At 45.5% G+C, this 49,082-nt stretch carries 45 protein-coding genes; 27 read left to right on the top strand and 18 right to left on the bottom strand.

Annotated elements, in window-relative coordinates; genetic code table 11:
* The first annotated feature begins 478 nt into the window (after window positions 1-478).
* The gene (locus DFP76_RS17520) at window positions 479-697 is read left to right on the top strand and encodes a hypothetical protein (RefSeq protein ID WP_113875854.1); all 219 of its coding nucleotides are present in this window, start codon (window positions 479-481) and stop codon (window positions 695-697) included.
* Window positions 698-743: 46 nt separating this feature from the next.
* Entirely contained in the window at window positions 744-1,754 is a 1,011-nt protein-coding gene (locus DFP76_RS17515) for a phosphotransferase (RefSeq protein WP_113875853.1), read from the top strand.
* Here the strand turns inward: DFP76_RS17515 and hrpB are convergent.
* Window positions 1,737-4,274, bottom strand: a complete 2,538-nt coding sequence (hrpB, locus tag DFP76_RS17510; protein ID WP_113875852.1) for an ATP-dependent helicase HrpB — start codon at window positions 4,272-4,274, stop codon at window positions 1,737-1,739. The two genes, DFP76_RS17515 and hrpB, sit on opposite strands and share 18 nt — an antisense overlap.
* A gap of 248 nt (window positions 4,275-4,522) precedes the next feature.
* Between hrpB and DFP76_RS17505 the strand changes: the two genes are divergently transcribed.
* Window positions 4,523-5,500, top strand: coding sequence for a DUF1852 domain-containing protein (locus tag DFP76_RS17505; RefSeq protein WP_113875851.1), 978 nt, complete (start codon window positions 4,523-4,525; stop codon window positions 5,498-5,500).
* 41 nt (window positions 5,501-5,541) lie between these two features.
* Window positions 5,542-6,600, top strand: a complete 1,059-nt coding sequence (locus tag DFP76_RS17500) for a methionine synthase (protein WP_113875850.1) — start codon at window positions 5,542-5,544, stop codon at window positions 6,598-6,600.
* Window positions 6,601-6,650: 50 nt separating this feature from the next.
* On the opposite strand, the gene DFP76_RS17495 is transcribed toward DFP76_RS17500, so the two are convergent.
* Together DFP76_RS17495 and DFP76_RS17490 are read right to left on the bottom strand one after the other, a co-directional pair.
* Window positions 6,651-7,097, bottom strand: a complete 447-nt coding sequence (locus tag DFP76_RS17495) for a hypothetical protein (protein ID WP_220151007.1) — start codon at window positions 7,095-7,097, stop codon at window positions 6,651-6,653.
* An 86-nt stretch (window positions 7,098-7,183) separates the two neighbouring features.
* Window positions 7,184-7,924, bottom strand: coding sequence for an SDR family oxidoreductase (locus DFP76_RS17490; RefSeq protein ID WP_113875849.1), 741 nt, complete (start codon window positions 7,922-7,924; stop codon window positions 7,184-7,186).
* 169 nt (window positions 7,925-8,093) lie between these two features.
* On the opposite strand from DFP76_RS17490, the gene DFP76_RS17485 reads away from it, so the two are divergent.
* The gene (locus DFP76_RS17485) at window positions 8,094-8,996 is read left to right on the top strand and encodes a LysR family transcriptional regulator (protein ID WP_113875848.1); all 903 of its coding nucleotides are present in this window, start codon (window positions 8,094-8,096) and stop codon (window positions 8,994-8,996) included.
* Between the two features lie 5 nt (window positions 8,997-9,001).
* Here DFP76_RS17485 and DFP76_RS17480 read toward each other — a convergent pair whose 3' ends face one another.
* The 7 genes from DFP76_RS17480 to DFP76_RS17450 all read right to left on the bottom strand — a co-directional run bounded on the left by DFP76_RS17480 (window position 9,002) and on the right by DFP76_RS17450 (window position 16,186).
* On the bottom strand, window positions 9,002-10,033 hold the full coding sequence (locus DFP76_RS17480) for a LacI family DNA-binding transcriptional regulator (protein WP_113875847.1): 1,032 nt from the start codon (window positions 10,031-10,033) through the stop codon (window positions 9,002-9,004).
* Window positions 10,034-10,678 (bottom strand): dual specificity protein phosphatase family protein, encoded by a 645-nt coding sequence (locus DFP76_RS17475; RefSeq protein ID WP_113875846.1) that lies wholly within the window; start codon window positions 10,676-10,678, stop codon window positions 10,034-10,036.
* Window positions 10,675-11,484 (bottom strand): inositol monophosphatase family protein, encoded by an 810-nt coding sequence (locus DFP76_RS17470; protein ID WP_113875845.1) that lies wholly within the window; start codon window positions 11,482-11,484, stop codon window positions 10,675-10,677. Before DFP76_RS17470 ends, DFP76_RS17475 begins: the two co-directional genes overlap by 4 nt.
* Before the next feature lie 93 nt (window positions 11,485-11,577).
* Window positions 11,578-12,684: an ABC transporter substrate-binding protein gene (locus DFP76_RS17465; RefSeq protein WP_113875844.1), complete on the bottom strand. Its 1,107-nt coding sequence runs from the start codon at window positions 12,682-12,684 to the stop codon at window positions 11,578-11,580.
* Window positions 12,681-13,853 (bottom strand): ABC transporter ATP-binding protein, encoded by a 1,173-nt coding sequence (locus DFP76_RS17460; protein ID WP_113875843.1) that lies wholly within the window; start codon window positions 13,851-13,853, stop codon window positions 12,681-12,683. Before DFP76_RS17460 ends, DFP76_RS17465 begins: the two co-directional genes overlap by 4 nt.
* 4 nt (window positions 13,854-13,857) lie before the next feature.
* Complete coding sequence (locus DFP76_RS17455; RefSeq protein ID WP_113875842.1) at window positions 13,858-15,678, bottom strand: ABC transporter permease; 1,821 nt, start codon at window positions 15,676-15,678, stop codon at window positions 13,858-13,860.
* 217 nt (window positions 15,679-15,895) lie between these two features.
* The gene (locus tag DFP76_RS17450; protein WP_245931971.1) at window positions 15,896-16,186 is read right to left on the bottom strand and encodes a 2Fe-2S iron-sulfur cluster-binding protein; all 291 of its coding nucleotides are present in this window, start codon (window positions 16,184-16,186) and stop codon (window positions 15,896-15,898) included.
* A gap of 120 nt (window positions 16,187-16,306) precedes the next feature.
* Here DFP76_RS17450 and DFP76_RS17445 point away from each other — a divergent pair, with 120 nt between their 5' ends.
* The 10 genes from DFP76_RS17445 to DFP76_RS17400 all read left to right on the top strand — a co-directional run bounded on the left by DFP76_RS17445 (window position 16,307) and on the right by DFP76_RS17400 (window position 26,700).
* Window positions 16,307-17,041 (top strand): response regulator, encoded by a 735-nt coding sequence (locus DFP76_RS17445; protein WP_113875840.1) that lies wholly within the window; start codon window positions 16,307-16,309, stop codon window positions 17,039-17,041.
* Window positions 17,041-19,551, top strand: coding sequence for a PAS-domain containing protein (locus tag DFP76_RS17440; RefSeq protein ID WP_113875839.1), 2,511 nt, complete (start codon window positions 17,041-17,043; stop codon window positions 19,549-19,551). The genes DFP76_RS17445 and DFP76_RS17440 overlap by 1 nt, the downstream gene beginning before the upstream one ends.
* 140 nt (window positions 19,552-19,691) lie before the next feature.
* The gene (locus DFP76_RS17435; RefSeq protein WP_113875838.1) at window positions 19,692-20,723 is read left to right on the top strand and encodes a sugar ABC transporter substrate-binding protein; all 1,032 of its coding nucleotides are present in this window, start codon (window positions 19,692-19,694) and stop codon (window positions 20,721-20,723) included.
* Window positions 20,724-20,816: 93 nt separating this feature from the next.
* Window positions 20,817-21,899 carry an ABC transporter permease gene (locus DFP76_RS17430; RefSeq protein ID WP_113875837.1) on the top strand — a complete coding sequence of 361 codons (1,083 nt, stop codon included), beginning with the start codon at window positions 20,817-20,819 and terminating at the stop codon, window positions 21,897-21,899.
* Window positions 21,899-22,693: an ATP-binding cassette domain-containing protein gene (locus tag DFP76_RS17425; RefSeq protein ID WP_113875836.1), complete on the top strand. Its 795-nt coding sequence runs from the start codon at window positions 21,899-21,901 to the stop codon at window positions 22,691-22,693. Before DFP76_RS17430 ends, DFP76_RS17425 begins: the two co-directional genes overlap by 1 nt.
* 148 nt (window positions 22,694-22,841) lie before the next feature.
* Window positions 22,842-23,822, top strand: coding sequence for a substrate-binding domain-containing protein (locus DFP76_RS17420; protein WP_113875835.1), 981 nt, complete (start codon window positions 22,842-22,844; stop codon window positions 23,820-23,822).
* 68 nt (window positions 23,823-23,890) lie between these two features.
* Window positions 23,891-24,778, top strand: a complete 888-nt coding sequence (locus DFP76_RS17415) for an AEC family transporter (RefSeq protein ID WP_113875834.1) — start codon at window positions 23,891-23,893, stop codon at window positions 24,776-24,778.
* Between the two features lie 43 nt (window positions 24,779-24,821).
* A complete protein-coding gene (locus DFP76_RS17410; protein ID WP_113875833.1) occupies window positions 24,822-25,382 on the top strand; it encodes a mechanosensitive ion channel domain-containing protein in 561 nt (186 codons plus the stop codon).
* Between the two features lie 100 nt (window positions 25,383-25,482).
* On the top strand, window positions 25,483-25,758 hold the full coding sequence (locus tag DFP76_RS17405; protein WP_113875832.1) for a hypothetical protein: 276 nt from the start codon (window positions 25,483-25,485) through the stop codon (window positions 25,756-25,758).
* Window positions 25,759-25,869: 111 nt separating this feature from the next.
* Window positions 25,870-26,700: an ion transporter gene (locus DFP76_RS17400; RefSeq protein WP_113875831.1), complete on the top strand. Its 831-nt coding sequence runs from the start codon at window positions 25,870-25,872 to the stop codon at window positions 26,698-26,700.
* A gap of 21 nt (window positions 26,701-26,721) precedes the next feature.
* Here the strand turns inward: DFP76_RS17400 and DFP76_RS17395 are convergent, their stop codons facing one another.
* Window positions 26,722-27,618, bottom strand: a complete 897-nt coding sequence (locus DFP76_RS17395; RefSeq protein WP_113875830.1) for an EamA family transporter — start codon at window positions 27,616-27,618, stop codon at window positions 26,722-26,724.
* Between the two features lie 289 nt (window positions 27,619-27,907).
* Here DFP76_RS17395 and DFP76_RS17390 point away from each other — a divergent pair, with 289 nt between their 5' ends.
* The 5 genes from DFP76_RS17390 (at window position 27,908) to DFP76_RS17370 (ending at window position 34,092) form a co-directional block, all read left to right on the top strand.
* Window positions 27,908-28,579 carry a response regulator transcription factor gene (locus tag DFP76_RS17390; RefSeq protein WP_113875829.1) on the top strand — a complete coding sequence of 224 codons (672 nt, stop codon included), beginning with the start codon at window positions 27,908-27,910 and terminating at the stop codon, window positions 28,577-28,579.
* Window positions 28,572-30,002: a sensor histidine kinase gene (locus DFP76_RS17385; RefSeq protein WP_113875828.1), complete on the top strand. Its 1,431-nt coding sequence runs from the start codon at window positions 28,572-28,574 to the stop codon at window positions 30,000-30,002. The genes DFP76_RS17390 and DFP76_RS17385 overlap by 8 nt, the downstream gene beginning before the upstream one ends.
* Complete coding sequence (locus tag DFP76_RS17380; protein WP_113875827.1) at window positions 29,992-31,092, top strand: ABC transporter substrate-binding protein; 1,101 nt, start codon at window positions 29,992-29,994, stop codon at window positions 31,090-31,092. The genes DFP76_RS17385 and DFP76_RS17380 overlap by 11 nt, the downstream gene beginning before the upstream one ends.
* A 98-nt stretch (window positions 31,093-31,190) precedes the next feature.
* Entirely contained in the window at window positions 31,191-32,129 is a 939-nt protein-coding gene (locus tag DFP76_RS17375) for a TAXI family TRAP transporter solute-binding subunit (RefSeq protein ID WP_113875826.1), read from the top strand.
* Between the two features lie 10 nt (window positions 32,130-32,139).
* Entirely contained in the window at window positions 32,140-34,092 is a 1,953-nt protein-coding gene (locus DFP76_RS17370) for a TRAP transporter permease (protein ID WP_113875825.1), read from the top strand.
* A gap of 86 nt (window positions 34,093-34,178) precedes the next feature.
* Here the strand turns inward: DFP76_RS17370 and soxR are convergent, their stop codons facing one another.
* Window positions 34,179-34,631: a redox-sensitive transcriptional activator SoxR gene (soxR, locus tag DFP76_RS17365; protein ID WP_113875824.1), complete on the bottom strand. Its 453-nt coding sequence runs from the start codon at window positions 34,629-34,631 to the stop codon at window positions 34,179-34,181.
* Window positions 34,632-34,783: 152 nt separating this feature from the next.
* On the opposite strand from soxR, the gene DFP76_RS17360 reads away from it, so the two are divergent.
* Window positions 34,784-35,203 carry a VOC family protein gene (locus DFP76_RS17360; RefSeq protein ID WP_113875823.1) on the top strand — a complete coding sequence of 140 codons (420 nt, stop codon included), beginning with the start codon at window positions 34,784-34,786 and terminating at the stop codon, window positions 35,201-35,203.
* Window positions 35,204-35,349: 146 nt separating this feature from the next.
* Here the strand turns inward: DFP76_RS17360 and DFP76_RS18165 are convergent, their stop codons facing one another.
* The 3 genes from DFP76_RS18165 to DFP76_RS17350 are packed head-to-tail and all read right to left on the bottom strand — an operon-like array spanning window position 35,350 to window position 37,903.
* Entirely contained in the window at window positions 35,350-35,487 is a 138-nt protein-coding gene (locus tag DFP76_RS18165; RefSeq protein WP_181799877.1) for a hypothetical protein, read from the bottom strand.
* The gene (gene cydB, locus DFP76_RS17355) at window positions 35,487-36,497 is read right to left on the bottom strand and encodes a cytochrome d ubiquinol oxidase subunit II (protein WP_113875822.1); all 1,011 of its coding nucleotides are present in this window, start codon (window positions 36,495-36,497) and stop codon (window positions 35,487-35,489) included. Before cydB ends, DFP76_RS18165 begins: the two co-directional genes overlap by 1 nt.
* Window positions 36,497-37,903: a cytochrome ubiquinol oxidase subunit I gene (locus tag DFP76_RS17350; protein WP_113875821.1), complete on the bottom strand. Its 1,407-nt coding sequence runs from the start codon at window positions 37,901-37,903 to the stop codon at window positions 36,497-36,499. Before DFP76_RS17350 ends, cydB begins: the two co-directional genes overlap by 1 nt.
* A 354-nt stretch (window positions 37,904-38,257) precedes the next feature.
* Between DFP76_RS17350 and DFP76_RS17345 the strand changes: the two genes are divergently transcribed.
* Both DFP76_RS17345 and DFP76_RS17340 read left to right on the top strand, forming a co-directional pair.
* Complete coding sequence (locus tag DFP76_RS17345) at window positions 38,258-40,195, top strand: sensor histidine kinase (protein ID WP_245931969.1); 1,938 nt, start codon at window positions 38,258-38,260, stop codon at window positions 40,193-40,195.
* Entirely contained in the window at window positions 40,182-41,549 is a 1,368-nt protein-coding gene (locus DFP76_RS17340; RefSeq protein ID WP_113875819.1) for a sigma-54-dependent transcriptional regulator, read from the top strand. Before DFP76_RS17345 ends, DFP76_RS17340 begins: the two co-directional genes overlap by 14 nt.
* A gap of 26 nt (window positions 41,550-41,575) precedes the next feature.
* Here the strand turns inward: DFP76_RS17340 and DFP76_RS17335 are convergent, their stop codons facing one another.
* From DFP76_RS17335 to xseA, 3 genes are all read right to left on the bottom strand, one after another.
* Window positions 41,576-42,046 carry an RES family NAD+ phosphorylase gene (locus DFP76_RS17335; RefSeq protein WP_113875818.1) on the bottom strand — a complete coding sequence of 157 codons (471 nt, stop codon included), beginning with the start codon at window positions 42,044-42,046 and terminating at the stop codon, window positions 41,576-41,578.
* Between the two features lie 2 nt (window positions 42,047-42,048).
* Window positions 42,049-42,495, bottom strand: coding sequence for a type II RES/Xre toxin-antitoxin system antitoxin (parS, locus tag DFP76_RS17330; RefSeq protein WP_113875817.1), 447 nt, complete (start codon window positions 42,493-42,495; stop codon window positions 42,049-42,051).
* A gap of 176 nt (window positions 42,496-42,671) precedes the next feature.
* On the bottom strand, window positions 42,672-44,024 hold the full coding sequence (gene xseA, locus DFP76_RS17325; protein ID WP_113875816.1) for an exodeoxyribonuclease VII large subunit: 1,353 nt from the start codon (window positions 44,022-44,024) through the stop codon (window positions 42,672-42,674).
* A gap of 93 nt (window positions 44,025-44,117) precedes the next feature.
* Between xseA and guaB the strand changes: the two genes are divergently transcribed.
* The 4 genes from guaB to DFP76_RS17305 all read left to right on the top strand — a co-directional run bounded on the left by guaB (window position 44,118) and on the right by DFP76_RS17305 (window position 48,645).
* Window positions 44,118-45,584, top strand: coding sequence for an IMP dehydrogenase (gene guaB / locus DFP76_RS17320; RefSeq protein WP_113875815.1), 1,467 nt, complete (start codon window positions 44,118-44,120; stop codon window positions 45,582-45,584).
* Window positions 45,585-45,715: 131 nt separating this feature from the next.
* Entirely contained in the window at window positions 45,716-47,293 is a 1,578-nt protein-coding gene (guaA, locus tag DFP76_RS17315) for a glutamine-hydrolyzing GMP synthase (RefSeq protein WP_113875814.1), read from the top strand.
* Between the two features lie 92 nt (window positions 47,294-47,385).
* Window positions 47,386-48,087: a DNA/RNA nuclease SfsA gene (sfsA, locus tag DFP76_RS17310; RefSeq protein WP_113875813.1), complete on the top strand. Its 702-nt coding sequence runs from the start codon at window positions 47,386-47,388 to the stop codon at window positions 48,085-48,087.
* 291 nt (window positions 48,088-48,378) lie between these two features.
* Window positions 48,379-48,645: a hypothetical protein gene (locus tag DFP76_RS17305; protein ID WP_063334341.1), complete on the top strand. Its 267-nt coding sequence runs from the start codon at window positions 48,379-48,381 to the stop codon at window positions 48,643-48,645.
* The last annotated feature ends 437 nt before the right edge of the window (window positions 48,646-49,082 follow it).

Here is a 49,082-nt window from a genome sequence, read left to right as displayed (position 1 = left end):
GTTCCTTCCCCTTATGTCTTCAAGGGGAAGGTTAGGATGGGGTTAGTCCAGCAACCTCTATCCAATCAGATTAACTGCAAGACTCGGTTATTTTGTTAGCCTAGCCCGTTTTGTTCTTTTACCCAATCAAATACTGTACTAGTCACATGCATAAGTCAGATGGGCTTAAGCTATCCGATATGATATTTTGTCGACAAACCAAGCCTCTTGTCCCTTCCCCTTATGTCTTCAAGGGGAAGGTTAGGATGGGGTTAGTCCAGCAACCTCTATACAATAAGTTACCCGATAGAATGTTGCTCAATGATTGGAGGATATGGCTCGGTTTATTGAGTTTCTACTCGCTACAGATCTACCCCCTTCGAAACCCCTTCCCCCTATATTCTTGCTAAACTTAGGTTATTCACTTTCATTGGTTGATCACGGAAGTGTCTGATTTTAATATCATTGTTCTTTGACGAAATTGAATGGGTTACGGCAAATGGTTTTGTTCTTTCCGGCGCAGCAAGATTTGGACTGTATTAGTCAGCAAGGTCAGATTCTTGGCAAGATTAAATTTGATGGTGTGAAGGAAGAATATACATTTCATCCCGATAATGCCTCTGTATCTCTCACTGAGCCGGAAAGGCTAAGTATTGCACAACGACTGTCCATACTTTGTTCTGGTGCAAGTTCGATTCCTATGCAGGATGATGATTGATTTTTTATTGGCTTGCTCAGCGTAAGGTTGATGCTTGAGGCGTTTTATGTCCCCGGAAATATTTGTTAAGCGCAGTTTGTCAGCTGAGTCGGTTGTGCGTGTTGAGGTTATTCAATCCCTGTGGAGTGGTTATGGTGAGATTGTGCGCTACCGAGTGTCAGGGGCGCAGGATAATCTCACTTCAGTGATTGTCAAATCGATTCGACTTGATGAAGTCATGGCACATCCGCGAGGTTGGCAGTCAGACTTGTCCCATCAGCGAAAACAAAGGTCTTATCAGGTGGAGGCAATCTGGTATAGTCATTGGTCGCCTCAGTTATTGGAAGCGGCCCGGGTAGCAAAATGTTATGCAGTGCAAGAATCCGAGACTGAAATCTTGCTGTTACTGGAAGACTTAGATGCATCGGGCTTTGGCCATCGTCATCGTCAGCTGACTTGGTCGTCTTGTTTGCCTGTTCTGGATTGGTTGGCATGCTTTCACAGTGCTTTCGTCAATACCCAAATGACCCACAGTGAAGAAATGGATGATGATAAAGGTCTTTGGGAGCGAGGCAGTTATTGGCATCTGGCAACGCGACCTGACGAGTGGCAGGCTATGGCGGAAGGCGAGTTAAAACGTCAGGCCAGTGTGATTGATCAAATGTTAAGAAAGGCGAATTTTCAAACCTTAATACACGGTGATGCCAAGGTAGCGAATTTTTGTTTTTCGGAGTCAGGGGCAGACGTGGCGGCGGTGGATTTTCAATACACAGGGCAGGGAATTGGCGTGCAAGATGTGGCTTATTTTCTTGGCAGTTGTTTGGATGAGGCCAGTTTGGCAGAACACTTACCCTTTTTGTTAGAACATTATTTTGCTGAGCTAGCGCGCTGCTTAGTCGCACAAGGTGAATCGCCAGATTTTGCCTCCAAGGTTGAAGCCGAATGGCGATCTTTGTTTGATTTTGCGTGGGCCGATTTCCATCGTTTTATTCTGGGTTGGAGCCCGAATCACGCCAAAAACACACCGTTCAGCCAAATGATCACCGAACGGGCATTGGCGTTATTGCGAACTTCGTAAGGCGCGATTGGTCTTTGCGGTGGCTTGCGCTGTTAAAGGGTCATCAGGCCAAGGGTGCTTAGGGTAGCGGCCGCGCATTTCCTTTTTAATCTCAGGGTAAGCGTTTTGCCAAAAGAAAGGCAGATCGTGTGTTACAGCCAAAGGTCTTTGTGCGGGTGACAGCAATTCTAAGGTGAGGTTCTGACCTAATACCTGTGGCGTGTGTGTCATACCAAAAGCTTCTTGCAGTTTAACGCTGAGCTTAGGAGGCGATTGTTGATAATCAATTTTGTGTTGATTGCCAGACGCCACAGCAAGGCGCTCTGGAACAAGCTGTTGGAGACGGCTTTGCTGTTGCCAGTCCAAAGTGTTTAATAGAATACTTTTGAGATCAAGCTTATCCAGTGCATTTTGTGTCGTTACATTCGTTAAGTAAGGCGCGAGCCACGCCTCCAATGTTTGCAATAACTCCTCATCGCTCATGTTTGGCCACTCGGCTTGATTGTCATGTTGAGCGGCAAAGTGAATTCTGGCTCTCAGTTGATCACAGTCTTGATTCCAGGGCAAAACCGCCAACCCTGCTTGTCTAATGTATTGGTTAATGGCAGCGGTGGTCGCATCAGCAGGAAGTTGTGATGACACTTGGCGTTGCACACAAAGTTTGCCTATCCATACTTGCTGCTCACTGATCAAGCGCGCGTCTTTTTTCGACCAGGCAAGATGAGTGACTTCTTTTTTCAGTTCAGGCAAATGTTTATTCAAAGCGGCTAGGTTTAAAGGGTGTGATAAGTAAATTTGATCTTCTTCTCTGCCTTGATGCCCACCAATATCGAGCGCTACCAGATAATCGGATTGCCCATTGCTATCTGTATTATCCAAGCTGGCAAGACGACCATTAGTCAGTTTGTAATGTACTTTTTGATTGGAATTACCTTTAGTGTCACTTTGGCGCTGTGCGATGCGATCAAAAAACGTGGCGGCTAATAGCAAACCTAATGCGTCTTCTTCGCTTAGGTCTTTCGTTCTGGTCGATATTTCAATTGATGCGCTGCGATGGCGCCATTGTTTAATCGATTGTTGATAAAAATGTTTTGGCTTGTGAGCGGTCAGCTTAGTGTCACTCTGCGTAAGCCATTGTAGACGCATGGCAAATTCACTGCCTATGTTGGACATAGGGTCGCCTTCGCTAAGTAACGCACAGGCTTGGCAAGCTAGGTCGCTGTGTCCCCATTGTTTTCCCAAGAGTAGCAGGTGCGCCAAGCGCGGCTCCAAGTTAAGTTGACTCATGTGTTCACCGTGGGCGGTGAGTATTAGCTCCTCTGCTTCAATGGCGTTTAATTGACGTAAGGTATCTAACGATTGTTGAAAATGCCCTTCTGGTGGCGGGGTGATCCAGTCGAGTTCTAACCTGTCTTGAATCCCCCATTGGGCTAGATTTAAGGTTAAGGCGCTGAGTTCCAAACATTCAATTTGTGGTTGTGCTTGTGCAGCCAGTCTATGTTGTTGTTCTTCGCTCCACCAACGGTAACAGACTCCTGTTTGGGTTCGCCCAGCACGGCCTGCACGCTGCACGGTTTCCGCTTGGGTGGCGCGTCGAGTATGCAAACGGGTGGTGGCGGTATTGGCGTCAAATCTGGCTTCACGGCTTAAACCGCTGTCGACCACTACGCGAATGCCTTCAATGGTTAAGCTGGTTTGTGCAATGGCGGTGGCTAAGACGATTTTACGCTCAGATTCATCGGTTGGGGCGATGACTTTTTCCTGCTCCTGTAAGCTTAAGTCTCCATATAAAGGCAAGATAGATAAGTTAGCTTGGCCTTTTAGTTCTTTGTTTAAGCTTTGATGAACTTGACGGATTTCTTTTTGTCCTGGAAGAAATACCAGAATATTGCCGCTTTGTTGTCGATATGCTTGCAAGACTGTGCAGCTGACTTCATCACTGACTTCCGCTATTTTCAGCGCTTTATTGTTATATAGCACCTTTACAGGATAACTGCGTCCAGCACTGCTTAACGTTGAACAACCAAGGCGTTGTTCGAGAAGCTGCGTATCTAAAGTCGCTGACATCACCAGAAGTTTGAGTGGATTGTCATCGCGATAGAGTTCACGGGTCTGTAGACACAAAGCAAAGGCCAGATCGGAATGTAAATTACGTTCATGAAACTCATCGAAAATGACCAGTGAAATATCGCTTAGGGAAGGGTCATCCTGCAACATGCGAGTGAGGACGCCTTCGGTCACCACTAAGACTTGCGTGTCTTGACTTTCTTTGGTGTCGTGACGAATACGATACCCTATTCGTTTGCCCACCGGCTCATTTAGCGTGTCTGCCAATCGTTTCGCCGCGGCTTTCGCGGCCAAACGACGAGGTTCCAACATGATGATTTTACGTCCCTTCAGCCAAGCTTCATTCATTAAAGCAATCGGCACTACTGTGGTTTTACCGGCACCGGGAGCGGCTTCTAAGATGGCTTGATCTTGCTCGGCTAAGGTGTGAAGTAAGTCCGGCAGAATGGCGTGAATGGGTAAAGAAGATGTCATGTTAGAACCTTTGTAATGGTGCCAACATCATAGCGATTTTTACGTTGGTTTTCAGCTAGGGTGCGAAGTCCTCTTCTGAGGATGAGGACGAAAGCTTTGTGTATTAGTATTATTCATTTATGTCTATATTTAATTAATTTTACTCAAGTTGTTGCTCAGGTATAAGATGCGTCCTGTTCTTAGAGTAAAACAAAATGACAATGGATGCTTAATGAGGTCATTAGGCAAAACAACAGGATTCGATCACCATGAGTAAAGACATTATTTTTACGATTAAAAGCGAATGTCTCGATGAGAATTATCATCCTTCTGACAGTACCCGAGTCACGACGAATTTTGCGAATTTAGCAAGAGGTGAGCGCCGCCAAGCGAACTTACGCAACGCCTTAAAGATGGTGAATAATCGCTTTAATGCGTTAGCGCATTGGGATAATCCTAACGGTGATCGTTATGCTGTTGAGTTAGACATTGTCTCGGTTGAGATGGACATTGCCAACAATGGACACGCTTTTCCGGCGATTGAAATATTGAAAACGACCATTTTTGATCATCAAACGAATAAGCGTATCCAGGGGATTGTCGGCAATAATTTTTCCTCTTATGTGCGTGATTATGACTTTAGTATCTGGTTGTTGGAGCACAATCAGAATCAGTCCCAATTTAGCGTTCCGAAGAATTTTGGTGAGCTGCATGGCAAGCTCTTTCAATGCTTTGTGAATTCAAGTGATTACAAGGCGCATTTTAATAAGCCGCCGGTGATTTGCCTGAGTGTGTCGGACAGCAAGGTGTATCGTCAAACGGATAACCTGCATCCTATTTTGGGAACGGAATACTTAGCGAATGAGGCGTCTTTGACGGAGCAGTATTTCAAGAAAATGGGCTTACAGGTACGCTATTTCATGCCGCCAAACACTGTTGCTCCTTTGGCTTTTTATTTCTTTGGTGATCTGCTGAATGACTACACGCATCTTGAGCTGATCAGCACCATTAGCACCATGGAAACTTTCCAGAAAATCTATCGTCCTGAAATTTATAATGCGAATTCGGTGGCTGGAAAATGTTATCAACCGAACCTGAAGAATGCGGATCATTCATTTACGCAGATTGTTTATGACCGAGAAGAGCGAAGTCAATTAGCCAATGAACAAGGCAAGTTTGCGGAAGAGCACTTCATCAAACCTTATCAGGCAGAGCTTTCCCAATGGTTGGCTCAATACGCTCAGTAATCCGGTTTTAAACTTACGTCCACAATACGGCAGTCTTTATTATGAACACAGTCACTAAAAAAATATTACTCCCCACGTCTACCGCTGGTAGCTTACCAAAACCTTCTTGGTTAGCGGAACCTGAGACACTTTGGTCACCTTGGAAATTACAAGATAAGACATTAACTGAGGGCAAACACGATGCCTTGTGTGTGTCTTTACAAGAGCAACAGCAAGCAGGCATTGATATTGTCAGTGATGGCGAGCAAACGCGCCAACATTTTGTCACCACTTTCATAGAGCATCTTAACGGTGTCGATTTTGAAAAACGACAGACGGTTCGAATTCGTGATCGTTACGATGCAAGCGTGCCAACTGTGGTCGGACCGGTGAGCCGTCAAAAGTCGGTTTTTGTAGATGATGCTAAGTTTTTACGTCAGCAAACCAAGCAGCCTATTAAGTGGGCTTTGCCGGGTCCTATGACAATGATCGATACGCTTTATGATGATCATTACAAAAGCCGTGAAAAACTTGCTTGGGAATTTGCCAAAATCCTTAATCAAGAAGCCAAAGAGCTTGAGGCCGCTGGCGTTGATATAATTCAGTTTGATGAGCCTGCATTTAATGTCTTTTTTGATGAGGTTAACGAATGGGGCGTGGCGACATTAGAAAGAGCCATTGAGGGACTGAAATGCGAAACAGCCGTGCATATTTGTTATGGCTATGGCATCAAGGCGAATACAGACTGGAAGAAGACATTAGGGTCAGAGTGGCGACAATACGAAGAAGCTTTCCCTAAGTTGCAAAAATCGAATATCGATATCATCTCATTGGAATGTCATAACTCTCATGTGCCAATGGATTTGCTTGAACTGATTCGTGGCAAAAAAGTCATGGTCGGCGCGATTGATGTGGCAACCGATACCATTGAAACGCCTGAAGACGTTGCGAATACGCTACGAAAAGCCCTTCAGTTTGTGGATGCAGACAAACTTTATCCTTGTACCAACTGTGGCATGGCACCTTTATCTCGACCAGTGGCAAGGGCTAAGTTACAGGCGTTAGGTGCCGGTGCCGACATCGTCCGAAGAGAGCTTTTAAACTCAGACAAATTGGTCTAATAAAGAGGCGGGCTAGCTCTTTAATAAGCTCTGGTGAGGTAGCCCTTTATTCATGGCGATGATCGGATGGGAAATATTTGTTGGTAGTGAGACCGCCCTATGTCTAGGTGCATGTGAAATGCAAAGCCATTATTGAGCATGGTTTGCATGTCCACTTGCGTAATTAGCATGACGTAACTGGTCTCGGTGGCGACCAATTTACAGTCATGCATTACCATACTAGCGCGAAACCATTTCGCGGGATCATTGTGTTTGCTTGGGTAGTGCTTTTCGCCGCATTCGAGTTGCCATTCGCCATCCAGCAAAATCCAATAATCTCCTGCACTTGATGTTGTAGTGATCACACCGCCCTGGTTAACTTGCCATTCCTTTGAGTGATTAATCACCCATTGTTGTTGCGTGGAATCCAGAGCGGTGAAAAATGGCGTATGTCGTAGTAAATGCAGATAGGTTACCGAAGGCCTCATGGTCAACTGTCCCATTGCGTCAGCTTCCATTGGCCTGATACACCCTGTGATGGTCATGAGGGAAGCGCCCATCATGACCATCATTGAGCTTAATTTTTGACAAACCCTCATCAAAGTTAGGCCAACCCGCCGTTAGCGCGAAGTATTTGTCCATTGATCCAACCACTGTCTTGACTGGCTAAGAATGAGACGATTTGAGCAATGTCGTTTGGCTGGCCAAGTCGTTCCAACGGCGGCATTTGGGCAAAGTTTTGAATCATCTCTTGGGTCTTTCCTGCTAAGAATAAGTCGGTGGCGATTGGGCCAGGCGCGACGGCATTGACGGTGATTTGACGGCCTCTTAATTCTTTGGAAAATACTTTAGTAAAGGCTTCAACCGCTGCTTTTGTGCCGTTATAAATGGCGTATCCCGCCATATTTAATGCCAGCGTGGTACTGGACAGATTGATGATTCGACCACCGTTATTGAGCCGCGTTCCAGCTTCTCGAAGAGTGTTGAAAACCCCTTGTGTATTAATCGCGAAATAGCGCTCATACAATTCGTCTGATGTTTCCGTTAAAGGTAAGGTTTTCAGAATACCGGCGTTATTGATTAAGACATCAATGTGACCAAGGCGACTTTCAACCTGATTAAACATGGCGTTTACGTCAGCAGAATGGGCTACATTTGCTTGCACGGAAAACGCCGTTTGCCCTTTAGACGTGAGTTCCTCTACCAGTTTATCTGCGGCTTGTGAGTTAGATGAATAGTTAATAGCGACTGCGAAACCGTCGTCAGCGAGTCGTCGAGCAATACTGGCACCAATGCCTCGAGATGCGCCGGTGATCAGTGCAATGTTTTGATGAGATATCGACATTTTTTTCCCCTCAATAATATGAAACCAAGGAGAGCAAGAATAGTTGCTTTGATTTTAAAGATAATCAGCCTATATTTGATAAGATAATTCCATTTAGTTTAACAATGTTTGCTGTAATCGCTTTTCTATCTCATTTTTGATAACCGACTTTATTAAGCAAGAGTGTCTTATGGATCGCTTTCAAGAAATGCATGTTTTTGTCCGCATTGCCCAGTGTGGAAGCTTTTCACAAGCCGCAGAAGATCTACACATTCCCAGAGCAACCGTATCCAATTTAGTGAAACGCCTTGAGCAGCGGATTGGCGTGCGGTTACTGGAGCGTACGACGCGCCAAGTCAGCATGACGCAAGAGGGCAAGCACTATTATCAACGTTGTTTACGTATTCTGGCCGATTTAGAAGAAGCCGATACCGCGTTTAAAAACACCAAACCACAAGGCTTATTGCGGATTAACTTACAAGGAACATTGGCGAAGCATTTTGTGATGCCAGCCATTGACGAATTTGTTACTCGTTACCCAGATATTACCTTGCACATAGGAGAAGATGATCGCTTGGTCGACTTGGTCAAAGAAGGCATAGACTGTGTCTTACGAGCTGGGCCATTGCAGGATTCGTCACTGGTTGCAAAGCCATTGGCGAACATGGAGCAAGTAACGGTTGCCAGTCCTAAGTATCTGAAAAAATATGGTGTTCCGACTACATTGGCGTCACTTAAGCATCACCGAGCCATAGGTTATCTGTCGTCTGTGACGGGATTGGACACGACCTTAGATTTCACCTTGGGACAGGATATTAAGGCAGTGACGCTGTCATCGATTGTGACCGTTAACGGGGCGGATATGTATACTGGCGCGGCGTTGAGTGGATTAGGCTTGATTCAAGTACCGCGTTATCGCATTGAAGAAGAATTAAAGCGCGGGGAACTCAAGTCAATATTGAGCGAATTTCCTCCCCCTAATATGCCAGTGTCTGTTCTCTACCCACAGAACCAACAGGTGTCATTGCGTGTCAGAGTGTTCATTGATTGGTTAACCGAGCAATTTCACGTTATTTCGACTGGTTCGAGTTGATGTGTTTACGATTTTTCGCGTTTCTCTTTATGAAGGCTATTACGCTGTTTGGGAATGGCGTTCAATCGTGATGTTAAATCGGCTTCTTGCTGCTCTCCTAAAATATCACTGACTCGATTGGCGATGCCTTGATAAGGCTGAGCAAAGGTGGTGAGTTGATAGGCTTGCCATGCGGATTGAGGAATATCGTCAAAGCCAAGAATGCTGATGTCATCAGGAATCGACAGATTGAACTCATGGCGAGCGGTATCCATAAAGCCGCAAGCCACTAAATCGGTAATGCAAAAATAGGCATGGTTTGGTTGATGGTCGGACAATAAGGCTTGGGCGGCTTGTTGACCGTCTTCGTAGTTGGTGTTGTCTCCTCGCCAGATCGTCACCTCAAAACCTTTTGCTTGTGCGGCGCTGATAAAAAATTGCTCACGGGCTAATAAGCTAGGTGTGCCCTTAGTGGAACTCACTAAGGAAAGAGCTTGGCAGCCCGCTTGTTGAAACAGAGTGACGGCCTGTTGCATGGCATCGGCATAGTCGATCTGAATGTGATGAACGTTTTCAATGTCATCATTACAGTTAATCATGATGACTTTCTGACCCGAATCGACGCAGGCTTGAACCAATTCTTGTGGTGGCGTTCCCGACATCACCACACTGGCGGACGCGCGATAGTGCAGAGCGCGGCGCATGGCTTCTTCGGCACTGCTTGGCTCTGAACTGGCATTGATCACCATGACGATGCGTCCGTCTTGTTGCAGTTGCTTGGTGAGAGCGTCTAACAATAGGTTGTGATAAGGCTTGTCTAAGTTGGCGGCCAGTAGGCAAACGGGGCGACTTTGCTCTTTCGAGATACTACGAGCTAGATGATTAACGTGATAATTGAGTTCAGCTGCGGCGGCCAGCACTTTTTCTCGGGTTTTGGCCGAGACACTGGCGCCGTCAGTAAAGGTGCGAGAAACAGCCGAACGTGAGACACCAGCCAAACGCGCGACGTCGGCAGCCGACGTCGCTTTGTTTTTTTCAGGACCTTTGTTTCTTTGCATTTACACTTTCTCTTTGGGCAGATAGGGCTGCAAACGTTTTACTTGTTCTGCGGCCCAATGGGCGGCATCGACCAATACTTGTTTGGGCGCTTCAGGCCATTCTTCTTTAATCAATTGTCTGGCTTCACGTATGTGAGCGATGGCGTCTTCTAGACTTGGATAGGTTTCAGCCTCGTCTAAATGTAGTAAAAGTGCCGTTAACGTCACTGAACGACTGCGTCCACCACGACAGTTGATGAGTATGTTACCAGTTTCTTTCCACGGGTAACTTGGTTTATTTGGTAATTCTTGGTCGATCAAGCTGCGCAATTGATAATAGCCTGCCAGCATCATTGGATGAGGGTTGCCAGGGCCATCGACAATGCCCAGTTTGTAGTAACGCACAGGCGACCAACCAAAGGGTAAGACCTTGCTTAACGGGTCTTGCGTGGTGACCAGATTAATGTCCAGATTGACCGCACAATTGAAAACCGTACCTATACCATGTTGGCTTAATAATTCAGGATCGGAAGCGGCCTGTTTGTTGCCAATATAAAGATCGATGTTACGACCAAGAAAGTTTTTATGAATTAGATGAAGAGGAGCGCGTTTTTCGTCTGCCTCTCGAAAGACTTGTTTAATATCGGTGACAGTTGATTGACTCATGATGGGTCCTTTAGGGCTAAATTCGGAAAGTTAACTTGGCAAACTTGTGTCGCTATAGCGGGTGCGCAAGCGAGCACAGGGCCAGTGTCTAGTAGATCTGCCAAGCTGTTTGGCCAAGTACCGACTTGTCCACCGGCTTCTTCGACCATCAACATGCCTGCAATGCAGTCCCAAGTGTTCATGGAAATTTCCAGATAGGCATCGGTTCGTCCTTCTGCTACCCAGGCTAATCCTAAGCCGCCGGAACCGCCGCGACGAATGCTGACACCTTGTTTGAATAAGTCGTCTTGAGCCGTTAAGTAGGCTTGTGTTGTGGCTCGTTGTGACCAGCCAAGTTCTACATGGGCTTGCGTCATATCTGAAGTAGGTGCCACGCTAATTGGTTGGTTATTTTTGGTGACGCCTTTGCCACGCTGAGCAAAGTACAATTCCTGTGACACGGGTTGTGCAATGGCGGCCAATTGAGCTTGGCCATTGATACAAAAACAAATAATGACGCAGAAATGGGGAATGCCACGAGCAAAGTTCGCGGTGCCATCAATGGGGTCTATGATCCAAGTGGCGTGCCCAGGCGTGCCGCCGCCTTCTTCTCCTATAATGGCATCTTCCGGAAAATGGCGGGATATTTCGTCCCGAATCATGGTTTCGACGGCAAGATCGGTTTCGGTCAAAAAGTCTTGTGGGCCTTTTAAATCATAGGAACCGGCTTCTCGATTTAAGTAGCCTTCCAGCGCACGCGCGGAGGCTTTTTTAATCAAGTTTTTTAGGAAGCTGGCGCGTGATTCAATATCATTTAATGTGTTCAAGGTAATCCTTTAAAAAATGACACAGGCTCAGTCATTGGCCTGTGTCTTACTGATGAGGCTAGATGAACTGGGTTCATCGTGCCTCAAGGTTGTTTACAGTTGGCCTGCACGAGCAAGCGCCCAAAGGTCTTGCCAGTCTTGACGGCTCGCCCAGTCATCTTGCGCTGAGGCTGGGTTGTATTTTATTAGTTGATCTAGGTAGGCCGCTACTCCAGATGGTTCGACAGCAGGGATTTTGTTGTCAATATTGGTTGAGATCTTGCCGTCGATGGCTTGAGGCTTAAAGCCTTCGCCGGTCAACATGTAATGCACAAACAATTTCGCCGCATTTGGGCTGTCCGTGCCTTTGGTGATCATCATGAATTTAGGGTAAAGCATACCGACCATAGGTTTCATTGACGCACAGATGCCAAGTTTCATACCGTTTTTGTTTTCACGGTATTTCGCCGATGACATGATGCCAATGAAGTTTTCCTTGGTGTCGGGTGCGCCAACCGCAGAGGCTACATCGCCATCCGAATTTGTTAGCAACGGCTGATTTTTCGCTAGGGCAACGACAAAGGCAGCGGTGGCGCTATCTAAATTGGTTTTCAGCGGCTTGCCGTAGTGTGCTTGGTAAGCGTCAGCAATGAGCTTGTCATGATGCATGGCAAACTGGTTGAAGAAGTCTGTGTATAGGGATTTGTTAAGTGGGTCTGGCATGGTGACATGGCCTTTCCACTCAGGGTCGGTCAGTGCCCAGATGTTATCAACCGGACAGCTGTCGTTCAGTGCGGTGTTGTAAGACCAAACAACAGGTGAGTTTGATACCACTAATGGATTGCTAAATTGCGCTGGTATCTTACTTTTCATGTCTTCTGGTAAATAGCTGTATGTAAAGCTATTCGATAATAACTGAGCGGAAGCGGCTGGTACATCTGAGATGATTACCACGTCCGATTTGACGTTATTGGCTTTGGTTTCACTCAGTACCATTTTGATGCTGGCACCGGCTTTGATCTTGGTGCCGGTGGTTTCAATGCCGTATTTTTTAGCAAAGGCCTTGGCTTGTTTCTTGATTTTGCCGGTCGAGTCGTAGACAGAAAGCGCAGGTTCTGACTTGGCGGCTTTGACTAAGGCATTAAGGTCGAAATCCTCCGCGAAGGCTGACGTCGAAGCAAGCGTGCCGACTAATAGTAGGCTAGGGATGTTGCGAATCATGAGATGTCCTCAATTTTGGATTGACTAAAATCAGGCGAAACCACATCCGCAGAAGTGCGGTAGGTCGCAGCCTTAGGGGTTAAAGCAAAGGGTTGGCGTTTGCCATCTGCATTGAATAAATGCATAGCGTGACTGGCGACTTTCAAATTGGCTTGATCACCTCGTTGCCAAAGTGGTGGCGTTTGGGTGGTGTGAACCAGATTCAAAGGCGATGTTTCATCTTGATCTACGGTCAGTTCAATGATCCAAGCGCCGCCAGTCGGTAAGATGTCGTTGATTGTGACGGGCACACTGGAGGACGAAGCCTCTCGACTTAACTGTAAACCTTCTGGACGCAAGCCAAGTTGTGTTCCTTCACTGACTGACATTGAAAAGCCGGCTTGATGCATCAGTTGTTGGGCTGGCTTTGTTTCCGCTGAGATCATATTAATCGGCGGATTACCGATGAACTCAGCGACAAAACGATTCGCTGGGCGCTCGTAAATATCATCCGGTGTGCCTATTTGTTGGAGAGTGCCTTTGTTCATCACGGCAATTTGTGTCGCCAATGTCATGGCTTCCCACTGATCATGGGTGACGAAGACAATGGTGGTGCCAAACTCTTGATGTAAACGCGTTAACTCAGCGCGCATGGACAGGCGTAATGACGCATCGAGATTCGATAATGGTTCATCTAACAATAAGATGCCGGGGTTCATAGCCAAGGTTCGGGCTAAGGCAACACGTTGTTGTTGTCCGCCAGAAAGCTGTGCAGGGTAGCGATCTTCCAGCCCTTCGATCTTGAGCATCACGATCATCTCAGCCACTAGCTTTTTACGTTCTTTGGCTGGTAAGCCTTTTAAGCGCAGACCAAACTCAATATTACGGGCGACCGTCATATGAGGCCATAAAGCATAGGATTGGAAAACCAAGCCAATCTGGCGTTTTTCCGCCGGAATGAAGAGACCTTTGGCAACGTTATCGAGCACTCTGCCATCGGCCACAATTTCGCCATCTGACAAGTGTTCTAGACCCGCGATCATGCGCAGAATGGTGGACTTGCCGCAGCCAGAAGGCCCTAGCACACACATAAACGCGCCATCTTGGATTTCCATCGACACCTGATCGACCGCAGGTGGGTGGCCTTGGGTGTAGCATTTCGAAATATTGTTTAAGGTAATATTTGACATAGTATTAGCTCTCCAGACCTTGAGCTAAGCCTGTCCCAGTGAGGCGATTGATGAGTATGGTGCCGAATAGGGCAATCAAGGCAATCATCAAGACGACAGCATTAGCGGCTTGGGTGTAGTTGAAATCAATAAGGCGGATTGAGAACGTCGTGAGTACGTCGGTCGCAGGCACCGCCAGAATAATGAACAGGCTGACGCCTTTAATACCTGAGATGAAAGGCATTAAAACGGCCGTCACTAGGGCATTACGTTGAATGGGTAGGATGATAGAGAACATGCGTCGTAGCCAACCTGCACCGGCGACACGTGCACTGTCTTCGACATCACTACCCAGTTGGGTCATGGCTGAAATCCCTGCGCGACTGGCAAAGGGCATTTGGTCAGCAATGAGGGCAAGGAAAAGGATCATTGGTGTGCCATACAGGGCTGGAATAGGGCCATGTGGTACAGCGAATAAGGTTAAAAAAGCCGCCGCAAAGGCAATCCCTGGTACCAAATAGGGGAAGAAGGTAATTTGACGCAAGGACACGGACACGAACTTCAAAGGCGAGCGCAGCACAATGTAGCCGGTTAACAGTCCTAAAATTCCGGCGCATATTGAGGCACTGCCCACAATGCTGATAGAGCTCCAAGCGGCGTTCCAAAATTCTGATGACAACAGAATGCCGTTGCGTAATGCCACCGTGTCTAGGTTGGTGCCAATCCAATAGTCTAAGGTGAAGTTTGATAATTCGAAGCGACCTGGCAAATGCATCACAGTGGATAATGCTAGTGCGCCCAGTGGTGCAACCACACCAATAAAGACCATGACTAATGCCAGAATGGTCGCAGGCCATTGTAGCCAACCAAGTGACTGACGACGTTCCATCGCTCCTTTGGAACCGATAATGGCAAACCGTCTGGCTTCGCGCATCATCCAAGTATCCAGTGCTAAGGTGGCAATGCCGACCACTAAAATGACGCCGGCAAATACCGCTGCCACACCATTTTGCTGAGTGCCGATGGCGCGGTACAGAGAGGTGGCGAGGGTTTCAAATTGCACTGGTAGACCCAGTACATAAGGCACTGAGAACTCACCGATTGCATCTGCGAAAATTAATAACGCGGAGGACATCAATGCCGGACGCATTAACGGGAAAACAATCGATAGGGCGACTCTTCCTCGGCTGGCTCCCAGCATTTGTCCGGCTTCTTCGAGTTGGCTGTCTAGGCGTCTTAACGCATTGCCCACTAATAAAATAACAAATGGAATGTAGTTGAGCGTCATAATCAGGATGGTTGGAAACGCCCCATAGGACACCCAATCCGGCAGCTGATAGCCCATGGCTTCAGCCCAACCCGGTTGACCACCAATCGTGGCGTTTTTAAACAAGGTGGTCCACGCCAAGGCAAAGGTCCAAGCGGGGAGCATAAAAGGGATAATCAAGGCGGTGGATAACCAACGACGCCCCATAAGGTTCGTTCGTACCAACAGCCACGCCAAAATAGAACCAATGACCATGGAAAGCAGCATAGAGGTAATGGAAACCAATAAGGTATTCCACAAGGGCTTCCAAAAAATAATAGAGGACATTCGTGACGCAAAGACGCGTTCTAGGTAATAGCCAGTCACTTGACCAGCATCGGCGCCAGTGCGCATTTCATCGCCGGTTTGAACGGTAAACACTTCAAACAAGACATTGATGATGGGCGCCGCAATCAACCACGCAAAGATGAATAATAGCCCCAAACCTATTAATAAAGTCGGGTCGCATTTTGCGATCACAAGCCGATGTCGCCACTTTTGTAGTGGCGATAAATGGTTCGTATGGGATATCTCGGTCATGTCATCCTCAGGTTCAAAAAACGATGTTGGAACCTAAGATAGAGGCCTTCTATGTCAGAAAGATGACATTTTGCAACTATGTGCAAAATAATTTAAAAATAGTTTCTAAGAGGCCTATTTGAGCGATACAAGGCGGGATCGTTTAAACAAGAATGCTGTTGAAAGTGAGACGAGAGGAAATGGGAAGTGTTCGTTTGGAAGAGGTTTGATTCGCTTGTCAGCGAAGCTTCACTTTAGGCTGTGCAATGCCAATGTCCGTTTTACAGGTGGCAATACAGGGCAGAAAATAGCCTTCTGTTTGCTCTTTGGTGGTGAGACCTCGTGGTGTTTTCGTGCCATAGTCTATCTCACCTGTTAACAGTTTGGTTAAGCAAACACCGCAGACACCGTTCTCACAGGCGTGTTTAATGGGGACTTGTTGAGCCAATAAAGTGGTGAGAACAGTCGCTTCTGAAGCACACTCTATCCAACGAGGAGGATGCAAAAAGCTGAGCTGAATGTGTTTCATCTGGGGCAAGATGCTTTTCCTTCTGTTAATCTTCTATTAACTTTAACATGATAAGAATACAGCGGTGCCGTGAGGCGATTGTGCATCGAATAATAATGACAACGGATCCTAATCAATACAATGACAGAGCCAAGTAAAAAAACCTTATTGGTGGTTGATGATGACCAAGATATTCGTCAGCTATTGTGTGATGCGTTATCACAAAAAGGCTATCAAGTGAGAGAAGCGGAAGATGGCCGTCAAATGTGGGCGCACTTAGAAGCGGAAGCCGTGGATCTGGTGTTAATGGACTTGTACTTGAAAGAAGAAGATGGCCTGAGTTTAGCGCGTGAGATTCGTGAGCGTTTTGTCATGCCCATCATGATGCTCACTGGGAAGGGCGATGAAACGGATCGGATTTTGGGGTTAGAGCTTGCCGCCGATGATTACATGATGAAACCCTTTAATTTGCGTGAGTTGACCGCTCGTATTCATGCGTTATTGCGTCGTTCTTTTCAAGCGCCGCCCGCTGATGTTCATGCGGTGAATCAGGATCACGAATGTTTGCGTTTTGGTTCATGGGTATTGGACCTCACTGCGCGTTTGCTACAAGATCAAGAGGGGAAATTGGTCACTTTGACGTTGGGGGAGTTTTCTTTACTGGAAGTGCTGGCACGTCATCCAGATCGGATTTTCACTCGTGAGCAACTGATTGAACAAAGTCGTGGATTAGAAACGGAAGTGTTTGATCGTACTGTCGATGTCTTGATTTTGCGCCTCAGACGTAAAATCGAATCCAATCCGAAAACCCCTGAATTCATTAAAACACAACGTGGCCTTGGGTATTTCTTTCAAGGCCCAGTGCGAGCTAGCTGATGCGCTTTGTCAGCATCCGCCAAAAAGCCTCTTTGTCTATGTTGGCCATCAGTGTGGTGGCCTTTTTCATGATTGGCATCGGTTGGCAATCCATGCGGGTCAGTGAAGCCACTTTATCTGAGTTTGAATCTGAAACGCTTCCCGAAATAAGTACCTCGCTAACCCTAGCGGAAGGTGTGGCTCAGTTAGCGGCAATTGCACCTTATACTGCAGGATCAGGTCGGCCATTCCAGTTACAAACGGAATCTGAGCGCATTCACCGTCGTATTATTGAGTTACGTGGCGTTGCCGACAGCTTGATGGATTCCGAATTTCAGGTAGACATAGATAAGCGTTTGGATGATTTGCAAGCGACCTTAGAAGAGTTGGTTGCTTTGGTCCGAGAAGAGCTCTACATACGAGAAGACGGTTTAGCGCAACAATTTCGTATACGTCAGTTATTGCCTTCGACAAACACGGTCGATATTTCCAATCAACAAGGCCTAGCTTGGTTGTTGCAGTTGTTAGAAGCGCCGAGCTTGTTACCCGAGCGCATTGCAAATACTTTGAAATTGTCTCAGCAAGGGGCCGATGTGAACAGCATCGCAGAGGATTTGTTGCAGGCTCATCAACGCTTAAATGACATCGAAGAAAGGAAAAATTATTTGCTCATTGCCATTCGGGCGAAGTCTGAACAATTGAGTCAGCAGGTGAGTGACTTTGTGGGTGGTTTACAGAAAAAAGTGAGTCGCCAGCGTCAGGATGTGTCGTCTTTTGTGGCCACAGGCCAAAATTGGATTATCGGTATTTCATTGTTTTTATTGTTAGGTCTGGCACGACTTTATTGGTACAGCCAGCGGATGACCAAAGACTTAGGGGTGGTCACCGACAATATGGAACAATTATCTTTGGGAAAAGTGGATTCTAAGCGAGCCTTGATTCGCCGGAATGATGAAATTGGTACCTTGGCAGATACCTTTGATGTGTTTCGCCAAGATGCCTTGCGACGCATTGAAGTGACGGCCGAGTTATCAGAGCAGAAGCATTTGCTGGAAACCATTTTTGACAATATGAATGATGGTTTGAGTGTATTTTCAGCCAAAGGTCAGCTGGTGGCTTGGAACCTAGGCTATCAAAAGCTATTTGATTTATCTGATGACGATTTACACATTGGTATGCCGATCAATGAAGTGCAAAACCTGATTAATCGCGGGGAGCATAAAAACCTTAATTTAGAAAACCAGCAAGTGCATATGGATGAAGTGAACCAGTCTCGTCATCTCAAAGTGCAAAGTTTTGAGCGCCACTTCGACTCTGGCAAGATCATTGAATTTCGCTCTAAGCCTATGCCGGAAGGTGGCTTTGTGACTTTGTATACGGATTTAACAGAGCGAAAAAGTGTGGAAAGCCAGTTAAGACAGGCTCAGAAGATGGAAATGCTTGGTCAATTAACCGGTGGCGTTGCCCATGATTTTAACAATCTTCTGGCGGCGATTATGGGCAATTTGCAAATGCTGTCAGATTCTCAACCACAGTCGGCGAATCAGGCAAGATACATAGACAGAGCCTTAGTTGTGGCGGAAAAAAGCAGTAATTTGGTTCAGAGGTTATTGGCATTTAGCCGTCGTCAGCAACTCTTTCCTGTGTCGATTGCTGTCGATGACTTGATTGAAGGCATGTTGGATCTGGTTGAGTACAGTGTTGGGTCTCATATTCAGGTCAACAGTGAATTGCAATGTCCTAATGTGTTTAGCTTGATTGACCCATCTCAACTTGAAAATGCGCTATTAAATCTGGCTTTAAACAGCGCCAGTGCTATGCCGGATGGTGGACGTTTGTCCTTTTCGACCAAAACATGCACTTTGCCAGATAGCGATACGCCTGCTATTCGTATTCGTGTAGAAGACTCGGGCGAGGGCATTTCAGACGAGGTCATTGGGCGTATCTTTGAACCCTTTTTTACTACTAAGCCAGTGGGCAAGGGCAGTGGCTTAGGCTTGAGTATGATCTACGGTTTCGTGAAGCAAAGTGGTGGTGAAATCAAAGTCACCTCGGAACCCGGAAAGTGGACGCGCGTGTGTTTGTTTTTGCCGCAACAATTACGACCTGTGGCGATGGCGGATCAAACCTCAGAGCAGCAGGTGGCACGCATACATCTACTGGAACAGAGTTTAGTCTGGTTGGTGGAAGACGATGAAGAAGTGTGCCGAGTGATGCGCGAACAATTGGAACAAATGGGACTTATCGTGCAAACGTTTGATTGCGCTGAAAGCGTACTAAGGGCGCTACAGAAAGCGATTTTACCTGAGGCCATTGTGTCGGACGTAAACTTATCTGGCGCGATGAATGGCGTTGCGTTAGCACACCACATCAAAGAGCAAGAGCACGCTTTCCAAGGGGATATTTTATTAATGTCTGGCTTGCCAAAAGATGAGTTAGAACAAAAATATCATCTAAAAAGTAATGATTTGTTTATTTCAAAGCCTTTTACAATCAAACAGTTAGAGAGAATTTTCCAGATCAGTCACTGAAATATTACAAATATTACAATAAAAAATGGAAATTGAAATTATTCGTTAGTTTTTACACTTCATATTATTGGCAAGGAATGAAAGGTTCCTGAGTGGCATCAATGCCAATAATAAAAACAAAAGATTGGAGTTACAGAACAATGAAATTCATGAAGCAATTTTCTGCTAAGAAATTGGCGTGCCTAATCGCTGCAACCAGCTTATCTAGCGTAGCGGTAGCCGAAACCCCTATCATAGGTTTGATCACCAAAACCAATACCAACCCATTCTTCGTTAAAATGAAAGAAGGCGCACAAGCTAAAGCACAGGAGCTTGGTGTGGAATTGCGTACTTTTGCCGGTCGTTACGACGGCGATAATGAAACCCAAGTACAAGCCGTTGAGAATCTTATTTCAGCCGGTGCAAAAGGTATATTGATCACACCAAGTGACACTTCTGGCATTGTGCCTGCCATTCAAAAAGCTCGCGATGCGGGTTTGTTAGTCATTGCTTTGGATACACCTCTAAGTCCAGCAAACGCTGCTGACATGACATTTGCCACAGATAACTTTAAAGCCGGTGAAATGATTGGTATGTGGGCAAAAGCAAAAATGGGTGATAAGGCCAAAGACGCAAAAATTGCTTTATTAGATTTGAACAGCAGTCAAATTACTGTCGATGTTGCACGTGACCAAGGCTTCTTGAAAGGCTTTGGTATTGATCTTAAGGATCCACGTCGAAATGGTGATGAAACTGATCCTCGTATTGTTGGTAATGATGTGACTCAAGGTTCAGAAGAAGGTGGTCGTCGAGCGATGGAAAACCTACTTCAAAAAGACCCTGAAGTGAATTTGGTATACACAATCAACGAACCGGCTGCCGCTGGTGCTTATGAAGCGTTGAAATCATTCGGCCTAGAAAAAGATGTGCTGATCGTTTCTGTCGACGGTGGTTGTCCTGGTGTTCGTAATATCCGCGATGGCGTGATCGGCGCTACCTCCATGCAATTCCCTCTAAAAATGGCCTCTGAAGGGGTCACTGCGATTGTTGAGTTCGCTAAGTCGGGCTCACGTCCAACCGCTTCTGACGGCTTGGACTTCTTCGATACAGGGGTTCAACTTATTACAGATGAACCAGCCAAAGGCGTGCAATCAATCAGCTCGAAAACTGGTTTGAGTATGTGCTGGGGCTAATCCCGTTTCAATGATAGTTGGGCAAAAAGAAGGTGCCCGCTTTTGCCGTTAGCCGTCATGGGCTAACGGCTGTTTTCCTGTCTGGAGTAGTCTATGAGTTCAACCGACACAAAATCCTCTTCGCCTGTGCTCGAGCACGATAAGGTGGCGGATCAAGCGCAAACGTATGTCGCCAGTTTCGAACATCGTGCAACCCTATTAGAGCGTTTTAAGAAGTTTCTACATCATTACCCTATTGCGGCACCAAGCATTGTACTGATCCTTGCTATTGTGGCCTTTAGTATGATCATTGGTGGTCGCTTCTTGCACCCATTTAACTTGTCACTGATTTTGCAGCAAGTGACCATCATCGGGGTGATTGGTGTTGCACAAACCCTGATTATTTTAACCGCAGGTATCGACCTCTCAGTTGGTGCCATTATGGTTTTGTCGTCTGTAGTGATGGGACGGATGGCAATGGACTATGGCTTTGAAGCCTGGTTGGCATTATTGATTGGTATTGGTGTGGGTGCCGTTACTGGGTTTATTAATGGCTTGCTGATTACTCGTATGAAGTTGCCGCCATTTATTGCCACCTTGGGTTCTTGGAATGTGTTTTTTGCGTTGAATCTTTGGTACTCCAAAAGTGAAACCATTCGTTCACAAGACATTAGTGCAGCAGCGCCTTTATTACAGTGGTTAGGGGAAACGGTTAACGTTTTTGGTGCCAGATTAACCTATGGCTCTTTGTTGATGTTAGCGCTGTTCTTTGTCATTTGGTATGCCTTGAATTGGACCTCTTGGGGGCGTCATGTTTACGCCACAGGAGATGATCCGGCTGCCGCGAAACTTGCCGGTATTCGTACAGATCGTATTTTATTATCCGTGTATATCTTAGCGGGTGTAGTGTGTGCAATTGGTGCTTGGGTATTGATTGGTCGTATTGGCTCAGTCAGTCCTCAGGCGGGTTATACCACTAACTTGGACAGTATTACCGCGGTGGTGATTGGTGGTTGTAGTCTGTTTGGCGGACGGGGTTCTATCTACGGTACCTTGATCGGAGCATTGGTCGTTGGTGTGTTTCGGAACGGCTTGGCGCTCGCTGGTGTGGATGTCTTATGGCAAGAGTTCACCGTGGGTATCTTGATTATCGTCGCCGTTGGTGTCGATCAGTGGATTCGAAGAGGGACAGCATAATGACAGTCGATTACAACCAAACACCTGTGTTGCAAACCAAAAATTTAGTGAAACGTTATGGCAGTGTCACGGCCATTGATCATGCGGACTTTGAGCTTTATCCCGGTGAAATTCTGGCCGTCATTGGGGATAACGGAGCGGGAAAATCGTCTCTGATAAAAGCCTTATCTGGAGCATTAACCCCAGATGAAGGGGAAATTTTACTGGATGGCAAACCTGTGCACTTCAATTCACCGATGGAAGCCAGAGCTCTTGGTATAGAAACGGTTTATCAGAACTTAGCGGTGTCGCCTGCGTTGAATATTGCCGACAATCTTTTTCTAGGTCGTGAGTTGCGCAAACCGGGTATCTTGGGGTCAGTATTTCGCATGCTGGACAAGAAAGAAATGGAAAAGCGCGCCCGTGAAAAAATGGCAGAGTTAGGCCTGATGACGATTCAAAACATCAGCCAAGCTGTTGAGTCATTATCGGGTGGTCAGCGTCAAGGTGTTGCGGTAGCTCGATCTGCGCTATTTGGTAGCAAAGTCGTGATTATGGATGAGCCAACGGCCGCGCTGGGCGTAAAAGAGTCACGTCGCGTACTCAATTTGATTAAAGAGGTACGAGACCGTGGTTTACCTATTATCTTAATCAGCCATAACATGCCACATGTGTTTGAAGTCGCAGATCGCATTCACATTCACCGATTGGGGAAACGCACCGCGGTGGTGACACCTGAGTCACATTCTATGTCAGATGCGGTTGCGATTATGACAGGAGCGATGGAAGTCGATGATTCGGAGAGTGCGGCTTAATTTGACCCCGTTAGCATGGGTGTGATCTTTTGATGACAAAAGACATAAAGTAAAAGCGTGTCAGATTATCATTAAGCCTCTGTTTTGTTCTTATGGTGAGTAAGGCAAAATAGAGGCTTATTTTATCTGCCATGTTAGAGGGCACTTCATGAAAGCAATCATCAATCTTATCCGCTGTGGTTTTGTTCGGCTGCGAACAAGCTGGATGATGCGTCGTGTATTGCCGAGTGGCATCGCAGTATTGTTTTGTGCGACTTTGGCCTTGCCCATTTCGTCGCAATCGTCTGAACCACAACCTCTTAGATCCATAGGCATTAGTGTCGCGGATTTAGGCAATCCATATTTTGTTAAGTTAGTGGATGCTGCAACCAGTAAGGCTCAAGCTTTAGCAAACGGTCCGGTTAAAATGCTAATTCGTTCCGACGCTTATGACTGGCAAAGGCAGATAGAGCAGCTCAATGACTTCATTGCTCAAGATGTTGATTTAATTGTGTTAACCGCCGCGGATGAGTACAAGGTTGCGCCCGTAGTGGCAAAGGCTCAGCGTGCTGGCATTAAAGTCATTGCCGTCGATGTGAACGCCGATGGCGCAGATGCCACTATCACTACGGACAATGTTCAAGCTGGTGTGATCGCGTGCGAAAGGTTAGCCAAGAAAACCGGTTACAAAGGCAACTTTGTGATCATCAATGGTGTGTTGGTATCGTCCGTGATTGAACGTGTGGCAGGCTGTAAATCCGCCTTGAATAAGTACCCTAATATTCGTCTTCTTAGTGACCGCATGAATGGAACAGGCAGTGTCGAGGGTGGAATGGAAGCCATGACCTATTTAATGGAAGAGTACGATCATATCGATGCGGTATTCACGATTAATGACCCTACCGCTTTAGGAGCACTTCGAGCGGCAAAACAAGCTCAGCGAGATGAATTTCTATTGGCCTCAGTTGATGGCGCTCCTTTCGCGGAAGATCTGATTAAGCAGCCGGATAACCCTTGGATTGCGACAGCGGTTCAGCGACCAGTACAAATGGCTGAAAAAGCCATTGAAATTGGTATGGACTTGTTAGCGGGTAAAGACGTTCCTCAACGCTTTATTTTGATCCCTGCAGTATTGGTTGAGAAAAACTAGTTTATGACCTGATTGGCCTTTCGATGTAACAATAGTAAGCTATTGTTCTTCATCATAAAGGGCGAAAAATGGATTCCTCATCTGTCGTAACGCAAATATTTAATACGGTCTTTCCTCTGACCTGTATTGTTGTCATTGCTTTTCTGTATGCGCGTGTCCGCCCAACGGACATGACGGTCGCGAATCGACTCAATATTAGTGTGTTTGCTCCTGCGCTGATCTTCTCTGTTATGGCTTCTAAAGAGTTTCATATCGCTCTTTACTTGGATTTGATGCTGGCTGCGGCAGCGGTGGTGCTCGGCTCTGGGTTGTTAGTGTGGCCCCTGTGTAAGTGGTTAAAGGTGTCCCCAAAAACCTTGGTGCCGCCTATGATGTTTAATAACAGTGGTAACTTAGGGATTCCACTGATTTTATTGGCCTTTGGTGAGTCTGCTTTACCTATTGCTGTCGTGCTGTTTCTAACCGAAAATTTATTGCATTTTACGGTGGGCATATACCTTCTTAACCCAAGATCCAACCCACTCAATGTACTGAAAATGCCGATGATCATCGCGACCATGTTAGGACTGGTTTGGAGCCTACAAGGTTGGGAAGTGATGCCTGCCATGAAGGTCACAGTGGATATGTTGGGGCAAATTGCCATCCCATTAATGTTGTTTGCATTGGGGGTTCGCATGACCAGTGTGGATTTCAGCCAGTGGCGACTGGGGGGCATTAGTGGATTTTTATGCCCGTTGAGTGGATTGATTGTGGCCTTTGTATGGCAAACCACGGTAGGCGTGTCAGATGAGTACTTTGGCTATTTACTCTTGTTCGCGTGCCTGCCACCTGCAGTGCTGAACTATATGGTGGCTGAGTTATACCAACAAGAACCCCATAAAGTGGCGTCGATCGTGCTCATCAGTAATTTAATGAGCCTAGTGATTGTGCCATGCGTTTTGTTTTATGTGCTTTAATGGCCGTTTATAGCGCAACCTTTATTGAGCAGGAGTAAAAGACATGATGGTTCAGCTTGGCTTGATTGCATTACTTGTGGTTGTCTATGTCATTTTGTCGCGGTTTTTAAAATCCAGTGTGGCATTATTGGGACGCAGTAAGTCGGTTAGTGATGTGAGAGTGTCTTATGTATCGAAGATGCTGCATCTCGGCTTTACTGCGATTTTTGTGTTGCTGATTTGTTTAGTATTAGGCATTGGCTATGGTCAGCTAGCTATCTTCTTTTCATCCGTGTTTGCTGTTGTTGGGGTCGCCCTGTTTGCCCAGTGGTCTATTTTAAGCAACATTACGGCGAGCTTAATCATTTTCTTTGGCTTTCCTTATCGCGTCGGAGATTGGGTTAAGGTTGTGGATAAAGACGATGAAATTTTGGGGCAAATACTCGAAATCTCTAGTTTTCATGTCATCATTCAGCGCTTGTCTGGGGATGTTGTCACTTACCCAAATAGCCTGATTTTGCAAAAAGCGGTGATACGCTTTTCATCACAAGAAGCGGCAATGGCGGCCAGCCAATTTCAACAAGACAAAAAAGAAGTCGTCACGGTAGAAGATAAGGTGGAATAAGAAAAAAGAGCGCATTTGTCTAAAAAACACTCAATTTTTTATGCTTCGATTGGTTTTGTGTCATACTTAGAGGCTTTCACCCTATCGAAAGGAGGCTCAAGTGAAGTCAGATCCTGAAACTTTGTTAAAAAGTCACGGAGAGCTCGTACAGTCTGATGCCTTAAAAGTGAAGTCCCATGTGCAACGCTCACAAGAAGACTGGATTCTCCATACTTTGATGATCGAGGGCTACGATGTACCGTTTCGTTTTAAGCGCCAAGGAAAATATCGAACGCTTCGCGGTGCTCGCGTCAACTTGACTTACTATCCGGCGCAGGAAATTGTGGCAGGTATTCCCGTTGAAATTATGAAAGTGGTTCGTGTCAAACGTACCTAATTTGCTCCCATGAGCACTTATTTCTGCTTTAAATCCTAACGATATGAACTTAATATGACTGCGCCTGTCTTTGAAGCGGGTAAATTCGTTTGATTATTAGGTGTAAGTGTCATGGAAATGAGTCGTTCAAGTAACTGGCTAGCTTTGATGAAACGCGTTGAACGCAGTGTCTGGTTCCAAGGTTTTATCATCAGTATTATTATTGTTGCCGCACTCACGGTAGGGGCAAAAACCTATTCTTTGCCTTATGGCGTAGAAGCGGCCATCAATTATTTAGACGCCTTCATTACCGTTTTTTTTCTCGTTGAAATCAGCTTGCGCTTTATTGCATGCGACGATAAAAAACGCTTTTTCCGCGATCCTTGGAACATTTTTGATACAGTGATTGTGGTGGGTAGTTTAGTCCCAGTATCTGATACGGAAATGATCTTGGTAGCGCGTCTATTGCGTGTGTTCCGTGTTTTGCGTCTGGTCTCCATCATTCCTGATTTGCGCTTTTTGATTAATGCCTTATTAAAAGCCATTCCGAAAATGGGCTACATTGCCCTGTTGATGTTTATTATCTTTTATATTTTTGCTGCGGTTGGTTCCATATTCTTTCATCAAGTGAATGAAGACTTATGGGGAGACATTGCCATTTCCATGCTGACTCTGTTCCGCGTTGCAACCTTCGAGGACTGGACAGATGTCATGTACGAGACGATGACCGTGTACCCGTTCAGCTGGATGTTCTACATCGTCTTTATATTCCTGACCGCATTTGTGTTCTTGAATATGATGGTGGGTGTGGTATTGGATGTGATGACGCGTGAAACCGCACAAGAAGAACATGAGAATCAGGAAAATCATCACCAAGCATTGGTCACCCAAATTGCCGAATTGCAGGCTCAAGTTGCTCGCTTGGCCGATAAGATCGACGAGCAACAAGAACGCAAAGATTAGACGTTCATTCCAACATGACTTTTAAGTGGCGTGCTGGTTAACTTTCTTTAGCCAGCGGCCACCGAATGTATTCAACATCAAACCAAGCAGTACAATTAAAATCCCCACCCACTGCATCATGCTGACTGTTTCAGACAGAAAAATTTCCGCAGAGGTCAATCCGACAACGGGGACTCCCAAGGTGAGCGGTGCAACCGTTGCGGCCGGATAGCGAGACAGTAAATGACTCCACAAACCGTAGCCAGCCAATGTTGCAAAGATGGATAAATAGGCCAGTGCTCCTAGGGATTTGAAATTCAGTCCGATGAGGTTTTGCCACATCACATCGCCACCGTCGATAAAATACGCACAGATAAAGAAGGGTACGGGCGGCACCCAGCTAGACCAAACGATCAGGTTTAAATTGGCATCGTAACCTTTTCGGCTGATGACTTTGGTGAAAATACTCCCCAGTGCCCAGCTCGATCCTGCGGCTAAGGTCAAGCCAAAACCCAACGCGGTCATGGTGGTGTCTTCGTTGTCCAATCCGATTACCGCCAAACCGCCAATGGCAATGCCAATTGCGAGTACTTGGTAGGGCCGAACCGTTTCTTTCAACAATAAAACTGCGAACAGTAGGGTGAAAATCGCCTGAGATTGCAGTACCAAAGAAGCTAAGCCTGCTGGCATGCCAAATGACATGGCACTGAATAAAAACGCAAATTGTCCGAAGTTCAATGACAAAGCATAGCCAATACACCAAAGCAGTGGCGTGTTGGGGCGAGAAAAAAAGAAGCAACCAATCAAACCGATAACGAGGAAGCGCAATCCGCCTAACATCATCGGTGTGAGTTCATCTAACCCCCAACGCATGACGATAAAGTTAAAGCCCCAAGCGAAGATAATGATCAGTGCTAAAAACATATCTTTGCGAATCATGTTGCGTCCTTAACTGTGCAGTGGTGAGGCGAAAAATAAGCCATCCACTTTACGTGTTTTCGATTCGCTTGCACATGGACAGATCAAGGAAGAATAGAGGACACAGATCGAGAATGTTCTCTTTAATTGCCAAAAGCAGCGTATTCATTTTCCATTTTATGTATTGATAGAAGAGATATCCCATTCTTTCACGCCGTAATATAGGCTAAATTGATAAGTTCTTAATGAAAATTGAATATCAGCCTTCACCTGAATGACAACAATACAACGTCACAAGAGCCTCAATATTATGCGTATTTTAGTAGTGGAAGATGATCGTATTTTAGGCGAAGCCATCAGCCAAAGAATCAGTCGAATGGGTCATGGCCTTGATCTTGCTCAGACCGGTTTACAAGCCACTCAGATGTTGGCTTTGCAAGAATACGACCTTATGTTATTGGATCTAAATCTACCGGATATGACAGGCAATCAAATTTTACAAAATCTGCGCAAAAAGCACTCTAATACGCCTGTAATTGTACTGACTGCACGTGATGGAATTAAAGATCGTATTGAGTTATTGGATTTGGGGGCTGATGACTATATGACGAAACCAGTGGACTTTGGCGAACTGGAAGCCCGTTGTCGTGCCTTATTGCGTCGTAGCCAAGGACAAGCGCAGAATACGATAGAATATGGCAATGTGAGTTTAGACCTTCAAGCATGCTCGGTGACTGTTGATGGCAACCTTATAGAGCTAAAACAACGTGAGTTTCGTTTGTTAGAGGTGTTTATTAGCCATACAGGTCGAGTGTTAAGCAAAGAATCCTTGATCGAACATATTTATAATTTTAATGAAAACCCAAATTCAAGCGTGATTGAAATCTACGTAGCGCGCCTGCGGAAATCTCTGCAAGACAGTGACATCAATATCAGAACCATTCGCGGCTTAGGTTATTTGTTGGAAAAACATCATGGCTAAAGCGACAACATCGATTCGTCGGCAATTGATCCTAATGGTTGCGGCGGTGCTGATCGTCATTAACATTATTGCGCTTTGGAGTGCTCATATTTATGCGAATCGTGCGGCAAAAGAGTCTTATGATCGGCTTTTATATGGTTCAGCTTTGCAGATGGCTGAAAACATCACTATTTTAGACTCGCAAGTTTTTATTGATTTGCCCGTTTCCGCTTTTGAAACCTTAGCCCTGTCTGCCTCTGATCGTGCGTTTTATGCCATTATGAATGGGCGATATCAGGTGCTGACAGGCTATAAAGACCTTCCCAGTATTCCATTTACTCAGTTACTTCAACAATCTAGCGAAAAAGAAAAATTTATCCCCATTTATTATGAAACCATGTATCACGGTGAAGAGGTGCGTTTTGTTGCGTTAGGGAAGCGTTTGTTAGAAGCGGACAGTGTAAACGATGTCTTTATAATCGTCGGGCAAACATCGGACGCACGCCGCGCAGCCGCGACTGAAGTCAGCCAAATGGCATTGCAGTTTGTGGCTTTATTTTTCGTTATTACTTTGCTCTTATTGCTTTTTGTTATTTGGCGGGTATTACAGCCATTACAAGCGATTAAACAAGCGATTACCGAACGCTCTCCCCAAGAGTTATCGCCGTTAGAGGCCAATGTTCCCAGTGAAGTAGCGCCTTTATTAAAGAGTATTAATTACTTTATGGCTCAGTTGGATAATACCTTAAGTCGTTTACAACGCTTCACCGCAGAAGCCGCTCATCAGATACGAACTCCTTTGGCTGGCCTGAACTCGCAAGCACAAAATGCGATCGATGAAACCGATGAAGCGCTACGTCAAAAACAACTACAACATATTTTAGAAAGCAGCAATGTGTTGACTGGTACAGTCAATCAGCTTCTTAGTCGCGCGACGCTGACACATCGTTATCAGAGTCATCCTTTTAGTCCAGTATCTTTGGATCATGTCGTCAAAGAGACGTGTCGCGAGCTGGTGGTTTGGGCGCTAGAGCGACAGGTTGAAATTGAATACTTAGGAGACATCCAGGTGACGATTAAGGGTGATGAATTCGCATTAAAGCAGATGCTACAAAATATCATTGAGAATGCCATCAAATATAGTCCGAAGGGCGGCGTTGTTGAAGTTGAGTTAATGGTGATGAACGAGCTGGCTGACGCTTCAATTAGGTTACAAATTCGAGATCAAGGTGTTGGTGTTCCTGATAAAGATAAAGAACACATTTTTGAGTATTTCTATCGTAGTCCTGATAATTTCACCTCTGGTTCTGGAATTGGTTTATCCATTGCCAAAGATGTCGCAGAGCACCATGATGCTAGATTTCATTTAAAAGACAACTCGCCGTCAGGGTTGATTGTAGAAGTGAGTTTCCCTCAACAAAAAGGGCTTCTTTATGAAAGTTAGTTGTCGACTGGGGCTTTGTTTAATCTTGTTTAGTCACATAGCATTGGCTGGTCCGGCACAATCAGGAAGGTCTATTATTTTTCCAAGTTTGAATAAACAGCCAAAGCTTGAAGAGGAAGTGCTAACTGTTTATGGCGCTGTAAATCATCGGGTCATCTCACCTTTGTTTAAGGCATATCAAGAGGCATACTCAAATGTAGCTATACACTATACCGAATCGAACACTCGTCATCTCTATGAGCAATTTCTTTCAGAGCCTAATAATCGACCTGATGTGATGCTTAGCCCAGCCATGGACTTGCAGTTTAAGTTAGCAAATGATGGCTATGCCTTGGCTTATGATTCGCCAGAGCTTGGTCGTGTCCCTAAGGATTCACACTGGCGAAGTGAGCTATTTGGTTTTACTTACGAGCCAATTGTGACGGCGATAAACACAGATATTTTAGCTAGAGAAGCGTTGCCGCAGAGTCGTGAACAGTTATTGAATTTGATCCGCAGTAAGAATCATCTTCTAGACGAAAAAATTGGTTTGTTTGATATTCAGCAGTCAGGCTTAGGGTATTTAGCGTGGGCCTATGATGGACAGCAATCTCGTAGTTATGGACGATTGTTAGAAGCGTTTGGAACGCATCAAGCTCAGCTTTATACAGATACAGCATCTATGCTCGATGGGCTTCTGAAAGGACAAATTTTCATCGCTTATAATCTGGTTGGTGCTTATTCCTATCAATGGACACAAAAGTATTCATGGATAAAAACCATTATGCCGACGGATTATACGACGATCATTATGCGCACGGCATTCATTCCTCGTGATGCTCAACAGCCGACATTAGCGAAGCGTTTTATCGATCTTTTATTATCTCCAGAAGGGCAGCATATACTGGCGAATCAATCCGCTCTTACGCCAATAAGTGCAAAGGTTAAAGGCCCATTTAGTCGTGATGAGTTGAATAAGTTACCGCATGGGATTTTTCGTCCTATACCTTTAGGACTCGAATTGCTGATTCAAACCGACGATGCGAAAAAAAGGCTTATTTACTCAGAATGGCGTGATGCTATCCAACCAGAATTGAAGCGAAAAAAATAGAATTCATTGTTTTGTTGATGCCAATGAAAGGTTCATGAAAGGTTTCCTCGCTAAAGTGTTTTAGGCAATAACAAAACAAAAATAAGTTGGAGAATATTATGTTTAAAAAACTGCTTATAGCGAGCGCTTTGTGTGCGACCTTAGTAAATAGCCCTTTACAAGCTGCTGAGCGTGTATCCATTGGTACCGGCGGAACGGGCGGTTTGTTCTATGTGATTGGCGCAGGTATTTCTGAGACGCTGAACAAGCACATGGAGAATACCACCGCACGGGCGGAAGTAACGGGGGCTTCCGTTGAGAACAACCATCGTGTTGCGGCAGGTCAAATGACACTCGGGCTGTCTTCTTCCTCTACTCTCTTTGAAGCTCAGAGTGGTGAAGGCCCATTTAAAGTGAGTGGCCCATTAGATGTTGCTGGTATTGCTTATTTATATCCCGCTGTACTGCAAGTGGCGACGATCTCCGGTAATGGCGTCGACTCTTTTGAACAGTTAAAAGGCAAGCGTGTCAGCATGGGCCCTCCGGGCAGTAATGCTGCTGTATTAGCCACACGTTTACTACAAGAATATGGTGTATTTGAAGACATTACACCCCGCTTTCTTTCTTATAATGAAGGTGTAAAAGCCTTGGTTAACGGCCAAGTAGATGCAACGGTTGTTCTAGCGGGTGCACCAACTTCTTCTTTGATTGATCTTGACTCACAAACAGACATGAAACTCTTGTCTGCGAGTATCGAGAAGTTAGATCATTTGATCCAGAAGTATCCCTTTTATCAAGCTTACTCCTTACCTGTCGGAACCTATCCAGATCAAACAAAACAAGTTGTGATGATTAACGATCCAGCGATTTTGTTTACGAGTGATAAAGAAGATCAGAGTAAGATCTATGACATCACTAAAACCATTTTTTCGAATCTAGAAGAACTGGGTAAGATTCATCCTCAAGCAAAAGCAATATCATTAGACACGGCAAGACATACTCCCGTTGCTTTGCACCCAGGTGCGAAAAAATATTACGACGAAGTAAGTGGCAAATAGGAGCGTCATTATGTTGAACTCAGGTTCCAGCAATGGCTTTCAAAGCTTGCTACTTGAATCAAAATTCGCTGGTGGTAAGGAACGTCTAGCAGTCTCTTTATTGTTTAGTGTGATCGCCGCTGGAATCGCTGGGCTTGTACTTTATGGTGCCTATTATGGTGGCATTACCGCGTTGCTATTGAGATCGTCGTTCTTTTCTCTTGTTGCCGCGGCGGCCATGCTGTTTTATGCGTTGAGGTATAAAAGTGTCGTCGGCCGAGGCGTATTTTATCTACTCGCATTATTGGCACTAATACCTGGCCCTTATTTATGGCATCACTACATTGATATTGTGATGCGTGGTGCTATGTCAGTTGAGCAAGATAGATTTATCTTTATTGCTCTCATTGTGGTGGTGTTTGCCTTTGTTCGTATCGCGGTGGGTCGGGCATTGATTATCTTAATTGTGCTGGCTTTTCTCTATGCGTACTTTGGCTATTTGATCCCTGGTAAATATGGTCACAGTGGCTATGATATTAGCCGTTTAACCTCAACTCTGATGTTATCGACTGAAGGCGTTTATGGGGTGCCAATGGGGGTCGCCGTTGAGTATATTTTCCTATTTGGTTTGTTTGGAGCCATCTTAACTAAGATTGGTACGGGTGAGGTTTTTGTTGATTTAGCTCGGGGGTTGACGGGGCGCGTGCAAGGCGGCCCTGGTTTATCGGCTGCTTTATCTAGTGCCTTGCTTGGGTCTCTAAATGGCAGCGCAGTTGCTAATGTCGTTACAACCGGTACGTTTACTATTCCTTTGATGAAGCGTGTTGGATACAGTGCGAAATTAGCGGGTGCTATTGAAGCTGCAGCATCCTCCGCAGGACAAATTATGCCTCCAGTTATGGGGGCGGCGGCTTTCCTGATGGCGGAAATGATTGGGATTCCTTATGCTGAAGTGGCCATGGCGGCCTTGGTTCCCGCGCTTTTGTATATTTTAGCCTTGATGATTTCGGTTCGCCTTGAAGCTGGACGACTTAACCTAGCTCGAGATACGGAAGCAGGTTTGCAGTTGTTGCTAAGAACACTAAGAACGAAGAGTTATCTTTTGCTTCCATTAGTTGTGTTGATTGGTCTGATGATTTCGGGAAAGTCTCCAACTCAAGCAGCCGTTATGGGGATTCTCGCTGGTTTGCTAGTGTGCCCATGGAAAAAAGCTACTCGTATTAACGTGTTCGATTTGATTTCAGCATGTAAGGAAACATTATCTTCCACTTTACCTATCGTGGCTGCCGTAGCTGCCGCCGGTGTGATTATCGGCATATTGAATCTAACGGGCATGGGATTAATGCTATCTGGTTTAATCATTGAGCTGGGTGACGGTAATTTGTGGGCAGTTTTATTGCTGACGGCTTTGGCGTCTTTTGTCTTAGGAATGGGCTTACCGACATCGGCGGCATATTTGTTGCTCGCGGTATTGGTTGCACCTGCGATGACGCAATTGGGTATGGAAACCTTGTCGGCGCATATGTTTATTTTCTATTTTGGCTTGGTATCAGCGATTACTCCGCCTGTCGCATTAGCGGCTTATGCGGCGGCGACAATTTCTGGTGCGGAACCAAATGAAACCGCGGTGGAGTCTATGCGTTTGGGCTTCGTGAAGCTTTTAGTGCCGTTCTTGTTTGTGACTATGCCTGGCGTTTTATTGATCGGTTCTAACGCCAGTGTGATTGCAGCGATTACCTTTGCCGCCTTGGCAACGATCTCAATGAGCATTGGTTTTTCCGGATGGTTACGCGAGAACTTATCTTGGCTAACGCGCTTGTTATATATTGTGTCAGCGATCCTAATTGCTTGGCCTGCAGCAGCAACCGACATGTCTATTGTGGTAGTGAGCACTCGTGTGATTGGCATAGTGCTCTTGGCAGTTTTGCTTTTTAAAGCCAGTGTTCAAATCTCTTCAAACGCATTGCGAGTGGACTCTCAGTAACCTAATGGCTTGTTGAAATAGAAAATCTTAGCTGTATTTATCAATCAAATTAAGGAGGTTTGGAAACGTGCGCATTTCCAGCTTCCTTAATCCAACTTAACTTTTTTATTCAAAATAACCGCTCCTGGCCCTTCTGTAGCGAGTTTGTCTTGGTCGTTGTATATGGGGCAGTTACTCATCGATAAGCAGCCACATCCAATGCAACCTGTGAGTAAGTCTCTGAGGTTTTCTAGATACTGAATGCGTGCATTGAGTTCGCTGTTCCAGTGGGAGGCCAATATCTGCCAATCTTCCATAGTTGGAGTTCGGTTGTCGGGCAAGGTAGCAAGAGCATGTTTGATTTTTTCTAAGCTCACGCCGACTTTTTGAGCGGCTTTAATAACCGATACTCTGCGTAAGGTATCTTTAGGGTAGCGTCGTTGGTTGCCTTGATTTCGCCAACTCTTGATCAATCCTTTTTCTTCATAAAAATGCAGTGTCGATACGTTAACCCCACAGCGCTTTGCCATATCGCCAACGCTTAGATTGTTATCCTTCATGGTATTTCCTCATCTAAAAAGAGCATTTGAAAAAGTTCGAAAAAGCGTAAAAAAACACTTTACCTAAAGTTAAGTTGAGCTTTTATAGTGAACCTGTTTTCCGCAAGAAACCACTTTTTTATTCGTTTATATAAGCTAAATAAGGAGCAGAAATGATGAGATTAGAACACCTTAACTTAGTCGTAAAAGACATAGATGAAACCCTCTCATTTTATAAAGCAGTATTTCCTCATTGGCGTGTTCGAAGTAATGGTCGATCTAATTGGTATGGGGTAGAGCGCAATTGGCTGCATTTTGGCGATGATTATCAGTTCATTGCATTTAATAACAATGGCTCAGGGGAAAACCGTGAACTGACTAGCAACCAAGTGGGGTTGGCGCATTTTGCCTTTGTGACGAACAATATTGAGTCCGTCATCAAATGTCTAGCGCAAGCGGGTTTTGAAATTGCGAAGCAAGGCGCAGACAACCCACATAGAAAAAACGTCTACTTTATTGACCCATCAGGTTATGAAGTGGAGTTCGTACAGTACTTATCAGATCTACCGGAAGAACGTAATAACGATGATTAATGTGGGTCTAATTGTTCTGATGCCAGACTTGTCTTAAAATGTATTGCGAGTGGGCACTAACTGACCTAATGGATTGTTGAAATAAAAAAGCACTCGCTTGTTCAAACAAGTCGGGTGCTTTTTTTGTTGTGATGGAGTCTTAGTGGCTAAGGCAAGCCTGCCATTAAGAGTTTAATGCCATATGAGACGCTGACTAATGACACAAATCCCACTAGATATAAGAGTGCAAACCATTGCCAAGTCTTAAGGTTGGCGGACTTTTCTTTTAACTGCTTGAATGACATTAGTAACCCTCCTGATAATCTTCTACCTTGCCTGCAAACACGCGATAACCCCAGAGCGTGTAAGCACAAATAAGCGGCACAAAAATGCATACTCCAGGCAGTAGAAAGACTAAGCTAGAGTCTGGTGACGCCGCGCTCATGAAGGTGAGCTGTCTGGGCAATAAATAGGGGAAGAGTCCAACCACCAATCCTGCGAACCCAAGTAAGAAGAGGGTGGCCGCACACCAAAACGGTACGCTTTCAAAACGGCTCTTGTGTGGCTCATGCTGATGCAAGGCTTTCCAACCAACAAGTGCCGCGAACAAGGTTAGAATAGGTAAAGGCGACAACCATAAGAAATTGTAGCCATCGAACCAACGTTCTCGAACAGTCACTTGGCTGATGACGGTCCAAATACTCACAATTACCATTGCTGAAATCGTTAAGAGCAGCAGGCGTTTACCAAGTTGAGCCGCTTTATGTTGAAGCTCCCCACGACTTTTCATGTAGAGATAGCATGCGGCTAATAAAGCATACCCTGCCATCACGGCAAATCCTGTAAAGATAGAAAAAGGGGTTAGCCAGTGCAGACTCGACAGTTGGTTGATACCATCCGGTACCCCTTGTACGAGTGCTCCAACCAGCATGCCCTGACAAAATGCCGCAATCGCAGAACCAGCGCTAAAGGCAAAATCCCAATAAGGGCGAGACGTATCGGACTTAAAGCGATACTCAAACGCTACGCCACGGAAGATCAAAGCAAATAGCATCAGCATGATAGGAAGGTAAAAGGTCGACGTAATTTCAGCGTAAGCCAGCGGGAAGGCTGCAAATAAAATGACGCCTCCGAACACTAACCAAGTTTCATTGCCGTCCCAAACGTGTGAAATAGAGCGCATTAAATGATCGCGTTCGGAAGTTTGATCAAACCATGGGTAAAGAATGCCAATGCCCAAATCAAAGCCGTCCAGTAAGACGTACATGAACACAGCAAAGCCCAGTAATAGAAAATAAAATAGAGCCAAATCCATTAGTGATCTCCTTGTTCTTGTTTTAGGTTTTTTACCCAAGCCAAGGCATAGCCAGGTGCTTTCATACCAACTAATTGTTGCTCTAAAGATGCCATAGATGGCGGGCCTTTTTTGATCAATTTGCGCATGAAGTAAAGATAAACCCCAAATAACAAAGTGTAGATAACGATAAACATGATGAAGGTGAATAGAACTCGTTCAGCAGGGAGCGGTGACACAATATCGGATGTACGTACTAGGTTATAGACGATCCAAGGTTGGCGTCCTACTTCAACCACGTACCAACCAGCAAGCACGGCAATCACGCCACTAGGCGTAAACAAGGAAACCAGTAAAAGAAAATACTTATTTTCGTAGAGACGGTTTTTGCGACGTAGCAATAAGGCTAGAAATGCAATACCGAGCATGCCAAAGCCAATGCCGACCATGACTCTAAAAGACCAGAATACCAATGGCACATTGGGTCTGTCTTCGGGTGGTACGGCTTTTAGACCCTGAACTGCGCCATCCCAAGAATGCGTGAGAATCAAACTACCGAGATTAGGGATGCCTACTTGGTAATCGTTCTGTTCCGTTTCCATATTCGGCATGGCGAATAACAGCAAAGGAACACTTTCTTCTTTCGCTGGCCAAATACCTTCCATTGCGGCTAATTTAGTTGGTTGGTGTTCTTTTACGTTTAAGCCATGCATGTCGCCAATCCAAGCTTGCAGTGGAGTTAGTATCAAGGCAAACCACATGCACATGGATAAACCTTTCTTAGCGAAAGCTTGATTTTGCTTTTTCAGCAAATAATACGCACTGATACCTGCCACGACAAAAGTCGCTGTGATTAGCGCTGCCATGACCATGTGGGTGAGTCGGTAGGGCATAGAAGGGTTAAAGATCACCGCCATCCAGCTTTCTACTTCGAATTTGCCGTCGACAATTTTGTAACCTGCTGGGGTTTGCATCCAAGAGTTCGCAGCGATGATCCAAAAGGCCGAAAACCAAGTACCTACCATAACGACAAGGGTAGAGAAGAAATGCAGTTTGCGGCCAACTCGTTGCCAACCAAATAGCATGACGCCAAGAAAACCCGCTTCCATGAAGAAGGCGGTCAGTACTTCATAAGCCATTAACGGTCCAAGGACAGCACCGGTGATTTCAGAAAATTTAGAAAAGTTAGTGCCAAATTCATAAGACAAAACAATGCCAGACACCACGCCCATGCCAAAGGTGATGGCAAAAGGTTTGATCCAGAATTTCGCAAGTTGAAGATAATAAGGATTATGGGTTTTCAGCCACAAGCCTTCCCAGATCGCAATCAAGGTGGCCAAACCTATGGTGATGCTTGGGAAAATAATATGAAAGCTCACCGTAAAGGCAAACTGTAATCGGGATAATAAGGCGACGTCGAGATCCATAAAAATACCTGCTTAATGTTGCACAAAAGACCGAGTTAAAGAGCAAAGCTCACGCGCTGTTTTGATCTTTTCTGATCTGCAGTTGTTTTAAAATTAATGGCAGTAATGCCAATCCGACTATGCTGAAAAGTGCGATGACCTCGGTCATGAAAAAACCAGTATTCATTCTGTGTGCTCCGTTAATGCAAAAAAGATTGAGATAGATCAATTTGATTGTCTTCTAGGTAGCAATCCGTGGGCCAGTTTTTGATTTTATTTAATTTATTGATTTTAAAGGAATAATTTTTAATTTTGCGAGAAGTGTAAAATAGGTTTACGATTTTCAATTCTTTAGGTGTAAACGAGGTTTACGATTTGACCCTTTCTCTCATGTTTGAAATAGCCATGCTGATTTCCAGTGTATGTGGAGTGCTGGTGGCGGCTTGGTTGTTGTGGCGTGCTCGTAAACAGGGTGACTTACAAGCTTTAGCCGGTTTTGCCATCATGATGGCCATCTGGTGTTTTGGTCACGTTGTCCTGTTTCAGGGTTATGAACGGATCGGGATTTACATCATTTTGGCGAACCCTCTTATGCCAACCTTCTTTCTGCATTTTGCCATCCGCTTTGTGAATTCCGGCCCAGTGCATGACATCATGTTAGATCGATTGCTGCGAGTGATTCCTTGGTTTTATCTCACCAGTTTTGCGGTGGTGTTACAAAGCTGGTGGATGGAAGCTGGCGATGCCATTAGCACGTCGGACACGCGTTCGTTCTTTATCTTTACCGAGGCTGGTACTTGGAATCTTGCTTATACCGTGTTGATTGGTATGTTGGCCCACGGTGTTTTGTTATTTGGATGGTATTGCCATTCTGGTAATAAAAAGCGTTCTATCTTGGCCATGTTTGGAGTCGGTGCTTGGGGCTTGTTGCTGGCGACAAGCTTTGTGTTTCCTTCTTTTGGTATTAGTTGGTTTCCTTATCCCATGTTGCTGCTGCCAACTTACCTGTTGCTCTTAGTGTATGCGGTGGTGCGTTATCAAATACTGTCTGTGAATGCCTTTGCCAACCGTGCTTTACTCTGGTTGGCGATGACCTTGGTCATTCTGTGTTTGATTGCGGTAATCAGTGTGGTGTCTGGGCGTCTTGGACTGCAAGCATTGGCAAACGTGCCGAGTTGGCAGTTGTGGCTGTATTCTTTGCTGATGTTGTTGGTTTCTGCTCTGATTTATCAACCGTTAAACCGAATCATTTCACGCCTGATTTACCCAGGTACACAACTCAATGAAGCGGTATTGGAAACTTGGTCGAGTCAATTAAAAGAAGCACAAAGCTGGTCTCATTTGATCAACATTGGCGAACGCTTATTAGCAAAACAAATCCGCCAAAGTATTCAAATTCGGTTGGATATCGATGGTGAACAGAGTTCGCATAATTCGTCCTTACAGAGTGACGCTAGGTTGGCAATACAGGTATATAAAGTGGCGTCGGATTGGCGCTTTGCGTTGTTGGGTTGGGACGATGCCAGTCCTGGTATGAGGCTAACCGCCGAAGTCTTTGGTTCACTGTTCTCAACCAGCTGTGGTTTATTAGAGCATTCCCTAGCCTTGGCAAAAGCAGAACGAAAACGCCTAGATCAACAGCACCTTGTGGAATTGGGCAGTTTGTCAGCGGCGATGGCGCATGAGTTACGTAATCCATTGAATATCATTGCCATGGCCGCCTACGATACACCGGCTGAAACACGACAGCACATCCAAACCCAATTACAGCGGGCAGATCGCTTAGTCAGCGACATGTTGGTGTACTCAGGTGGACTGACGTTACACAGGAGTAAGGTCTCATTAGGTGCCTTAATTAGGACGGTTTTATCGCAAGCCCAGTTAGAAGGTATTCATTACCAGCTCAGTATTGATGATGACATTGAACTGGAAGCGGATTCACAGCGCTTGCAGCAAGTCTTTATCAACCTGATTGATAACGCGGTGGCGTTTTTGCGTAATCAAGCGGATGCCAAACTCTTTATCGAAGCTCGTGTTGAACAAGGCGCACAGTCGAATCTTAATAAGGTGGTGATTCAGGTACATAACAATGGCCCAAGCATTGATGAACCTTTACAGGGTGAGGTGTTATTCCAACCTTTTGTGACCAAACGGGCCGGCGGTAGTGGTTTGGGGCTTGCCATTGTGCGTCGTATTATCGATGCGCATGGTGGAGAAATTCACCATAGACAACACTCAGATTGGCCGGTCACTTTTGAATTGATATTGCCGCAACAGGCGCCTCTAGGAACAGACTCTCATGACACAAAATAAAATTCTCTTAGTCGACGATGAACCCGCATTTCGTGAATTGGCGAGTCGTTGGTTGGCCAATCAAGATTATCATGTCAAAGCTGTCGGCAGTTTGCAGGACGCGCGTCATGCTTTGGCATCATTTGACGCGGATTTGGTGCTGTTGGATCTTTCCATGCCACCTCATTTTGATCCGCAAGTAACGCTCGATGCCATGGAGGATTTCGCCGGTCGGCCTGTCATCATTATTACCGGTCATGCAGATCGGGATTTAGCATTAAAAGCGGTGGATCTTGGCGCGTGGGATTTCATTGCCAAGCCGATTGATCCTGACATGTTGGCGGTGGTGGTGCGTCGGGCGATCACCAAAAACACCCTAGAAAAAGAAGTGGCGTCCCTGAAAGAAAATCGCAAGCAGATTGAGGGCGCGGCGGCTTACATTGGGCAATCGGTTGGAGCGCAAAAAGTTAGGGCGCTCATCGAACGCATTGCCCCAACCGATGTGCGAGTGCTGGTGACTGGACCTTCAGGAACAGGTAAAGAAGTCATTTCTCGAACATTGCATGAGCTGAGCCATCGGGCGAGTCAGTCGTTTGTGTCCGTTCATTGTGGTGCCATCCCAGCCGAATTATTAGAAAGTGAGTTATTTGGTTATGTGAAAGGGGCGTTCACTGGGGCGGAAAAAGACAAGGAAGGGTTATTGAGTTTGGCGGATGGCGGTACTTTATTTCTTGATGAAATTGGCGAAATGCCGTTGCCAATGCAGGTCAAGCTGCTGCGAGTATTACAGGAAGGTACTTTCTACCCTGTCGGAGGACGGACGCAAAAGCAGATCGATATTCGTGTGATTTCCGCGACCAACGCCGACTTGCTGGAAAAAGTGAAAGAGGGGAGCTTTCGTGAAGATTTATATTACCGAATTAAGGGCGTTAATATTGAAACTCAGGCGTTGGCAGAGCGCTTAGAAGATGTGCCTGTTTTGCTGCAAGCGTTTTTGTCGCGGTTGCAAACGTCTCAAGAGAAACCATTGCAACTGAGTAGTGAGGCGTTGCAATGGTTTCGACGTCAGGCGTGGCCCGGTAACGTACGTGAATTGAAAAATGCTTTAGAAAGTGTCGCGTCTATTTGCCCCGAAGGGATGATCAGCATGGAAGACATTTCACTGCTCTTTCCACACGTTCAAGAATTACCAGACAGTGGCAAAGGCGACCTTGAAACCTTTAAGGGAACATTAGACGAAAGGGTGCAAGCGCTAGAGATTCAAATGATTCAATCTGCTCTACAGAGCACCGCAGGTAATCGTACTCAAGCCGCAAAGCAATTGGGCTTGTCACGACAAGGTTTGATTAAAAAAATCGAGCGTTATGGATTGTAGGTTTGGTTTATGACTCGTGATGGGGGTTATTTAAAAATTCTAGGGTCAAATTCAAAGTCGAGTTTTACAGCCGATGCGAAAACGGCCTTCATGGCCGGATGATTTGGGTTAACGAGATAATTGTAATCCCTAGGAGAAATCACAGAAGGCACCTGTAATGCGGCAAATTCATGGTTGGCTAATGTGAGAAACTCATCACCAATGGCTTGTGTGCTTTCAGAAAAGGGAATGGCACGCCATTGGCTGGGTAAATCTTCTTTTTCTAATCGAGCGATCAAGTGATCTGCTAGTTCAATACAGTACAAGTTGTATTGTTTCATAATGTCTGGATGGTGACTCACATGAACAAACACTTCTAATGTGCTCAAGGATTCAGACTCAGAAAAGTATAGAGCGTCTGTGCCTTTGCTGTTCCAGCGGCCACCAAACCGACGTGCACCTAGAGGGCTGAAAGGATCATCTGAGAATTTCTTCTGAGTAAGTCGAAACAGCTTCATTATTAAGAAAAGACACCGTGTTCGATTCGGCCAATCAGGTCTTTTACTTGTTCAAATTCCACCGTCGTCGCGATCATATCCAACGGACGTTTGCCACCTAAACCATAGGTTGCTTCTTCCATCCACGCCAGCGCCGCGTCTTCATCGTCAAACATGTCTGTTGCCAACTTCGTCAACAAGGCTAAGCGATACATGACATCGCTTTCTTGGGTGCTGAAACGTTCCTGCTTTTCTAAACGACGCTTAATGGTGCTCACAGGAATATGGGTGAACTGTTGAAACTTGGTGCGAGACAACTTGGTACGCGCAAGAATTTGGTCATAAGCATAAGTCGTAAACCCTTCGCGAACAGAGTTACCGACCAACTCATCTGATTCCGCAATCCCCAAGCCTTCCCAAAAGCTATAGGCTTTTGGTCTTTGAGGTTTAAACGCTTTCACAACAGACATAACATTACCCTGGCTCATTTGGTTTTTATAGTTTAGCTCAAATGGTCTTTTTGGCAAGGGGGGTAAGCAGGTCGGATGAGACCTCGTATGCTGAATCTTGTACAAAATAGTCTTATTATGGTGTCTCTTAGCGTTTCAAGTGATGATTTTGCTTATTCAGAAGTGTTTCCATCAAATTAACCAATCGATTTTGTCGTGTCGACAGTACAGCTGACTTCCCCATCTTGAACTCGAACGTTTATCGCGTCGCCTTTCTCCACGTCTTTAATTGAACGAATCACCTGTTCGTCTTTACTGGCGATGGCGTAGCCGCGAGACAAGGTATTGAGCGGGCTGACGAGGTTAAGCTTGTCGACTAAGCGTGCAAAGTGAGTTTGTTTGCTGGTAAGGCTATTGCGTAGAGCCAGGCTTAAGCGAGCATTTAAGTCGTTAATTCTGGCTTTGTGTTGGGCTAATGTTCTATCTGGGCTTTGGTTAAGCAGTCTTTGATGAATATTGTTAGTGAGTACTTGCTGTTGTGTTAGCTTTTTCTCCATCGCTTGTTGTAGTTGTTTTTGTAACTGTGATAACTGACGCTGCTGCTGTTCAATTCGCTCTTTTGGATGGCGAATACGTTTGATTAAAAAGTCCAGTTGCTGATGGCTCTGCTCCAGCTTTTGCGATAATCGTGCAGTGAGTTGTTTTGTGTGTTGTTCAATTTGGCGAACCAGCTGCGCTTTATCTGGACTCAGTAACTCAGCCGCTGCTGTTGGTGTGGCTGCACGAACATCGGCGACAAAATCAGCAATGGTAAAATCGGTTTCGTGACCCACGGCGGATACGATTGGTGTTTTCGCATTAAAAATGGCTCTGGCCAGTGCTTCGTCGTTAAAGCTCCACAAGTCTTCCAGTGAGCCGCCGCCACGTCCTAAAATAATGGCGTCAAAGTGTCCACTGGCATCGGCGCGAGTTAGCTGCTTGAGTAGGTTGTTTGCGGCATCTTGTCCTTGGACCAACGAAGGCAAAATAGTCAGCTCGGTTAAAGGAAAACGGCGACGAAAGGCAATGATCATGTCCCGAATGGCTGCGCCGACGGGTGAGGTAATAATAGCGACACGCTCAGGTCGGGTTGGCAAGGCCTGTTTGTGCTTGGCATCGAACAAGCCTTCTAATTGTAATTGCCCTTTTAATCTTTCGAAGGCTTGCTGTAAGGCGCCTTCACCAGCCGATTCCATACTTTCTACGCTCAGTTGGCAATCGCCTCTGGGGCCATAAAAAGTCACGCGAGCGCGCAAGCGAACGAGGTCGCCATCTTTAGGACGAAAACGTACCGCAAGGTTCTTACTTTTGAACATGGCGCAACGAATCTGAGCGCGATCGTCTTTTAGGGAAAAGTACCAGTGACCAGAGCCTGGTTTGGCGAGATTGGAGATCTCACCTTCCACTAAAATCCAAGGTAAACTGGCTTCCAAAAGTTGCTGAATTTGTCGATTTAACTGTGAGACGGTAAAAGCGGTTTCTTGGGAATGGGTTGTTGTAAATTTTTTCATCAATCTCTCGTGGTTTTGATTTACCGACAGCAACTATTGGAGTAGAATTACTTGCCATCTTAACACCCTTGTTGGCATTGGAAACTCCCCATTATGTTACGAATCGTGCAAGAAGCTTTAACGTTTGACGACGTATTGCTCATCCCCGGCTATTCCGAAGTTTTACCTAAGGATGTTAGCCTCAAAACCAAAATCACTAAAGACATCGAATTAAATATTCCGCTTACGTCTTCCGCAATGGATACGGTGACAGAACATCGTATGGCAATTGCATTGGCTCAAGAAGGTGGCATTGGCATTGTGCACAAAAACTTGACCATTGAAGAACAAGCACGCGAAGTTCGCAAGGTAAAAAAATTCGAAAGCGGCATTGTTCGTGATTTGGTTACCATTAATCCAGAAGCCACAGTCAATGAACTGATGGCGTTAACAGCAGCAAACAGCATTTCAAGCGTGCCAGTCGTTCAAGGTTCTGACCTTGTTGGTATCGTGACAAGCCGTGATGTTCGCTTTGTTAAAGACTTCGAAAAAACTGTTGCCGACATTATGACGCCAAAAGAGCGTTTGGTAACGGCTTTGGAAGGCGCTTCTTCTGGTTCTATTCGCAAACTTCTACATGAAAACCGTATCGAAAAAGTTTTGATCGTCAATGATCAATTCGAACTACGTGGCATGGTAACGGTAACCGATTTCAACAAAGCAACGACTTACCCAAATGCTTGTAAAGACGAGCAGGGTCGTTTGCGTGTTGGTGCCGCTGTTGGCACAGGCGCGGATACAGAAGAGCGAGTAAAAGCTTTGTCTGACGCAGGTGTGGATATTGTGGTTGTTGATACGGCACATGGACACTCTAAAGGCGTAATTGATCGCGTTCGTTGGGTGAAAGAAAACTTCCCACACATTCAAGTAATCGGTGGCAATATTGCCACAGCGGAAGCGGCGATTGCTTTGGCTGATGCGGGTGCTGACGGTGTGAAAGTCGGTATTGGCCCTGGTTCTATCTGTACAACGCGTATCGTTGCGGGTGTTGGTGTGCCACAGATCAGTGCGGTTGCTAACGTTGCTGAAGCCATGAATCCTCGTGGTATTCCAGTGGTAGCCGATGGTGGTGTACGTTTTTCCGGTGACATTGCCAAAGCCATTGCCGCGGGTGCAAGTGTGATCATGGTAGGTGGTTTGTTGGCTGGTACCGACGAAGCGCCAGGTGAAGTCGTCTTGTTCCAAGGGCGTTCATTTAAAGCTTACCGTGGTATGGGCTCATTAGGTGCCATGTCACAATCTCAAGGTTCCAGTGACCGTTACTTCCAAGACTCTAGTAGTGTTGAGAAATTGGTGCCAGAAGGCATCGAGGGTCGTGTGCCTTCTAAAGGTCCAATGGTGGCAGTCGTTCACCAATTGATGGGCGGTGTTCGCTCTTCAATGGGCTACACAGGTTCTGCTGATATCGAGACCATGCGAACTAAGACACAGTTCTCGAAAATTACTGGTGCAGGTATGCGTGAGAGTCATGTTCATGATGTGACCATCACCAAAGAGGCGCCGAATTATCACGCGGGTTAAATCGCTGATAATTGCTGATTAAGATGGGGCGTACAACACGCCCCATCTTTATTTACTGCTTTCATTTTTTAATTGATGACTTCTAGATAAAAGATTGGCTCTTTTGCCTAGAGTGAGAGGAATGGCTAACCATGTCGCAAGATATTCACGCTCATAAAATTCTTATTCTTGATTTTGGTTCTCAGTATACGCAGTTGATTGCGCGTCGAGTTCGTGAGATCGGTGTTTACTGTGAAGTTCGTGCTTTTGATATGACAGATCAAGAAGTAATCGACTTTGATCCAAAAGGTGTCATCTTAGCTGGTGGTCCTGAGTCTGTGCCGGAGCCGGGTTCGCCGCGTGCTCCAGAAGCCGTTTTCAATCTAGGCGTGCCAGTATTTGGTATCTGTTACGGTATGCAGACCATGGCAGAGCAATTGGGCGGTAAAGTTCAAGGTTCTGAAATACGTGAATTTGGTTACGCACAGATTCGTAAACACGATGGCCCATCTTTGTTTGATGATATTCAAGACCACGTGGCGAATAATGGCATTGCCTTATTAGACGTGTGGATGAGTCATGGTGACAAAGTGGTTGCTATGCCAGAAGACTTTACTCTGATGGCGTCGACGGATAGCTGCCCTATTGCAGCGATGGCGAACGAAACGAAGAAATTCTACGGTGTTCAGTTTCACCCAGAAGTAACGCACACGTTACAAGGTGGCCGTATTCTGTCTCGTTTTGTTGTCGATATCTGTGGTTGTGACACTCTGTGGACGCCAGCGAATATTGCTCAAGATGCAATCGAGCGTATGCAGGCTCAAGTGGGTAACCGTAAAGTGCTATTGGCCTTGTCTGGTGGTGTGGATTCGTCTGTCGTGGCAGCTTTGCTTCATAAAGCCATCGGTAGCCAACTGACCTGTGTATTCGTGGACAATGGTTTATTGCGCTTGAACGAAGGCGATCAAGTGATGAAAATGTTCGCAGACAACATGGGTGTGAAAGTCATTCGTGTCGACGCAGAAGATTTGTTCCTTGGTAAGCTTGCTGGTGAAGCGGATCCAGAAGTTAAGCGTAAGATCATTGGTAATACCTTCATCGATATCTTTGATGACGAAGCGGGTAAATTGACCGATGTCGATTTCCTAGCACAAGGTACGATTTACCCAGATGTGATTGAATCAGCCGCTTCTAAAACAGGCAAAGCGCATGTTATCAAGTCTCACCATAATGTGGGTGGCTTGCCAGAAGACATGCAGTTCGAATTGGTTGAACCGCTTCGTGAATTGTTTAAAGACGAAGTTCGTAAGTTGGGTCTAGAGTTAGGTCTACCGTATGACATGGTTTACCGTCATCCATTCCCAGGACCAGGTCTAGGTGTGCGAATTCTTGGTGAAGTGAAAAAAGAATACGCCGATATTCTTCGTCGTGCTGACGCTATCTTCATTGAAGAGCTTCGTCGCTCTGGTTGGTACGATAAAACTAGCCAAGCTTTTGCTGTATTCTTGCCAGTTAAGTCTGTCGGTGTGGTAGGGGATGGTCGTCGTTACGAATACGTTGTTGCATTGCGCGCCGTTGAAACCATCGACTTCATGACAGCGCGTTGGGCACACTTGCCATACGAATTGTTGGAAACGGTTTCCAGTCGCATCATCAACGAGATTGAACACATTTCTCGTGTAACTTACGATGTGTCTTCTAAGCCACCGGCTACCATTGAGTGGGAATGATCTGGTCAAGTTAGTGGTTTAATGAAACGGCTCTCTTACTATAAAGAGGGCCGTTTTTGTTTGTGTAAGGAATAAAAAAGAAGAGGTAGTCGATGGAGTTTCCTACGACCTTAATAGAAGGGCGATTGATCAAGCGTTATAAGCGCTTCTTGTCAGATGTGCAGTTGCCAAATGGTGACGTGGTGGTGGCGCACTGCCCTAATACTGGTTCAATGAAGCGCTGCCAGCAGGACAATGCTCGTGTTTGGTTGTCTAAGAGTGACAACCCAAAGCGTAAGTTGGCCTATACCTGGGAATTGGTTGAGGTCGATGAGCAACACCTAGCCTGTATTAATACAGGATTACCGAACAAGCTGGTGGGTGAGGCTATTGCAAAAGGGGTTGTGACAGAGCTTGCTGGTTACTCAGAACAAAAAGCAGAAGTAAAGTACGGCGAGAAGAGTCGTATCGACTGGCTATTAACCAGCACTAATGGAGAGAAGTGCTATGTAGAAGTGAAAAACGTCACCTTATTAGAAGAGGATGGTAAGGGGTACTTTCCTGATGCTGTGACAGAAAGAGGGCGAAAGCACTTGAATGAGTTGATCACGATGGTGGAACAAGGTCATAGAGCTGTATTGTTCTTTTGTGTTAGTCATTCGGGGATTGATCAAGTATCACCTGCTCGACATATTGATTCGGCGTATGCGGATGCATTTGAGTTAGCGGTGTCAAAAGGTGTAGAAGTTTTGGCTTACAAAGTGGATATCACAAACAAAAAGATGGAAGTGTCTCATGCCATTGCAGTTTGCTGACGATGATGATCAAGCATGGTCAATTCATCGTCAATAAAATAAGCGGTTTGAGTTCTTGCTTCAGTAAATTGTCTATTAAGGGTGGTTATTGTCAAAATCACCTTACTTCTCTTTACGTTATGAGGTGAAGTGCAAGTTGATTGTGGGCTTTCTGGATCAAACTGGGAAGCCAGTGTAGGGAGCTTTTTTTATGAATTTGTCTTGTCTAGTATCACTTCCATGGAACGAGATAGTTCCTGATCGAGCCTTAAACTAGGTCTTGAAAATTTACCAACAAATGGAGATTACGTTATGAAGACATTCACTAAATCAGCTCTGACACTATTTACTGCTGCTGCACTTTCAACAGCTGCGTTTGCAAATGAAGATGCTTTAGCTGAAGCACAGTCTCGAGTGGATGCCATTGCATCACAATTGGAAAGCATGGGCGCTGAAGTAGATTCAACTGTTGACCTGAACGAAGCGGCAACACCAATTGAAAAAGAAGCTGCACTTAGCGCTAAGTATGACGAGCTTCAAGCACAACTTGAAAGCCTGCAAGCACAAACTGCAGAGTAAAGACGTCTATTATTAGGATCGTCTAGTTAACAGAGGTCACTCTAGAGAGATTTAGAGTGGCCTTTTTCTTGTAATAGTGCGTTTTTTGTTTGTTTTTTAAACGATTTTGGCGTTTTAGAGTGCCTAAACAATAAAACTTAACCAAAACATCAAAAAAACGAAAAAAATAGTTGCACTAAATCTGTAGATCCTTAATATACGCCCTCGCTGACACGGGGTGCACTTCAAAGCATCGAAGCAACACCAAAACAAGTCAGCACGCTCTTTAAAATAGATAATCAGATAATTTGTGTGGGCGCTCGCTGGGGCTTCAAAAAAGAAATTGAAGTCTTACGAGAGTCTAACACGTCAATTCGCTTTATTAAGTAATTGTTAGTGTTTCGAGATTTGAGTGAGCAAACTTTTTAACTGAAGAGTTTGATCATGGCTCAGATTGA

The organism is Marinomonas aquiplantarum (genome assembly GCF_003314975.1).
Taxonomy (GTDB): domain Bacteria; phylum Pseudomonadota; class Gammaproteobacteria; order Pseudomonadales; family Marinomonadaceae; genus Marinomonas; species Marinomonas aquiplantarum.
This window is presented reverse-complemented; position numbering and strand designations above follow the sequence as displayed.

Coding starts and splice junctions, on each gene's coding strand:
- DFP76_RS17520 (WP_113875854.1), top strand. CDS start 479: ATGGTTTTGTTCTTTCCGGCGCAGCAAGATTTGGACTGTATTAGTCAG.
- DFP76_RS17515 (WP_113875853.1), top strand. CDS start 744: ATGTCCCCGGAAATATTTGTTAAGCGCAGTTTGTCAGCTGAGTCGGTT.
- hrpB (WP_113875852.1), bottom strand. CDS start 4,274: ATGACATCTTCTTTACCCATTCACGCCATTCTGCCGGACTTACTTCAC.
- DFP76_RS17505 (WP_113875851.1), top strand. CDS start 4,523: ATGAGTAAAGACATTATTTTTACGATTAAAAGCGAATGTCTCGATGAG.
- DFP76_RS17500 (WP_113875850.1), top strand. CDS start 5,542: ATGAACACAGTCACTAAAAAAATATTACTCCCCACGTCTACCGCTGGT.
- DFP76_RS17495 (WP_220151007.1), bottom strand. CDS start 7,097: ATGGAAGCTGACGCAATGGGACAGTTGACCATGAGGCCTTCGGTAACC.
- DFP76_RS17490 (WP_113875849.1), bottom strand. CDS start 7,924: ATGTCGATATCTCATCAAAACATTGCACTGATCACCGGCGCATCTCGA.
- DFP76_RS17485 (WP_113875848.1), top strand. CDS start 8,094: ATGGATCGCTTTCAAGAAATGCATGTTTTTGTCCGCATTGCCCAGTGT.
- DFP76_RS17480 (WP_113875847.1), bottom strand. CDS start 10,033: ATGCAAAGAAACAAAGGTCCTGAAAAAAACAAAGCGACGTCGGCTGCC.
- DFP76_RS17475 (WP_113875846.1), bottom strand. CDS start 10,678: ATGAGTCAATCAACTGTCACCGATATTAAACAAGTCTTTCGAGAGGCA.
- DFP76_RS17465 (WP_113875844.1), bottom strand. CDS start 12,684: ATGATTCGCAACATCCCTAGCCTACTATTAGTCGGCACGCTTGCTTCG.
- DFP76_RS17460 (WP_113875843.1), bottom strand. CDS start 13,853: ATGTCAAATATTACCTTAAACAATATTTCGAAATGCTACACCCAAGGC.
- DFP76_RS17455 (WP_113875842.1), bottom strand. CDS start 15,678: ATGACCGAGATATCCCATACGAACCATTTATCGCCACTACAAAAGTGG.
- DFP76_RS17450 (WP_245931971.1), bottom strand. CDS start 16,186: ATGAAACACATTCAGCTCAGCTTTTTGCATCCTCCTCGTTGGATAGAG.
- DFP76_RS17445 (WP_113875840.1), top strand. CDS start 16,307: ATGACAGAGCCAAGTAAAAAAACCTTATTGGTGGTTGATGATGACCAA.
- DFP76_RS17440 (WP_113875839.1), top strand. CDS start 17,041: ATGCGCTTTGTCAGCATCCGCCAAAAAGCCTCTTTGTCTATGTTGGCC.
- DFP76_RS17435 (WP_113875838.1), top strand. CDS start 19,692: ATGAAATTCATGAAGCAATTTTCTGCTAAGAAATTGGCGTGCCTAATC.
- DFP76_RS17430 (WP_113875837.1), top strand. CDS start 20,817: ATGAGTTCAACCGACACAAAATCCTCTTCGCCTGTGCTCGAGCACGAT.
- DFP76_RS17425 (WP_113875836.1), top strand. CDS start 21,899: ATGACAGTCGATTACAACCAAACACCTGTGTTGCAAACCAAAAATTTA.
- DFP76_RS17420 (WP_113875835.1), top strand. CDS start 22,842: ATGAAAGCAATCATCAATCTTATCCGCTGTGGTTTTGTTCGGCTGCGA.
- DFP76_RS17415 (WP_113875834.1), top strand. CDS start 23,891: ATGGATTCCTCATCTGTCGTAACGCAAATATTTAATACGGTCTTTCCT.
- DFP76_RS17410 (WP_113875833.1), top strand. CDS start 24,822: ATGATGGTTCAGCTTGGCTTGATTGCATTACTTGTGGTTGTCTATGTC.
- DFP76_RS17400 (WP_113875831.1), top strand. CDS start 25,870: ATGGAAATGAGTCGTTCAAGTAACTGGCTAGCTTTGATGAAACGCGTT.
- DFP76_RS17395 (WP_113875830.1), bottom strand. CDS start 27,618: ATGATTCGCAAAGATATGTTTTTAGCACTGATCATTATCTTCGCTTGG.
- DFP76_RS17390 (WP_113875829.1), top strand. CDS start 27,908: ATGCGTATTTTAGTAGTGGAAGATGATCGTATTTTAGGCGAAGCCATC.
- DFP76_RS17385 (WP_113875828.1), top strand. CDS start 28,572: ATGGCTAAAGCGACAACATCGATTCGTCGGCAATTGATCCTAATGGTT.
- DFP76_RS17380 (WP_113875827.1), top strand. CDS start 29,992: ATGAAAGTTAGTTGTCGACTGGGGCTTTGTTTAATCTTGTTTAGTCAC.
- DFP76_RS17375 (WP_113875826.1), top strand. CDS start 31,191: ATGTTTAAAAAACTGCTTATAGCGAGCGCTTTGTGTGCGACCTTAGTA.
- DFP76_RS17370 (WP_113875825.1), top strand. CDS start 32,140: ATGTTGAACTCAGGTTCCAGCAATGGCTTTCAAAGCTTGCTACTTGAA.
- soxR (WP_113875824.1), bottom strand. CDS start 34,631: ATGAAGGATAACAATCTAAGCGTTGGCGATATGGCAAAGCGCTGTGGG.
- DFP76_RS17360 (WP_113875823.1), top strand. CDS start 34,784: ATGATGAGATTAGAACACCTTAACTTAGTCGTAAAAGACATAGATGAA.
- DFP76_RS18165 (WP_181799877.1), bottom strand. CDS start 35,487: ATGTCATTCAAGCAGTTAAAAGAAAAGTCCGCCAACCTTAAGACTTGG.
- cydB (WP_113875822.1), bottom strand. CDS start 36,497: ATGGATTTGGCTCTATTTTATTTTCTATTACTGGGCTTTGCTGTGTTC.
- DFP76_RS17350 (WP_113875821.1), bottom strand. CDS start 37,903: ATGGATCTCGACGTCGCCTTATTATCCCGATTACAGTTTGCCTTTACG.
- DFP76_RS17340 (WP_113875819.1), top strand. CDS start 40,182: ATGACACAAAATAAAATTCTCTTAGTCGACGATGAACCCGCATTTCGT.
- DFP76_RS17335 (WP_113875818.1), bottom strand. CDS start 42,046: ATGAAGCTGTTTCGACTTACTCAGAAGAAATTCTCAGATGATCCTTTC.
- parS (WP_113875817.1), bottom strand. CDS start 42,495: ATGTCTGTTGTGAAAGCGTTTAAACCTCAAAGACCAAAAGCCTATAGC.
- xseA (WP_113875816.1), bottom strand. CDS start 44,024: ATGAAAAAATTTACAACAACCCATTCCCAAGAAACCGCTTTTACCGTC.
- guaB (WP_113875815.1), top strand. CDS start 44,118: ATGTTACGAATCGTGCAAGAAGCTTTAACGTTTGACGACGTATTGCTC.
- guaA (WP_113875814.1), top strand. CDS start 45,716: ATGTCGCAAGATATTCACGCTCATAAAATTCTTATTCTTGATTTTGGT.
- sfsA (WP_113875813.1), top strand. CDS start 47,386: ATGGAGTTTCCTACGACCTTAATAGAAGGGCGATTGATCAAGCGTTAT.
- DFP76_RS17305 (WP_063334341.1), top strand. CDS start 48,379: ATGAAGACATTCACTAAATCAGCTCTGACACTATTTACTGCTGCTGCA.